This window comes from Rhizobium sp. RHZ02 (genome assembly GCF_014851575.1).
Classification (GTDB): domain Bacteria; phylum Pseudomonadota; class Alphaproteobacteria; order Rhizobiales; family Rhizobiaceae; genus Rhizobium; species Rhizobium altiplani.
On record NZ_JACUZX010000009.1, the window covers coordinates 112,480 to 170,150 of the forward strand.

50 protein-coding genes (1 of these 50 running past the window's edge) are annotated in these 57,671 nt (G+C 60.4%); 25 read left to right on the top strand and 25 right to left on the bottom strand.

Going from position 1 to position 57,671, the window contains the following annotated elements:
- Positions 1-181 precede the first annotated feature (181 nt).
- Positions 182-6,385: a hypothetical protein gene (locus IB244_RS15970; protein WP_192304786.1), complete on the bottom strand. Its 6,204-nt coding sequence runs from the start codon at positions 6,383-6,385 to the stop codon at positions 182-184.
- 463 nt (positions 6,386-6,848) lie between these two features.
- On the opposite strand from IB244_RS15970, the gene IB244_RS15975 reads away from it, so the two are divergent.
- A complete protein-coding gene (locus IB244_RS15975; RefSeq protein WP_062370807.1) occupies positions 6,849-7,217 on the top strand; it encodes an Hpt domain-containing protein in 369 nt (122 codons plus the stop codon).
- A gap of 204 nt (positions 7,218-7,421) precedes the next feature.
- Positions 7,422-7,742, top strand: a complete 321-nt coding sequence (locus IB244_RS15980) for a 2Fe-2S iron-sulfur cluster-binding protein (RefSeq protein ID WP_169680255.1) — start codon at positions 7,422-7,424, stop codon at positions 7,740-7,742.
- A gap of 290 nt (positions 7,743-8,032) precedes the next feature.
- On the opposite strand, the gene IB244_RS15985 is transcribed toward IB244_RS15980, so the two are convergent.
- Positions 8,033-8,659, bottom strand: coding sequence for a DUF922 domain-containing Zn-dependent protease (locus IB244_RS15985; RefSeq protein WP_018854843.1), 627 nt, complete (start codon positions 8,657-8,659; stop codon positions 8,033-8,035).
- A 92-nt stretch (positions 8,660-8,751) separates the two neighbouring features.
- Between IB244_RS15985 and folP the strand changes: the two genes are divergently transcribed.
- From folP to folK, 3 genes are read left to right on the top strand one after another with little or no spacing between them, the layout of a single operon-like run.
- Complete coding sequence (gene folP / locus IB244_RS15990) at positions 8,752-9,624, top strand: dihydropteroate synthase (RefSeq protein WP_409564069.1); 873 nt, start codon at positions 8,752-8,754, stop codon at positions 9,622-9,624.
- A complete protein-coding gene (gene folB, locus IB244_RS15995) occupies positions 9,621-9,989 on the top strand; it encodes a dihydroneopterin aldolase (protein WP_007792223.1) in 369 nt (122 codons plus the stop codon). The genes folP and folB overlap by 4 nt, the downstream gene beginning before the upstream one ends.
- Positions 9,982-10,500, top strand: coding sequence for a 2-amino-4-hydroxy-6-hydroxymethyldihydropteridine diphosphokinase (gene folK / locus IB244_RS16000; protein ID WP_169680256.1), 519 nt, complete (start codon positions 9,982-9,984; stop codon positions 10,498-10,500). The genes folB and folK overlap by 8 nt, the downstream gene beginning before the upstream one ends.
- A 65-nt stretch (positions 10,501-10,565) precedes the next feature.
- Here folK and IB244_RS16005 read toward each other — a convergent pair whose 3' ends face one another.
- The 4 genes from IB244_RS16005 to IB244_RS16020 form a co-directional block, all read right to left on the bottom strand.
- Positions 10,566-11,117: a hypothetical protein gene (locus IB244_RS16005; protein WP_018854846.1), complete on the bottom strand. Its 552-nt coding sequence runs from the start codon at positions 11,115-11,117 to the stop codon at positions 10,566-10,568.
- Between the two features lie 209 nt (positions 11,118-11,326).
- On the bottom strand, positions 11,327-12,403 hold the full coding sequence (locus IB244_RS16010; RefSeq protein WP_018854847.1) for a YcjF family protein: 1,077 nt from the start codon (positions 12,401-12,403) through the stop codon (positions 11,327-11,329).
- On the bottom strand, positions 12,400-13,872 hold the full coding sequence (locus IB244_RS16015) for a YcjX family protein (RefSeq protein ID WP_018854848.1): 1,473 nt from the start codon (positions 13,870-13,872) through the stop codon (positions 12,400-12,402). Before IB244_RS16015 ends, IB244_RS16010 begins: the two co-directional genes overlap by 4 nt.
- A gap of 79 nt (positions 13,873-13,951) precedes the next feature.
- Positions 13,952-14,449 (bottom strand): SixA phosphatase family protein, encoded by a 498-nt coding sequence (locus IB244_RS16020; protein ID WP_018854849.1) that lies wholly within the window; start codon positions 14,447-14,449, stop codon positions 13,952-13,954.
- 272 nt (positions 14,450-14,721) lie between these two features.
- Here IB244_RS16020 and dksA point away from each other — a divergent pair, with 272 nt between their 5' ends.
- Complete coding sequence (gene dksA / locus IB244_RS16025; protein WP_007532954.1) at positions 14,722-15,141, top strand: RNA polymerase-binding protein DksA; 420 nt, start codon at positions 14,722-14,724, stop codon at positions 15,139-15,141.
- Positions 15,142-15,217: 76 nt separating this feature from the next.
- Here the strand turns inward: dksA and IB244_RS16030 are convergent, their stop codons facing one another.
- Complete coding sequence (locus IB244_RS16030; RefSeq protein ID WP_192304790.1) at positions 15,218-16,234, bottom strand: flagellar biosynthetic protein FliO; 1,017 nt, start codon at positions 16,232-16,234, stop codon at positions 15,218-15,220.
- Positions 16,235-16,522: 288 nt separating this feature from the next.
- Between IB244_RS16030 and cckA the strand changes: the two genes are divergently transcribed.
- A complete protein-coding gene (gene cckA / locus IB244_RS16035; protein ID WP_169680259.1) occupies positions 16,523-19,123 on the top strand; it encodes a cell cycle histidine kinase CckA in 2,601 nt (866 codons plus the stop codon).
- A 27-nt stretch (positions 19,124-19,150) separates the two neighbouring features.
- Here cckA and IB244_RS16040 read toward each other — a convergent pair whose 3' ends face one another.
- Both IB244_RS16040 and IB244_RS16045 read right to left on the bottom strand, forming a co-directional pair.
- Complete coding sequence (locus IB244_RS16040) at positions 19,151-20,077, bottom strand: pseudouridine-5'-phosphate glycosidase (protein WP_025661688.1); 927 nt, start codon at positions 20,075-20,077, stop codon at positions 19,151-19,153.
- A gap of 28 nt (positions 20,078-20,105) precedes the next feature.
- Positions 20,106-21,050 (bottom strand): carbohydrate kinase family protein, encoded by a 945-nt coding sequence (locus IB244_RS16045; protein WP_026371473.1) that lies wholly within the window; start codon positions 21,048-21,050, stop codon positions 20,106-20,108.
- 240 nt (positions 21,051-21,290) lie between these two features.
- On the opposite strand from IB244_RS16045, the gene recA reads away from it, so the two are divergent.
- From recA to IB244_RS16060, 3 genes are all read left to right on the top strand, one after another.
- Entirely contained in the window at positions 21,291-22,379 is a 1,089-nt protein-coding gene (recA, locus tag IB244_RS16050) for a recombinase RecA (protein WP_016554154.1), read from the top strand.
- A gap of 154 nt (positions 22,380-22,533) precedes the next feature.
- Positions 22,534-25,194 (top strand): alanine--tRNA ligase, encoded by a 2,661-nt coding sequence (alaS, locus tag IB244_RS16055; protein ID WP_113471531.1) that lies wholly within the window; start codon positions 22,534-22,536, stop codon positions 25,192-25,194.
- Positions 25,195-25,333: 139 nt separating this feature from the next.
- The gene (locus IB244_RS16060; protein WP_192304819.1) at positions 25,334-26,185 is read left to right on the top strand and encodes a GyrI-like domain-containing protein; all 852 of its coding nucleotides are present in this window, start codon (positions 25,334-25,336) and stop codon (positions 26,183-26,185) included.
- A gap of 11 nt (positions 26,186-26,196) precedes the next feature.
- Here IB244_RS16060 and IB244_RS16065 read toward each other — a convergent pair whose 3' ends face one another.
- From IB244_RS16065 to IB244_RS16075, 3 genes are all read right to left on the bottom strand, one after another.
- On the bottom strand, positions 26,197-26,817 hold the full coding sequence (locus tag IB244_RS16065; protein ID WP_192304792.1) for a glutathione S-transferase family protein: 621 nt from the start codon (positions 26,815-26,817) through the stop codon (positions 26,197-26,199).
- Positions 26,818-26,905: 88 nt separating this feature from the next.
- The gene (locus IB244_RS16070; protein ID WP_169680265.1) at positions 26,906-27,352 is read right to left on the bottom strand and encodes a GNAT family N-acetyltransferase; all 447 of its coding nucleotides are present in this window, start codon (positions 27,350-27,352) and stop codon (positions 26,906-26,908) included.
- Between the two features lie 78 nt (positions 27,353-27,430).
- On the bottom strand, positions 27,431-28,642 hold the full coding sequence (locus IB244_RS16075; RefSeq protein WP_018854858.1) for an NADP-dependent isocitrate dehydrogenase: 1,212 nt from the start codon (positions 28,640-28,642) through the stop codon (positions 27,431-27,433).
- 187 nt (positions 28,643-28,829) lie between these two features.
- On the opposite strand from IB244_RS16075, the gene IB244_RS16080 reads away from it, so the two are divergent.
- The 12 genes from IB244_RS16080 (at position 28,830) to IB244_RS16135 (ending at position 42,051) form a co-directional block, all read left to right on the top strand.
- On the top strand, positions 28,830-29,360 hold the full coding sequence (locus tag IB244_RS16080) for a hypothetical protein (RefSeq protein ID WP_029867446.1): 531 nt from the start codon (positions 28,830-28,832) through the stop codon (positions 29,358-29,360).
- A gap of 130 nt (positions 29,361-29,490) precedes the next feature.
- Positions 29,491-31,473: an FUSC family protein gene (locus IB244_RS16085; RefSeq protein WP_192304794.1), complete on the top strand. Its 1,983-nt coding sequence runs from the start codon at positions 29,491-29,493 to the stop codon at positions 31,471-31,473.
- A gap of 57 nt (positions 31,474-31,530) precedes the next feature.
- The gene (locus tag IB244_RS16090; protein ID WP_018854861.1) at positions 31,531-32,361 is read left to right on the top strand and encodes an RNA methyltransferase; all 831 of its coding nucleotides are present in this window, start codon (positions 31,531-31,533) and stop codon (positions 32,359-32,361) included.
- The gene (murI, locus tag IB244_RS16095) at positions 32,342-33,142 is read left to right on the top strand and encodes a glutamate racemase (RefSeq protein WP_192304796.1); all 801 of its coding nucleotides are present in this window, start codon (positions 32,342-32,344) and stop codon (positions 33,140-33,142) included. The genes IB244_RS16090 and murI overlap by 20 nt, the downstream gene beginning before the upstream one ends.
- Before the next feature lie 141 nt (positions 33,143-33,283).
- Entirely contained in the window at positions 33,284-34,411 is a 1,128-nt protein-coding gene (locus IB244_RS16100) for an MFS transporter (RefSeq protein ID WP_192304798.1), read from the top strand.
- Positions 34,412-34,503: 92 nt separating this feature from the next.
- Positions 34,504-36,018: an ATP-binding protein gene (locus IB244_RS16105; protein WP_192304800.1), complete on the top strand. Its 1,515-nt coding sequence runs from the start codon at positions 34,504-34,506 to the stop codon at positions 36,016-36,018.
- Positions 36,019-36,182: 164 nt separating this feature from the next.
- The gene (phoA, locus tag IB244_RS16110; protein ID WP_018854865.1) at positions 36,183-37,640 is read left to right on the top strand and encodes an alkaline phosphatase; all 1,458 of its coding nucleotides are present in this window, start codon (positions 36,183-36,185) and stop codon (positions 37,638-37,640) included.
- Between the two features lie 244 nt (positions 37,641-37,884).
- Complete coding sequence (gene rpsD / locus IB244_RS16115) at positions 37,885-38,502, top strand: 30S ribosomal protein S4 (RefSeq protein WP_025661699.1); 618 nt, start codon at positions 37,885-37,887, stop codon at positions 38,500-38,502.
- Between the two features lie 69 nt (positions 38,503-38,571).
- Entirely contained in the window at positions 38,572-39,501 is a 930-nt protein-coding gene (locus IB244_RS16120; protein ID WP_018854867.1) for a glutaminase, read from the top strand.
- Positions 39,502-39,560: 59 nt separating this feature from the next.
- Entirely contained in the window at positions 39,561-40,445 is an 885-nt protein-coding gene (ttcA, locus tag IB244_RS16125) for a tRNA 2-thiocytidine(32) synthetase TtcA (protein ID WP_169680270.1), read from the top strand.
- 29 nt (positions 40,446-40,474) lie between these two features.
- A complete protein-coding gene (locus tag IB244_RS16130) occupies positions 40,475-41,299 on the top strand; it encodes an inositol monophosphatase family protein (RefSeq protein ID WP_018854869.1) in 825 nt (274 codons plus the stop codon).
- Positions 41,300-41,454: 155 nt separating this feature from the next.
- Positions 41,455-42,051: a LysE family translocator gene (locus IB244_RS16135; RefSeq protein ID WP_192304802.1), complete on the top strand. Its 597-nt coding sequence runs from the start codon at positions 41,455-41,457 to the stop codon at positions 42,049-42,051.
- 72 nt (positions 42,052-42,123) lie between these two features.
- On the opposite strand, the gene IB244_RS16140 is transcribed toward IB244_RS16135, so the two are convergent.
- The 3 genes from IB244_RS16140 to grxD all read right to left on the bottom strand — a co-directional run bounded on the left by IB244_RS16140 (position 42,124) and on the right by grxD (position 45,124).
- Entirely contained in the window at positions 42,124-43,404 is a 1,281-nt protein-coding gene (locus IB244_RS16140) for a multidrug effflux MFS transporter (protein ID WP_026371477.1), read from the bottom strand.
- Between the two features lie 35 nt (positions 43,405-43,439).
- Complete coding sequence (locus IB244_RS16145) at positions 43,440-44,645, bottom strand: multidrug effflux MFS transporter (RefSeq protein ID WP_018854872.1); 1,206 nt, start codon at positions 44,643-44,645, stop codon at positions 43,440-43,442.
- Positions 44,646-44,788: 143 nt separating this feature from the next.
- Complete coding sequence (grxD, locus tag IB244_RS16150; RefSeq protein WP_016554134.1) at positions 44,789-45,124, bottom strand: Grx4 family monothiol glutaredoxin; 336 nt, start codon at positions 45,122-45,124, stop codon at positions 44,789-44,791.
- Between the two features lie 281 nt (positions 45,125-45,405).
- On the opposite strand from grxD, the gene IB244_RS16155 reads away from it, so the two are divergent.
- Complete coding sequence (locus IB244_RS16155) at positions 45,406-46,557, top strand: hypothetical protein (protein WP_169680271.1); 1,152 nt, start codon at positions 45,406-45,408, stop codon at positions 46,555-46,557.
- Between the two features lie 20 nt (positions 46,558-46,577).
- On the opposite strand, the gene IB244_RS16160 is transcribed toward IB244_RS16155, so the two are convergent.
- From IB244_RS16160 to IB244_RS16170, 3 genes are all read right to left on the bottom strand, one after another.
- Positions 46,578-46,811, bottom strand: coding sequence for a BolA/IbaG family iron-sulfur metabolism protein (locus IB244_RS16160; RefSeq protein ID WP_025661197.1), 234 nt, complete (start codon positions 46,809-46,811; stop codon positions 46,578-46,580).
- A gap of 19 nt (positions 46,812-46,830) precedes the next feature.
- Complete coding sequence (purL, locus tag IB244_RS16165) at positions 46,831-49,065, bottom strand: phosphoribosylformylglycinamidine synthase subunit PurL (protein ID WP_018854875.1); 2,235 nt, start codon at positions 49,063-49,065, stop codon at positions 46,831-46,833.
- Positions 49,066-49,320: 255 nt separating this feature from the next.
- Complete coding sequence (locus tag IB244_RS16170; protein WP_169680273.1) at positions 49,321-50,739, bottom strand: PLP-dependent aminotransferase family protein; 1,419 nt, start codon at positions 50,737-50,739, stop codon at positions 49,321-49,323.
- Between the two features lie 78 nt (positions 50,740-50,817).
- On the opposite strand from IB244_RS16170, the gene IB244_RS16175 reads away from it, so the two are divergent.
- On the top strand, positions 50,818-51,078 hold the full coding sequence (locus IB244_RS16175) for a DUF1127 domain-containing protein (RefSeq protein ID WP_169680274.1): 261 nt from the start codon (positions 50,818-50,820) through the stop codon (positions 51,076-51,078).
- On the opposite strand, the gene IB244_RS16180 is transcribed toward IB244_RS16175, so the two are convergent.
- From IB244_RS16180 to IB244_RS16210, 7 genes are all read right to left on the bottom strand, one after another.
- The gene (locus IB244_RS16180; protein WP_018854878.1) at positions 51,079-51,477 is read right to left on the bottom strand and encodes a hypothetical protein; all 399 of its coding nucleotides are present in this window, start codon (positions 51,475-51,477) and stop codon (positions 51,079-51,081) included.
- A 47-nt stretch (positions 51,478-51,524) separates the two neighbouring features.
- A complete protein-coding gene (purQ, locus tag IB244_RS16185; protein ID WP_018854879.1) occupies positions 51,525-52,196 on the bottom strand; it encodes a phosphoribosylformylglycinamidine synthase subunit PurQ in 672 nt (223 codons plus the stop codon).
- Positions 52,197-52,204: 8 nt separating this feature from the next.
- Positions 52,205-52,450 (bottom strand): hypothetical protein, encoded by a 246-nt coding sequence (locus tag IB244_RS16190; RefSeq protein ID WP_192304804.1) that lies wholly within the window; start codon positions 52,448-52,450, stop codon positions 52,205-52,207.
- Positions 52,451-52,472: 22 nt separating this feature from the next.
- Entirely contained in the window at positions 52,473-52,715 is a 243-nt protein-coding gene (gene purS, locus IB244_RS16195) for a phosphoribosylformylglycinamidine synthase subunit PurS (protein WP_018854881.1), read from the bottom strand.
- 33 nt (positions 52,716-52,748) lie between these two features.
- The gene (purC, locus tag IB244_RS16200; RefSeq protein ID WP_007532892.1) at positions 52,749-53,513 is read right to left on the bottom strand and encodes a phosphoribosylaminoimidazolesuccinocarboxamide synthase; all 765 of its coding nucleotides are present in this window, start codon (positions 53,511-53,513) and stop codon (positions 52,749-52,751) included.
- A gap of 231 nt (positions 53,514-53,744) precedes the next feature.
- On the bottom strand, positions 53,745-55,958 hold the full coding sequence (locus IB244_RS16205) for a putative bifunctional diguanylate cyclase/phosphodiesterase (protein ID WP_245267899.1): 2,214 nt from the start codon (positions 55,956-55,958) through the stop codon (positions 53,745-53,747).
- Positions 55,959-56,432: 474 nt separating this feature from the next.
- Entirely contained in the window at positions 56,433-56,987 is a 555-nt protein-coding gene (locus tag IB244_RS16210; protein WP_018854883.1) for an RBBP9/YdeN family alpha/beta hydrolase, read from the bottom strand.
- Between the two features lie 158 nt (positions 56,988-57,145).
- On the opposite strand from IB244_RS16210, the gene IB244_RS16215 reads away from it, so the two are divergent.
- Positions 57,146-57,671, top strand: the 5' portion of a protein-coding gene (locus tag IB244_RS16215; RefSeq protein WP_018854884.1) for a DUF2189 domain-containing protein. It continues 278 nt past the right edge of the window; only the first 526 of its 804 coding nucleotides appear in the window; the start codon lies at positions 57,146-57,148; the stop codon falls past the right edge of the window.

Below are 57,671 nucleotides of genomic sequence, written 5' to 3' on the forward strand. Positions count from 1 at the left end.
AGGGCGCCGGCAATGCACCACAAGGTGCCTGCTGGCGCGTGCCGGCCTAGCGCGATGGCGTAACACGATCCACCGTCCACGACCCGACCCGACCTTTCGCAGAGAGCGACGTCAGGACAATCGCCCGAGATGAAAATGGCCGCCTCTTGGGCGGCCATTTCATTTGTTCCTTGAGTGTGGCTTAGCCCAGTCGCCCTGCGGCGTGAGCAAGCATCGTATAGACCTTGCCGGTATCCGAGGTCAGATAGGACTGCGTGATCGTCTTGTCGCGATCGCCGCGGGAAACATCAGAAAGGAGCTTCTCGAAATCGGCGATATAACGATCGACGGCGGTGCGGAACTCCGGCTCGCGATCATACTTGCGCTTGATCTCGTCGAAGGTCTGCTGGCCCTTCAGCGTGTAGAGGCGGCGCGTAAAGACGTCCCGTTCGCCACGCTGGTAACGACGCCACAGATCGACCGAAGCGTCATGATCGATTGCACGCGCGATATCTACCGAAAGCGAGTTCAGCGACTCGACGACGTGGCGCGGATTGCGGCTATCGGCCGTGCGGGCAGGTGCCGCCGCGGCAGCCTCGGCGCGTGGGGCTGGTTGCCGTGCTGGAGCTTCCTCGGCGGTCTCATCGCGCGATGCACCACGCAGGAGGTCGCTGATCCAGCCGCCGCTTGCCGGGGGAGCGGCAACGGGGGCGCGCTGCGGCGTTGCGGCTGCATGCGTCAGGGAGCCACGCAGACCGAGGTTCTCGATCGGCGAGGGTGTTGCTGCCGGAGCCGGGGCGGGGGCTGCGGGAGGGGTGGGCTGGGGCGCCTGCTGGGTAACGGCCGGCTGAGCCGGGCGTGGCGCAGGCTGAGGCTGAGGAATGGCCCGCGGCGCAGGCTCGGAGATCTCCAGTTGCTGCGTCGAGCGGCCAACGATGTGCGAGATGTCCTGCAAAGCCTTGATCTGCTCGGCAACGGCGCGGCGCATGGCAGCAGCGCTTTCCTTGGCCTCTTCCGGAAGATCGAATGCACCGCGTTTCAATTCGCTGCGGGTCATGTCGAGTTCCTTGCGGATATCGCCGGCCGAGCGGCGGATCTCCTCGGTGGCGCCGGAGAAGCGGGATACTGCCTCCTCGACTGCCTCGCGAAGCGACTCGCGCATGGTCTGGGCAGCGCCGTCGGATGCACGACCTGCCTCGCCCAGCATACGCTCGACTTCCGACAGGGAGGCCGTCAGGCCGCCACGCAAGCGGCTGGAAAGCTCGCTGGAGCGACGTTCGGCGTTGCCGAAGGCGCCGTCGATTGTGGCATTTGCGTCTTCGCCGGCCTTGACGATCGCAGCGCGCATCGTTGAGGCGGCTTCCTCAGCCCGCTTTTCGGTTTCGGAAAGAACGCGGCCGATGTCGGAGAACGAGGATTGCACGCTTTCGCGCAGCGTTCCGCTGACCTGGTTGGAGCGCTGTTCGGCGCGGTCGAATGCGGATTCGACCATGCCGCCCAGGGCACGCATCGTCCGTTCGATTTCCTCGGAGCGCTGGACGAGTCCCACGGAAAGGTTCTGGAGGGCGCTTTCGCGATCCTCGAGCGTTGACACGAGGTTGGATTGAGCGGCTGCCAGCAGGCCGGATGCCTGGCTGAGCACCTTGGAGTGTTCGTCGAACCGGCCGATGATACCGCCGACCTGGGCAAGCGTCTGGCCCGAAATGTCCGAGAGGCGGTCGACCTTGCCTTCGAGCAGGCGCGTCGAGGCAGACACCATTTCGGCGGCCTTCTGGGCAGACTCGGTGAAGCGCGACGTCGTATCGCCGAGGCGGCCATCCACTGCCGCGAGATTTTCGGCGGCACGGCTCATCACCTGGCCCATAGCTGAGCTGTTGTCCGACAAGCGTTCGATCAGCTTGTTGACGTTGGCAAGCAGGCTGTTTTCCATCGCGTCGACGGCCGAGGATGCGCTTTCGGTCCGTGCCGTGATTGCGTTGACGAGCGCCTCATTCTCACTGCGCAGGCGCTCGGTGCTGCGTTCCGTCGCTGTCGTAATGCGCGCGGCGGCGTCCTTGCCTGCTTCGGCATAGCGGTCGATCAGCGGCCGCGCCGTCTCCTCGAGAATGCGCGACAGCTCCGTGGAACGACCGGACAGCATCGAATTGAGCTCGCGGGTGCGATCGTCGAGCGTCGAGCGGATGGCGTCGCCACGCGCCTCGAGCGCCTTTTCGACATTGGTCAGCGTCGAGTCGATTTCGCGCGTGCGATCCTCGAGGTTCGAACGGATTGCATTGCCACGTGCTTCCAGAGCACGTTCGACGTCTGCCATGGTTGAGGTAATTTCCTGACTTGCGTCGGAAATCGTCGTGCGGATACCGGCACCATGGTTTTCGAAAGTCGCTTGGGCGTCGCCGAGGGCGCGGGAAATGGCGCCAACCTGGCCACTGACGAGGGTCTCGGCTTCGGCGACCTTCTTGATAATGGCATTGCCGGCTTCCGAGAAAGTCTGGGCAACGGCGGCTGCCTGGCCGGCCAAACGGTTCTGGGCGTCGGAGACGCGGCCGACGATCTGCTCGGCACGCTCTTCGATCGTGCGGGCGAACTCGTTGCTCTTGGCGTCGAGGCCTTCGGCAAACTGCTGGCCGGTGCGGCCTAGGTTTTCGGCGGCGCGGGCTGCTTCGTCGTCGATGCCCTTCGTCGTCTCGGCGACGGCGCTGCGCAGCGAAGCGGCGAGCCCGGCAGCCTTACCTTCGATCGTGCGATTGACGGCGTCGAGGCCGACTGTGAGGGCCCGGTCCATCGTGGACAGGCGCTCCTCGATGCGGACGCTGCCTCGTTCCATCGCCTCGTCGATGCTGACCGTACGGGAGTCGATCTCCGAGGTGAGGTTGGCGGTGCGGCGATCGATCGTTTCGGTAAACTTCGTGGCGCTGTCGTTGATCGCCGCAGCGATACGGTTCGTTGCGTCTTCGCCGAGCGTTCCGAGGCGGGAAATGCCGTCGGACAAAGTGCTGGAGAGGCGACCGCCAGCGGCGTCGACCTGCTCGGCCACGCCGCCGACGCCGTCACGGATGCGGTTTTCGAGGGCGGCAAGGCCGGCCTCGACGCGCGAGCCGGTTTCCGCAAAGCGGCCCGTCATGCCCTCGATCGACTGGTCGAGCTGTGAAGAGAAGGTCTCTGCCGAACGTGAGATCTCGCCAGCAGCCTCCTGGAAACGGCCGGCGATGTGACCGGTGCTGTCGCGCAGGCGGTCTTCCAGGGCCCGGCCACTGTTGTCGATCGCCTGGCGAAGCGAGACTTCATGGTCTTCCAGGGACATTTCCAGCATGCCGACGCTGGTGGCAATCGAGGCGCTGATCGTCGTCGCCTGATCGGAGAGCGTATCGCTGATACGGCTGTGGGCGTCGGTGAGGGCGAGGTTGATAGCCTGCTCGCGATCGGCCAGCGTCGAACGGATGCGTTCATGGGCCGAGTCCAAGCCGCTTTCGATGCGCGTAGCGGCATTGCCGGTCAGGGCTTCGAAACGATCATGCGCAGCCGCAAGACCGCCTTCGATGCGGGCGGCAGCGTCGCCGTGCAGTGTTTCCAATTTCTGATGCGCATTGCTGAGGTTGTATTCGATGCGGGCCGCGGCGCTGCCAGCCAGCTGCTCGATCCGATCGCTGCCGCTCGACAGCGTGCCGGCAAGCGTCGATGCGTGTTCGTTCAGGGAACGCTCGAGGCGCTCCTGGCTTTCCGTGTAGGCGCTGCGGATGGCGTCCGACTTGTCGACGAGGGCGCCGGCAACCCGGGACTCGGCGCCGGCCACGGTGTCGAGCAAGGCGTTGGTGCGGGCTTCCAGTGCATCGTCAAAACGGCTCTGGCTTTCTCCGAAGGAGATCGCGAGCGCCATGGCCTTCTCGTCCAGCGTATCCGAGAGGCGGTCCTGGACCGTAGCAATCGAATTCGCGATGGTATCGACGCGCCGGGCAAGCGCCTCGTCGATGCGGCTATGACCTTCGTTCAACGATACCGTAAGCGCCATGACACGGTCATCAAGCGCCTCGGTGATCCGGTCGTGCCCGCCGGCAAGCGAGTTGCTGATCGTTTCGGCGTGATGGCCGAGCGTGTCTTCAATGCGCGACTGGCCTTCGTTGAGGGAGATGGCGAGGGCCATTGCCTTGTCATCAAGAGTATCGGCGAGCTTCTCATGGCCGCTGGCGATCGAAGCGGCAATCGCTTCCGCACGCTTGGCGATCGCATCCTCGAAGCGGTTCTGGCTCTCATCCAGCGAGATGGCCAGCGTCATGGCCTTGTCGTCGAGTGCGTCCGCAAGGCGCTCATGGCTGCCCGAGACGGCGCTGATGATTGCGTCCGAGCGGCTTGCCAGGGTGCTCTCAAAGCGGTCGTGGCTGTCGGCAAGGGCGGCAGTCAGCGCGCCTCCGCGATCGGTCATCACGCCGTCGATCCGCTCATGCGCGGAATCGAGCGCGTGCGTGATATCGGCAGCGCGCTTGGAGATCATCGTGTTCAGATCGTCGGCGCGGCCGAAGGCCGAAGTAATTTGCTCGGTGCCCGCGGAGACGGCAGAGCTGAGATCGGAGGTCGTGGACAGCAATGTTTCGCGGAACTCTGTCGCGCGTGCGGAGAGATTATTGTGGAGTTCCGAGGTGCCCGACGCAAGCGCCAGGGAGATTTCGGACGTGGCGTGGCTCAACGCCGAGGTCATGCCTGTCGTGTGGGTATGGATAGCCTCGGTGACCTCGGAGACCTTGCCTGCCAGCGAGCTTTCCATAACTTCCTGGCTGGTCGCGAGGGCAGTGGCCAGTGCGAACGATTGATCGGTCAGCGACGCGCCAAGGCGTTCGATGCTCGAGCTCAAAATGCCGTTCAGCGACTCCGAACCGCCGGTCATGGTGTCGTTGATGCGGTTGAGGCTCTCCATGAGCTTCGTGTCGAGCGAGCCGGCACGCTTGTCGAAGGCATTGGCGAATTCCGCGACGCGGTCATCGAACGAGGTCGAGAGCTGCGCGACAGTCGCTTGCAGCCGTTCGTCAAAGAAGCCGGAACGAAGGTCGAGATCCATGATGGTGTCGTCGACGCTCGACTGCAGGCTCTGGCGGAAGGTCGAACCCTTCTCGTCGAGCGCGCTGTTGAGCTTGGAGAGAACGTCATCAAGCGTGGTGCTGATCGTGCGCTCGCCACCAGTCAGGCTCTCGTTGATCTCGCGGGTGCGGGCGATCAGGATTTCGTTCAACTGGCGGGCACGGTCGTTCAGCGCGGCGTTCAGCTTCTCTGCGTTGCTGTCCATCGTGGACGCACGCGTCTCGAACTGCCGAAGGACAAGCTCTCCATGCTCGCTCAGGCTCGACGCCAGGGTATCCAGCCGCGTGTCGAATTCGTTGGTGAGCGCGAATCCGGAGGAGGTGAGCGTCTGCAGCAGTGAATCCGTCTTTGCCGCAAGCAGCGTGCCGAGCGACTGGATGGCCGATTCCGACTTTTCGGTGATCGCCGCGGCGCGCGTGTCGATCATCGAGGCGAATGCTTCGCCCGAGGTCGCAAGGCGTATCGCGATCTCTTCCGTGGCAAGAGAGAGGTCTTCCTTGAGCTGATCATGCACGCCCGAGATCGACGTGCGGATACGCTCAGCGTGGTTGACGATCGCTTCGCGCTCCGACCCGAGTTCATGGACGAGGCCGCGCACGCGCAATTCATTGTCGGCGTAGCTGCGCTCGAGGGCGTTGACCTCGGAGTGGACGAGGGTTTCAAGCTCCGAAGCGCGTGCGATGGTGCGTTCGATGCCTTCGTTCATCGCCGAGACTTCGCGGCGAACGGCCTGGCCGACCGTCATGATGCGTTCGGAAGCGACGGTCTCGGGCTCGGAGAGGCGAAGCGCAACTTCGGCCATGGAGCGTGCTGCGTTGCGCATGTCCTGGGCGCGCGCCATCATGACGGCAAAGGCATAGAACAGCAACACCGGCACGATGATGCCGATGAGGCCGGCAACAATGCCCGGAAGAGCCAAAAGATCGGCGAGCGAGCGGATCTGCCAGATCTGCGGCGAATAGAGCAGGGCCATGAGGCCGAGACCGCCGACGATCCAAAGCAGCGACACAATGGTTGCGTTGCGAACAGCCGATCGGCTGGAGCCGGTCTCCAGGGACTTGAGAAGCGTAGCCGGCGATATGCGGTTGGCGTCGTTGGCGGCGAAGGACGGGGCGCGAGACGGCTGCTCGGGCTGGCGAGGCGTATTGGCGGGGCGCGCGCGCTCCTTGGAGCCTTGTTGATTGCGGGCACTCGGTGTTTCGGACAATTTGGCCTCCGGGGCGTCGGTCTTGCCGTTGCGAGACAGCGTATCGTCTTCTCCGAAGTCGATCTGGAGCGCCTCGTCCAATGCCTTGAACGCCTTGTCCTCGATCGACTCGCTGTACTTGTTGTTCGCCATTTACGTTACGCCTCGTTACATCCCAGCCGGTTCAACAACGCCTCGGGCTTCCCGCCGAGCCCGCACAAAACCTTAGCCTCTGAGCCCGCCCGTCCACATTGCCGAGGACGGATAAGCATATCATTTCAGAGTGGATAGCTGCTTTTTCATACAGACGGTATCAAAACATTACCATTATCCACTTGGCGAGCAAAGGCAGGTACCGGAAAGCTCGCCCAGTAGTATCGTAGTGACACATCCGGGACTGCTAGACAATTAACGCAACCGCTCAAATTCCCGGATAATAAGGTCTTGTTAACATGATTTAATAAAAGCGGGCCTTTGAAACCAAAGCGTTAGAGACGTTTAGCTGGCGTTAACCATACCTCAAGAAATCCGCCCTGAATGTGCCGGAATTTAACGCGATGGCCACTCGGTGCCCGCACTTTTGTGGAAGTCGGCATGGACGACGGAGGATTGGCACATGGCAGCAGTCAGTATTGCGTTTGCGGCGCCCGACATTTGCAAGGGACCTCGGCCTTCGCAGGAGCGTCCGGTAGATCTGGTGCATCTGGCAAACCAGACAATGGGCGACAAGAGCCTGGAAATCGAAGTTCTGCAAATGTTTGCGCGTCAGGCGCGGGCCTGCCTGCAGGAAATATCGTCCGGTGACGCCAAGATCGTTGAAGCCGCGGCCCATCGCCTCAAGGGAGCGGCCGGAGCGGTCGGGGCGTTTCGCGTCCATGCGGCTGCCGAGGCGCTTGAGGGCAATTGCGGCGACGCGGCCAGCATGGCGGCGGTCGGTATTGCCGTGATCGAAGCGGAGAATTTTATCCTCAAGCTTTGCCGCTGAGTTCTATAAATCTGACGGAATAGAGGCCCGCTGATCCATTTCGGTGCAGCGGGTCTTTTTGTGACCGCCGGCATGGCGCATTTTGACAAGCGCGTCGCTTCTCAATCTGTGATGAAGGACACCGAGCGGTCGATGTTGACTGCCTCGGCGATTTGTTGGAAGAAAAAATCCAAACCCTCCCATTGACGACCACCGGAAATCATCATGCCCAAACTGACCATTGTCGCCTTCGACGGCACGCGCTTCGATCTTGATGTCGATCAGGGATCGACCGTTATGGAAAATGCCGTGCGCAATTCGGTACCAGGTATCGAGGCCGAATGCGGCGGCGCATGTGCCTGCGCGACCTGTCACGTCTACGTCGACGACGAATGGACGGAACGCGTCGGCTCGCCTGAGGCGATGGAAGAGGACATGCTCGATTTCGCCTTTGACGTGCGTCCGACGTCGCGCCTCTCCTGTCAGATCAGAATGAAGGCGGCTCTGGACGGGCTCATCGTTCACGTGCCCGAGCGGCAGGCCTGATTCCACCACAGTCCAAAAAAAGCCTCGCTTGCCGTTAGACGAGCGAGGCGAGGTAGGCGCATTACCTGCGGACGAGGGAGGATCATCCGCGGCTTCGCAACGCGCCAGGAGAACCCAGGAGCGAAAGTTCGGGCTTACGGACCTGAACTTTCGAATGTTTGAATATTACCGCGTTATGGTTGATTTAGCTAGACCGAGAAATAACCACTAAATCACTGGGGCGATTGCGGTTTCGCACAAGTTTTGTTACGCGGCTAACCTTTTGTGATCGCGTTAAGCTTGAGAATCAGCTACCTTGCGCCGCCGGATATTTTAATCCGATCGTTCAGAAGTCTCATCATTCGACTTTGAAAATTGACGGCTTCGATTCGGTCGAATCGGGCCTGCAACCTGTCGTGCTCATCGATGCCGCGAGTCGAGACGTCGGTGACGAGCTCCTGCATACGCTCGCAGCTGCGCTGCGGTGGAAGCGCGAGGATCTGCTTTTCCATGACACGCGCCTGGTTTCGCGCGATCTCTGCATGGCGCTCCTCGTGCCGCTTGATGTCGCTCGCAAGTGCATCCCAGATGATCGACAACTGCTTGCTGGCACCCTTGCGGTCGGTCCAGCGGGGCAGGATTATCTGCGTATGGACGGTGACCTTGGCGCTGGAGACGCGGCAGCGCCCTCCGGCCTGAACATAGGTCGCATCGCCGCCGAAGCGGATCTTGGTCGCACCCGGGTGGCGGGCGGACGAGCCACTGGCCGTCGGCCCGTTGATGCTCAGTTGCTGGTCGAGTTGGTCCGCGGTTTTGCCCTTGATGGGAAAATAGGAATAGCTTCGCGTCGCGATTACGGTGGCGGCAGCTGGGCTGCACGCCGCTACGGCCATGGAAAAGCCGAGGAGGAGGGGCATATAACGCGGTACGGAATGCATTCTGCAGATACTCATGTTGAAGTTTGCCGGAGCTTGGGGCATAGCCACGGCCAGTGCAAGATCATGGGCGCCTTTTTCGATCGATAGGATGAATGCCGTTGGCACAGCTTGAGAGCAGTTTCTGGCGCGTCGGGCATGGCCGCGAGATCGAACTGGGCGCGCGCGCCGTCCTTATGGCGATCGTCAACGTGACACCGGATTCTTTCTCGGACGGCGGGCGATACGAGACGGTCGATGCGGCCGTGACGTATGCGCTCCAGGCGGTAAGCGATGGCGCTGAGATCATCGACATTGGCGGTGAATCGACGCGCCCCGGCGCAGACGTCGTCACTCCGCTGGAAGAGCAGGCCCGGGTGCTGCCGGTGATCGAGGCGTTGCGCGGCAAGACCGATGCCTTGATCTCGATCGACACCTATCGCGCTGAGACCGCCCGGCTTGCCGTCGCTGCAGGCGCGCATGTAATCAACGACGTATTCGGGTTGCAGAAGGAGCCGGAGGTGGGAAGGATCGCAGCCGATACCAGTGCGGGACTGTGCCTGATGCATACCGGCCGCGATCGGGAGAAGCTTCCGGATGTGATCGGAGACCAGTTCTACTTCCTGGAGCGCTCGCTCGCGCTCGCTTCGGCGGCCGGCATGCCCAAGGATCGCATCGTACTGGATCCGGGCTTCGGCTTTGCCAAGGATATACAGGAGAATGTGGAACTGATGGCGCGTTTCGGAGAACTGCGCCGCTTGGGGTTGCCGCTGCTTGCCGGCACGTCGCGCAAGCGTTTCGTCGGCGCGATCACAGGTCGCGAAGCCGCCGATCGGGATGTGGGAACGGCTGCGACAAGCGTATTGTTGCGTTTGGCGGGGGCTAGCATTTTTCGTGTACACGATGTCGCAATCAACAAGGACGCTTTGGCCATCGCCGATGCTATGCTCGCGGCGCGCTATAGCTTTGAGCAGGGACAATTGGCATGAGCACCACCTACACCATCACGCTTCAGAACTGTGCCTTCTTTGCCCGCCATGGCGTTCACGACGAAGAGGAGTTCCTCGGCCAGCGCTTCTTTGTGGATGCCGAGCTCGACGTCGTCGCTGGCGACGCCCTGGAGAGCGATTCCATCAATGACACGGTCAATTATGGCATTGCCTTCACCGTGATCGAGGAGATCGTGACGGGCAAGCGTCGCTATCTGATCGAGGCGCTTGCGCTTGATATCGCCAAAGGGCTGTGTTCGAAGTTTCCGCAAATCAAGCGTGCAAAGATTACGGTGCGCAAGCCGAACGCGCCGGTGCCGGGCGTTCTGGATTTCGTTCAGGTGAGCGTCGAACACTTTGCCTGAGTCCACTTTCAAGACGGCAACACTCGGCCTTGGCGGCAATCTCGGCGAGCCTGTGCACGCGATGGCCGTGGCATTGAGGGCGCTTGACCAGCGCTCCGATTGTCGTGTGGTAGCCGTGTCGCGGCTCTATCGGACGCCGCCATGGGGAAAGACCGACCAGTCCTATTTCTTCAACGCTTGTGCTGAAATCCAGACAACGCTTGGCCCCGAGGCGCTTCTCGACGTCTGCCTCGATATCGAACGGGCGATGAAGCGCGAGCGTATCGAGCGGTGGGGGCCGCGAACGCTCGATATTGATGTCCTGACCTACGCTGATGTGGTGCAATCGGCACCGCGACTTGAGCTACCGCACCCGCGCATGAAGGACCGTGGCTTCGTGCTGATGCCGCTTGCCGATTTTGCGCCTGACATGCTTGTCGAAGGAACAACCGTTCTCGAGTGGCTGGCGAAGGCCGATGTGCAGGGGATCGAAGTGGCCGATCAAAGCAGCGCTTGGTGGCATATCGCCTGAAATGCAAAAGCGGCGGAAAATCCGCAGGAAAATCCGCCGCTTTTGGAATGTCTGGGGTTGGAACGCTATTCGACAGAGCCGACCGTGATTTCGTCGACCTGGCGCGTCAGCGTCAGGCCGATGACGGGGATCATCTGGCTTTCGACCTTGACCGAAACGGTGACGTTCATGGTCTTGTCGTCACGGACACGGGCGATCATGGCGCCGTTGAGCTTAGAACGATTGAGGCCGACGACGACGGTATCCTGTGTGACAGCACCTGACACGACGTCGAGCCCCTTGCCTTCGGCGCCGTCAAGAAACTTCCCTTTGTAGGAACTCCCCGACTGGGTGATGAGCGCGGTCATCGGCTGCTTGAAGACGCCGACCCTGCAGCTTCCGTCGAGCTTGATGCCAGCACCTCCGGCGCTCACTGGTTCGCCCACCAGATTGCAGGTGAATTTCGTGCCTTTGTACTTTCCGGCAACGATCTCGCCGGGACCGCGCCAAGTGCCGGCGACAGACTCGAAAAAGGCTTTGTCACGTGTCGCCGCAGTCGCCGACGAAGCCATGTCGGCGGCCGGTGACAACGCCACCGCAGCCAGGCCGAAAAGAAGAAGAAACTTGCGCGAATACATGGATTTTCCCTAGCGACACCATCGCTTAACTAGGTTCAAGTTTTGCCGAAGAATGGTTAATGCTTGGTTTCTTTTAGGCCGAAAAGCAATGAGCAGCAAGTAATTCCGCGGCTCGCAGAGGACGGCGCGGAATGTTAGTGCGTTGAATTCTTGACGAGTATTTTGGTGCAGCGCTTCTGCCACGGCAGGCGCGACGAAAGTTTCAATTCTCAGGAATTCTTGTCGCGCGCTGTCATGGACGGTGTCAGGTCCCCGATGAAATCGCCGATTCCCGGACGTTTCAGCGCGTGAAAAGAAAGGGGACGGCAAAGATCCATCGCCGCGATCCCGATGCGGGCCGTCATCAGGCCGTTGATGACGCCTTCGCCGAGGCGCGCCGACAGCTTCGACGCCAATCCATGGCCAAGTACCTGCTGCACGAGGCTATCGCCGACCGCGATCGAGCCGGTCACGGCGAGGTGCGCTAGAACATCACGCATCAGCCGGATCATGCCCAGCGTTCCCGGCCGGCCGCCATAAAGATCCGCCATGGCTCGGACAAGCCGGGCCGCCTCGTAGAGCACGTACAGGAGATCGACGATCGCGCGCGGGCTGACGGCGGTGACGATGGAGACGCGTTTCGAAGCGTTGACGATCAGGGCCCGTGCCTGCCGGTCGAGCGGTATCAGAAGCTCGCGTTCCGCGAGGGCGATGAGATGCGGTGCGTCGATGATGTCGCCTTCGGCCGCCTTCAACGTGGCCCGGCCCTTCGCCGTCTCCGGCTTTCCGGAGAGCAACGATTCCAGCCGCTTGACCAGCGCACGTGCCTTCGCCGGCTTCGTCTCCACCATGGCGGCCTCAGCTTCCGCCTTGATTTCTTGCACGGCCGCCAACCGCATCATGCCCGCCGTTTCACGAACGACGATGGCAATCACCGCCAGAATGCCGATTGCGAGCGCTCCAAGGGCCGCATAGCCGAGCCAATCCGCGCGGCTGAAAAGATTGCGGATGAGGCTGTCGGTCCAAAGCCCGAAGGCGAGGGAGAAGAGAACGCCGAAAGCGGCGGCAGCGATTTTCGCGAATGAGGTGCCACGCTTGCGCGGCAGCGCGACAGCAATTGGAGGGACATCCTTTTCGGGGTTGAGGAATGGATCGTCCTCGTCGGCGGTCAGCACGACATCGTCCGTGAAGCTACCGGGCTTTCGCGGGCTGTGTTTGGTCGTGACAGGCGTGGAGGGCGTGTCCTCCTCGTAGGAGAAGGCGGCCGGCGCGCGCTGTGCGGGGTGTTCGGAGGGCGGCTTGATCATGCGAGGCGATCTCCGAACAGAAACTGCATGGCACGGTCGAGGCGAATATGCGGGACCGAAAGCTTTATGCCGCCACCGGTCTCTTCGAGGTGCGGCGGCCGAAAACGCACAACGCTGACATCGGGCAGCACGATATTTTCTCCGGATTCGATACGCTCGAACAGGTTCTCCGGGTCTGCCGGCAGGTCGCCCGGAAAGATTGCCGTCTTCTTGTGGCCGTCAAAGCTCTCTCCACCGATAGTCTCGCCTGCCATCGGTGTTCCGACGATGACCGGGAGGTCATGGCCGTCGCGTTTCACCGTCGCTTCGCGCGTGGCGCGGACCGAAGCCAGTGCCATGACGTCGATTCCCGCGCCTGTGACACCAATGCGTTGGACGGCACGGTCGACCAGGCGGCGGGTGAGGGCGTCGAGCCGGTCATGGCTTTCATGGTGCAGGTGGTCAGCTTTGGTTGCGGCGACAAGGACGCGATCGATACGGCGGCCAAGCAGCGACGTCAGCCATGAGTTCGTGCCCGAGCGGAAGCAGGCCAGAACGTCCGTCAGGGCGCGTTCGAGGTCCTGCACGGCCTCCGGACCACGGTTGATGGCTTGCAGCGCATCGACGAGGACAATCTGCCTGTCGAGACGGGCGAAGTGTTCGCGAAAGAAGGGCTTCACGACGACGGATTTGTAGGCCTCATAGCGTCGTTCCATCATCGCCCAAAGCGATCCCTTTTGCGGCTTGGCTTCCGGCGTGAGTGCAAGCGGCGCGAAGGTCAGGGCAGGAGAGCCGTCGAGATCGCCGGGTAGCAGGAAGCGGCCAGGCGGCAGCGTGGAAAGCGAGCGTTCATCGGCTTTGCAGGCTTTCAGATAATCGGCAAAAGCGGTGGCGAGGTCGCGAGCCCGCATTTCGTCTGCCGGGGCGTTGCTATCTGTGGCGCGTGTAAGGGCAAGCCAGGCGCGTGAGAGTTCCGCACGAATGCCCGTTCCGGCCAAGGCGATCGTCTCTTCGCAAAACGTCCGATAGTCCTTTCCAAGCAACGGAAGGTCAAGAAGCCACTCGCCTGGATAATCGACAATGTCGATCGACAGGCGGCCGGGCGAGAAGAGCCGGTTCCAGCCGCTGGCGCTCTGGTATTCGAGCGTAATGCGCAGTTCAGAGATTGCTCGCGTCGAATCGGGCCAAACGCGGTCCTTCACGAGTGAGCGGATGTGATCTTCGTACTGGAAGCGCGGCACGGCATCATCCGGCTGCTGCTCAAGACGCACCGCCGAGACACGACCTGACTGCACTGGCTCGAAGAGAGGCAGCCGCCCGCCGTGCAGCAGATTGTGAAGCAGCGAGGAAATGAAGACCGTCTTGCCGGAACGCGACAAGCCAGTGACGCCAAGGCGCACCGTGGGATTGATGAGGCCCGATGCCCGGTCCGCGAAATTGTCCAGGGCGATGCGCGCGTCATCGGAGAGGGAGGTCAGGCTGGGCGGCAAGGCGGAGTTCCGGTTTCTAATCGTGACAAGCCATATAGGAAGGGCAGATCGACGCGAAAAGACGTTCCGCGAAAAGACCTTAGTCGATCACGAAATCAACGAGCTGCCAGCCTGTCAACTCGCTGTCATAGTCCAAAACCGCAAGTCCGGCAGTCGGAAAGCCTGTCGGCAGTGCCTGATGGAGCGCCTCGTGACCGATCAGCGCTTCAAGCGTCTGCTCCATGGTCGGATTGTGGCCGACAAGCATGACAGAGCCGAGCGCCTCCTGGGCGTCGATGATCTCGAGGTAGATATCAGGCGATGCATTGTAGAGTTCATCGACGAATCGAAGCTCGAGCGTGGAGCCCATGGCCCGATGCACCGCGTCGGCAGTATCGCGGCAACGCGCTGCCGTCGAGCTCAGAAGCAGATCCGGCCGGTACCCCTTGTCCGCCGCTTTGTCGGCGATGAGCTCGGCGTCTGCATAGCCTTTCGCGTTCAGGGGACGGTCGAAATCACGCTGCCCGGGTGTTGCCCAAGCGGCTTCGGCATGCCGCAGCAGATAGATCCGGGAGGGTGGAGGCGTGATTGCAGCCATAGGAAAATCCACGTCGAAGGGACTTTTTCAGTAGCGGGTCGGCGGCACGCACGTCAACCGCAGCGCCAGGTGTTGCGGCCAAATCCGGGTAGGAAAGTGCGGAGTTACCGGGAGGCGAATAGGCGTTCGGGGGAATAGTGATGAGAAAATAGTCTGTTAGCTCAAAAATATGACAGATTTAAAAAACTGTTTACCTAGCGTATTTGGCTTGAATCACCAGTAGTGCTCGCGATATACACCCGCCACATGAGATCTGCTTCAGGAGAATCGCGTTGAGTGAGAAGATCGATCTTAGCAACTACGTACCCTCGGAAGAGGAAGAGTTCATGAACGGCAATCAGCGGGCTTACTTCAGAGCCAAGCTGGTCGCCTGGAAGAATGACATCCTCAGAGAGGCGCGCGAAACCCTCGACCACTTGGCCGAGGAAAGCGCAAACCACCCGGATCTTGCTGACAGGGCATCGTCCGAAACCGACCGGGCCATCGAACTGCGCGCCCGCGATCGCCAGAGAAAGCTGATTTCCAAGATCGACGCAGCACTGCAACGTATCGAAGACGGCACCTACGGCTATTGCGAGGAGACCGGAGAGCCGATCGGGCTCAAGCGGCTTGATGCTCGACCGATTGCGACGCTGTCTATCGAGGCTCAAGAGCGGCACGAGCGGCGGGAAAAAGTCTACCGGGACGAATAAGTCCCTACATACCGACAACAAAAAGGGCACCGCGACGCAAACCGTGGTGCCCTTTTTGTTTTGTTCGGTTGATCCGCTACTTGTCGCGGTTAACGCTCATCTCGCCGAAAATGCGTGCGACTTCGTTTTGAAGAGCGGCATCCGCGCCGGTGAGCGGCGCCATTTCAGGATCGCGGCGAGGCTGGTTGCCTGACGCCGGACCGGGTTTTGCGGCGGGCGCCTGTGGCGTCGGCACAATACGCTCGGCGGCAAGCGTGCTCGTCATTTCCTCTTCGAGAATGCGCTGGAAGTCGCTCGGCTGCGCGGCAGGCGCCAGCGTGCCGACCTCGACGAACGCCGATGACGGCTGTGCGGGCGCGGGAGTGCTCCGGACGGAAGGCTGCGTCACCTGCGGCTCGATGCGCTGCTGCGGCAACACGCGTTGACGGGCGGAATCGAGGATGTCTGCCGCGGCCGAGGCTTCGATCGGGGCTGGTGCCGGTCGCGGTTCAGGACGCGGGTCGAAAGACGGCGCTGGGCGTGGGGCACGCTCACGTTCGGCGATGACGGGCGCAGGCGAGGCGGGAGTCGCGACCATGACCGGTTCTGGCCTGGCTTCGATCGGCGCACGTTCGGGCACGTAGGGTTCGGATGGCGTATGACCGCGGACCGGGGGCACATACTGGGATTCGGTCGGTACGATGTGAACGGGCGCCGGCGGCTCTGGCGCTGCCTCGAGCTGTGGTGGCGCGATAGGGGCGGGAGCCGGCGCCACCAGGGCTGGGGCTGGTTGAGCATTTGCCTCGACCGGTGCGGACTTGTCGGTGGCCTCACCAATCCTGCTCTCGATGACGATATCGGTCGGCCCGCCGATCATGATCAGATGCTCGACGTCATCCCGACGGACGAGGACGAGGCGGCGGCGCGCATCGACGGCGGCTGCATCGAGGACCTGCAGCCGTGGTTGGCGGTTGCGGCCCCCCCGAAGGAAGGGCGAAGGTGCGCGGTTACGCATGAACCAGAGCACGACGATCAGCAGTAATAGAGCTATGCCAACGCCGCCGGCGGCGAGAAGGAAGCGGCTCCCATAGGCTCCCATGAGATCATCGAACATCTTGGCTTACTCCCTTCGCGGTTTTGAACCACATGGCGACTTTTACCACTTCGTAGACAAGTCGTGATGGCCTTGTCCAGTCATGCCAACCCGAAGTGGAATTCGAACATGCTTTCTTAACAACGCATTTTAATGGCGAAATTGGCGCTCTTCGTTGTGAATTCAATCAGTCTTCACAGAGAGCAGTGTTTTTGCGGAGACCGCAAATTGGTAAGAAGGAAAAGGCGCCTGATTCCTGCTTTGTCTCCTTGTTACGAGTGAAGCCCGGCAGGCCATGCGAGGGAATAGATGACGAGACCGCGTCAGGCCGACGATTATAGCGAACCGCTCTTGGACCGCGGGGGCCGCACGGGAACGGCTTTGCGGATCATCCTGCTGGCCCTTGTGCTGATCGGCGCAGCCGCGGCGTTCGTCGTTTTCAAGAGTTCTCTCGACAACGAAATGGTGCTCGGCGTTCTCGGCGTGCTTGCCATGGTCGGGATCTTCTTCCTCGTGTCGTCGGTGATCGGCTTTATCGAAGTCATGCCGCAGCGGCAGTCCGACAGCCTGGCGCGGGCATTTTTGAACAGTCACCCCGACGGCTCTCTCATCACCGACGACAAAGGCCGTATCGTTTATGCGAACGCGGCCTATGGCGAGTTGACGGGCGCTCGCAAGTCGACGGAAGTTCAGACGCTCGAAGCGCTGCTGTCGCGTCATCGGGAATCGAACGAGGCGCTCTATCGCCTTTCCAACGGGCTTCGCGAAGGCCGGGAGGGGAGCGAAGAATTCCGCCTGCTGCGGTCCCTGGGCCCCTCGACAAACGGTTCCGGAGCGCATTGGTACCGCCTGAAAGCACGGACCCTGCAGAGCGAGGAGATCGGACGCAAGCCGCTCCACATTTGGCAGATCAGCGACATTACCTCCGAGCGCGACGATCAGGAGCGGTTCTTCAAGGAACTGCAGAATGCGATCGACTATCTCGACCACGCACCAGCCGGGTTCTTTTCGGCCGGCCGCAAGGGAGAGATCTTCTACCTCAACGCAACGCTGGCGGAATGGCTTGGCATCGATCTTACCAAGTTCGTTCCGGGTTCGGTCACGATCGGCGATTTTGTCGCGGGCGAGGGGCTTGCGCTTATTCAGTCGGTGCAGGCCGATCCGGGCCTGAAAAAGACGGTGACGCTCGATCTCGACTTGAAGAAGATGAACGGCCAGAGCCTGCCGGCGCAGATCGTCCACAGCGTGACGTCGATGCGCGATGGCGCTCCTGGAGAGAGCCGGTCGATCGTACTGACGCGGCAGAAGAGCGGCGAGAACGATCAGTCCGCCTCGGCCGCCGCGATGCGATTCACCCGCTTTTTCAACAACACGCCGATGGCGATTGCCTCGGTGGATGGGGCAGGCAGGATCCTGCGAACCAATGCCCCATTCCTGAAGCTGTTTTCGGGTATCGTTTCCCGAGATGATGTCGAGAACGGCGCGCTGCTCGAAGTCATTGTGCAGGACAGCGACAAATCCAAACTGCAGCAGGCGCTCGCGGCGGCGAAGGACCGCCAGGGCGATATCCCGCCGATCGACTCGCGCACGCCAACCGATGAAGCACGCCATTTCCGCTTCTACGTCAACGCGGTGATCGACCAGAGCGACGAGACGCCGGAAGAGGCGGCGATCGTCTATGCCGTCGAGGTGACTGAGCAGAAGGCGCTCGAAGCGCAGATGGCGCAGACGCAGAAGATGAATGCGGTCGGCACACTCGCGGGCGGGATCGCGCACGACTTCAACAATGTCCTGACCGCGATCCTGTTGTCCTCCGATCATCTGCTGCTGCAGGCCCGGCCGGCGGACCCTGGCTTTGCGGATCTGATGGAAATCAAGCGCAACGCCAATCGCGCGGCCGTGCTCGTGCGGCAGCTGCTGGCGTTCTCGCGCAAGCAGACGATGCGGCCGACGGTGCTCAATCTCACCGATGTGGTTGGCGACCTCAGGATGCTGGTCGATCGCCTGCTGTCCGGTACCAACGTAAAGCTCGACGTCGAGTATGGCCGTGATCTCTGGCCTGTGAAGACCGACCTGTCGCAGTTCGAGCAGGTGCTGATAAACCTCTGCGTCAACGCGCGAGATGCGATGCCGCAGGGCGGGAAGCTGACGCTTCGCACGAAGAACGTGACGGCGGCAGAGGTGGCGGCTTTCAACTATTCCTACATGCCGCATGAGGACATGGTCCTCATCGAGGTCTCGGACAACGGGACCGGCATTGCGCCTGAGATCATGGACAAGATTTTCGAACCCTTCTTCACGACGAAGGAAGTGGGCAAGGGAACGGGCCTTGGCCTCGCGATGGTTTACGGCATCGTCAAGCAATCGGGCGGCTACATTCAGCCGGAGTCGGAAGTTGGCAAAGGCACGACGTTCCGCGTCTTCCTGCCGCGCCACATTGTCGAGCCAGCGGTTGCCGCGGAAGGCGATGCCGCCACGCCTACTATCGGCACACCTGCGGAACAGGCGCCCGCCGCGGTGGAGCAGCCCGAGGATCTGACAGGCTCGGCTGTGATCCTGCTGGTCGAGGATGAGGAAGCGGTGCGTCGCGGCGGCAAGCGCATGCTTGAGACGCGCGGCTATACGGTTTACGAGGCCGGGTCCGGCGTCGAGGCGCTCGATATCATGGACGAGCTCGAGGGTAAGGTCGACATCGTCGTTTCGGATGTCGTGATGCCGGAGATGGATGGTCCATCGCTGCTGCGCGAACTGCGCAAGAACTATCCGAACCTGAAATTCATCTTCGTTTCAGGCTATGCCGAAGACGCGTTTGCCCGAAACCTGCCGCCGGATTCCAAGTTCGGCTTCCTGCCGAAGCCGTTCTCCCTCAAGCAGCTTGCCGTCGTCGTCAAGGAGACGCTGGACAGTTAAGGGGCGCCCAGCGCCCCTTTTTCAAACTCAGCCAGCCAGCGCGACGGCAATTTCTGCCGCGAGTCGAGCATTGTTTTCCACCAACGCAATGTTGGTCTTTAGGCTCTGGCCGTCGGTCAGGTCGAAGATCGTGCTGAGCAGGTAAGGGGTTACTTCCTTGCCGCTGATTTCGTCGCGCTCGGCGCTGTCGAGGGCGCGCTCGATATAGATTTCCATTTCCTCGCGGGGGATCTCGTCTGCCTCCGGCACCGGATTGGCAATGAGCATGCCGCCGTCAATGCCGAGCTGCTCGCGTACAGTCTGGAAGTTGGCGATGGCAGCCGGGCTGTTCAGCGTCAGCGGACTGCGCAATCCGGACGAGCGTGACCAGAAGGCCGGGAATTCCTCGCTCTCGTAGGTGACGACAGGCACGCCCGCGGTCTCCAGGACTTCAAGGGTCTTCGGTATATCGAGGATCGCCTTGGCGCCGGCGCAAACGACGATGACGCTGGTGCGGCCGAGTTCCTCGAGGTCAGCGGAGATATCGAAGCTTTCTTCCGCGCCGCGGTGGACGCCACCGATGCCACCCGTTGCAAAGACCTTGATGCCGGCACGCTCGGCGGCGATCATCGTTGCTGCGACGGTCGTTGCGCCGTGACGGCGCTCGGCGATCGCAAAGGCGAGATCGGCGCGCGAAACCTTGAGGACGTCCTTGGCCTGCGCCAGTTGCTCCAACTGGTCGGATTCGAGGCCGATATGCAGCGTACCGTGAATGACCGCGATGGTGGCTGGGACCGCGCCCTGCTCACGAATGAGCGCCTCGACGCTGCGGGCCATCTCGATGTTGCCAGGGTAGGGCATGCCATGGGTGATGATGGTCGATTCAAGCGCCACGATCGGCGCGCCGCGCTGCTTGGCGCTTGCGACTTCCTTGGAGTAGGCGATCGGCAGGAGGGGGGAGATCGGTTTCGTCATTGTCGCTTCCATTTCATCGGTATTGCCTTCAATGCAAAATTCTCGCCGGCGGAACAAGGGAAAGCGTCTCCCTCACGAGATCTGGGGAGAGGTTTTCATTGACGGCATGCGGCGATTGTACGGTAAGTGCCGCGGCCGCGGCGCCCTCCCTGATGGCATCGGCCAAGGAAATTCCACGCATCAATCCGGAGATAACGCCGGCTGCAAGCGAGTCACCCGCCCCGGTGACATCCGCGACATCTTCGAGGTTTGCCGGCTGCTGGGCAACAACATGGCGATCCGCGAAGGCGATCAGCTCGCGTTGGCCGCGGGTGACGACGCCACCGCGTAAACCGATGTCACCCAGCAGTGACGGCCAGTGCGCGGGATCGTTTGGGCGCTCGCCGGTCAATGCGGCAGCCTCGGCCTCGTTGAGGAAAAGATAGTCGATCCCTTCGATGCATGGTTTGAGCTTGAGGGCCTTCGCGGGCGAGATGGCGATCGCGCCCACCGGCTTGCCGAGAGCTTTTGCGCGCTCGACGATCGATGCCAGCGTCTCTGCCGGCAGGTTGGCATCAATGAGAATGAAATCGGTGGCGGCAAAGGCGTCACGTACGGCACGGATCGAAAGGCGCCGCGGCACGAACATCCGATAGAGATCCATGTCGGCAAGCGCAATCACGAGGTTTCCGTCGTTCTCGATGATTGCGGTGTAACTCGGCGTCTTCCGATCCAGGAAAATGAAGGGGCGATCATGAACCCCAGCGAAGTCGGCCGCCTCGCCGACCATCTCGCCGATCGGATCGCCGCCACGCGGTGAAATCATCGTCACATCGAAGCCCAACCTGGCAAGGTTGCGCGCCGCATTGAAGCCGCCGCCGCCCGGCTCCTCAAACCACGAGCCTGGATTGCTGGCGCCTGGCACGGTGTCGCCTGAGATGCGTCCGCGCCTGTCGATGTGGGCTCCGCCGAGGACAAGAATCTTCCGCTTCATTTCATCGTCCCGCATGGTCGAAAGATACGAATCGTCCTGCCGCCGCTGGTCGGCTGGCGACCAGAGCGCTATATCTAAGCCGTTGCTTTCCATCACGAAAACAAATGTAGAACACTGGCAAGTTTACCTTTTTGTTTCAATTATTTGCACGCAACTTGCGCAATGAGAACAAATGCGGTACAAAATCGCCATCGCTGGCGACATTGCTTGAGCGGCTTCAATAACCTAAAGGTGGATCGAATGTCACAGAATACATTGCGGCTTGTAGAGGACAAATCGGTGGACAAAAGCAAGGCACTTGAAGCGGCACTCTCACAGATCGAGCGGTCGTTCGGCAAGGGCTCAATCATGAAGCTCGGCTCGAATGAGAATGTCGTCGAGATCGAGACGGTTTCGACGGGTTCTCTCGGGTTGGATATAGCGCTCGGCATCGGCGGCCTTCCAAAGGGCCGTATCATTGAGATTTACGGACCAGAAAGCTCGGGTAAGACGACGCTGGCGCTGCAGACGATAGCGGAATCGCAGAAGAAGGGTGGCATCTGTGCCTTCGTCGATGCGGAACACGCGCTTGACCCGGTTTACGCCCGCAAGCTCGGTGTCGATCTGCAGAACCTCCTGATCTCGCAGCCGGATACTGGCGAGCAGGCGCTCGAGATCACCGATACGCTGGTGCGTTCCGGCGCTGTCGACGTTCTTGTCGTCGACTCGGTTGCCGCGCTGACGCCGCGTGCCGAAATCGAAGGCGAAATGGGCGACAATCTGCCGGGCCTTCAGGCGCGCCTGATGAGCCAGGCGCTGCGCAAGCTGACGGCTTCGATTTCGAAGTCCAACACCATGGTCATCTTCATCAACCAGATCCGCATGAAGATTGGTGTCATGTTCGGTTCGCCGGAAACGACGACCGGCGGCAACGCGCTGAAATTCTATGCGTCCGTTCGCCTCGACATCCGTCGTATCGGTGCAGTCAAGGAGCGGGAAGAGGTCATCGGCAACCAGACGCGCGTCAAGGTCGTCAAGAACAAGATGGCGCCTCCCTTCAAGCAGGTCGAATTCGACATCATGTATGGTGAAGGCGTTTCGAAGACCGGCGAACTGGTCGACCTTGGTGTCAAGGCGGGTATCGTCGAGAAATCAGGGGCCTGGTTCTCCTATAATAGCCAGCGTCTTGGCCAGGGCCGCGAAAATGCGAAGCTGTTCCTGCGTGACAATCCGGATCTCCTGCGCGAGATCGAGACGGCGCTTCGTCAGAATGCTGGCCTGATTGCGGACCGCTTCCTGCAGAATGGCGGCCCTGATGCAAATGACGGCGACGAGGCTGCAGACGGCTGATTTGCCTGGCGGTTTCCCAGAGTTCAAAACCGGTCGCATTCCTAATGAGATTGCGGCCGGTTTTGTTTGTCTGCTGGACAGTGGTTAAGGCGAGCGATAAAAGCCACTGGATTTAAGTTTTGACCTGCCTTCCGGCAGCATTGAAGGGCATAGCATGAGCGGTGTGAATGATATCCGGTCGACCTTCCTCGACTACTTCAAGAAGAACGGCCACGAAATCGTTCCGTCGAGCCCGTTGGTGCCGCGCAACGATCCGACGCTGATGTTCACCAATGCCGGCATGGTGCAGTTCAAGAACGTTTTCACCGGTCTGGAGCAGCGTCCATACAAGACGGCCTCGACCGCGCAGAAGTGCGTCCGCGCCGGCGGCAAGCATAACGACCTTGATAACGTTGGCTACACCGCACGCCACCACACCTTCTTCGAGATGCTCGGCAACTTCTCATTCGGCGATTACTTCAAGGAGCGGGCGATCGAACTTGCCTGGAACCTGATCACCAAGGAATTTGCGCTCGACGCCAAGCGGCTGCTGGTCACCGTCTATCACACGGATGATGAGGCCTTTAACCTCTGGAAGAAGATCGCAGGCCTGCCGGACGAGAAGATCATCCGTATTCCCACCAGCGACAATTTCTGGGCGATGGGTGATACCGGCCCGTGCGGCCCATGCTCGGAAATCTTCTACGACCACGGCGCTCATATCTGGGGCGGCCCTCCCGGTTCGCCGGAGGAAGATGGTGACCGCTTCATCGAGATCTGGAACCTCGTCTTCATGCAGTACGAGCAGGTCACGAAGGAAGAGCGCATCGACCTTCCGCGTCCGTCGATCGATACCGGTATGGGACTAGAGCGCGTCGCGGCAGTTCTGCAGGGCAAGCACGATAACTACGACATTGACCTGTTCCGTGCCCTGATCGAGGCTTCCGAGGAGGTCACGGGTGTAAGGGCCGAGGGCGAGCGCCGTGCGAGCCACCGTGTCATCGCCGACCACCTGCGCTCCTCTGCGTTCCTGATTGCCGATGGCGTGTTGCCGTCCAACGAAGGCCGCGGCTACGTGCTTCGCCGCATCATGCGCCGCGCAATGCGCCACGCCGAGCTCCTGGGTGCCAAGGAACCGATGATCTGGAAGCTGTTGCCGACACTCGTTCAGGAGATGGGTCGCGCCTATCCGGAGCTGGTGCGTGCGGAATCGCTGATCTCCGAGACGCTGAAGCTGGAGGAAACTCGCTTCCGCAAGACGCTGGAGCGTGGTCTTTCACTGCTTTCCGATGCAACGACGACGCTCGGCAAGGGCGACATGCTCGACGGCGAAACCGCGTTCAAGCTTTACGACACCTATGGCTTCCCACTCGATCTGACGCAGGATGCGCTGCGCGCCCGCGAAATCGGCGTCGACATATCAGGCTTTACGGACGCCATGGAACGCCAGAAGGCCGAGGCGCGCTCGCACTGGGCCGGCTCCGGCGACAAGGCTACCGAGACGATTTGGTTTGAACTCAAGGAAAAGCACGGCGCGTCCGAGTTCCTCGGCTACGACACTGAGACCGCAGAAGGCGTTGTTCAGGCCATCGTGAAGGACGGTGCCGCGGTCGATGCTGCGTCGGCCGGCGACAAGGTTCAGATCGTCGTCAACCAAACGCCGTTCTACGGCGAGTCCGGCGGCCAGATGGGCGATACCGGTGTCATCACCTCCGATACCGCGAAGGTTGAAATCACCGACACCCAGAAGAAGGGCGAGGGCCTCTTCGTCCACATCGGCACTGTTGTCGAGGGCACAGTGAAGGCCGGCGAGCCGGTTGCGTTGACGGTCGACCATGCGCGCCGTTCGCGTCTGCGCGCGAACCACTCCGCCACCCACTTGCTGCACGAGGCGCTGCGCGAAGTGTTGGGCACGCATGTGGCTCAGAAGGGCTCGCTGGTTGCGCCCGAGCGCCTGCGCTTCGACGTTTCTCATCCAAAGCCGATGACGGCCGACGAGCTGAAGGTCGTCGAGGACATGGCGAACGAGATCGTGTTGCAGAATTCGCCGGTCACGACCCGCCTGATGAGCGTCGATGACGCGATCGCGGAAGGCGCAATGGCGCTGTTCGGCGAGAAATACGGTGACGAAGTTCGCGTTGTGGCCATGGGCCAGGGCGTGCGTGGCGCAAAGGCCGGCAAGGCCTATTCGATCGAACTTTGCGGCGGCACGCATGTCGGCGCGACGGGGCAGATCGGGCTGATCCGCATTCTTGGCGAAAGCGCGGTAGGCGCCGGCGTGCGTCGTATCGAGGCGGTCACCGGCGAATCTGCGCGCGAATACCTGGCGGAGCAGGACGAGCGCGTCAAATCGCTCGCAACGTCGCTGAAGGTGCAGCCGGCGGATGTTCTTGCTCGCGTTGAGGCGCTGGTGGACGAACGCCGGAAGCTCGAGCGTGAGCTGGCCGATGCCAAACGCAAGCTTGCGATGGGCGGAGGGCAGGGCGGCCCTGCCGATGCGGTTCGTGATGTTGCCGGCGTCAAGTTCCTCGGCAAGGCAATTTCCGGCGTCGATCCCAAGGAGCTCAAGGGCTTGGCCGATGATGGCAAGGCAAGCCTCGGTTCCGGCGTCGTCGCGTTGATCGGCGTCGCCGAAGACGGCAAGGCGAGCGCAGTGGTTGCCGTGACCCCGGACCTGACGAGCCGGTTCAGCGCCGTCGATCTCGTGCGCGTTGCGTCGGCGGCTCTTGGGGGCAAAGGTGGCGGCGGTCGTCCCGATATGGCCCAGGCCGGTGGTCCGGATGGGACGAAGGCTGATGAAGCCATTGAGGCCGTTGCGGTCGCACTGGCAAGCTGAGCGAATTGAAGTTTGTAAAGGTCTTAGAGAGGCGGGGCTGGTCCCCGCCTTTTTCTTTGCGGATTCGCCAAAGTCCGCAGGATTTGTCAAACCGGGCTATGGTTTTCTGCAGCCGATCGATTTGCAGGAGGTTTTGACAATGAACGGCGAAACGGCATGGGCGCTCTACGAGAACCGTCTCAGACGGGTATCAGCCTATATCCATGATCATCTCGACGAAGAACTCGACATGGATAAACTTGCCGGGATCGCCTGCATGTCGAGCTACCACTGGCATCGGATCTATCGCGCGATTTTCGGCGAGACACTCGCGGCGACAGTCAAGCGATTAAGGCTGCATCGTGCGGCCGGGGACATGGTTCGCACGGATCTTTCTGTCGGGGAGATAGCAAAGCGATCAGGCTATCCCAACCTCCAGTCTTTTAACCGTATCTTCAAATCGGTCTATGGCATGCCGTTAGGTCAGTACAGGAAAGAGGGAAGCCATAAAGCCTTTGAACCCTCACCTAACGGAAAGACTGCAGCGATGTTCGACGTTACCCTACGGAAGATTGAGCCAATTCAATTGCTCGGAGTGCCGCACACCGGCTCGTTCATGCAGATCGGCAAGGCGTTCGAGACCTTGTTCGGCACGCTCTATGCGCGCGGGCTTGCCAAGCCGACGATGCGGATGATCGGTGTTTATCTGGATGATCCCGATATCGTGCCGTCCGAGAAGCTGCGCTCGATCGCATGTGTGACTACGGACGGCGAGGTTGTCGCGACGACGCCGTTCGAAGCGCGGATGCTCGACGGAGGCGAGTATGCCGTACTGCGTCACAAGGGGCCTTATGCAGACATGCACAAGGCCTACCAGTGGCTTTATGCGGAATGGTTGCCCGCCTCGGGTCGGCAGCTTCGCGACAGTGTGATGTTTGAGGAATACCTCAACAACCCACGTGAGGTGCCGCCGACCGAGCTCTTGACCGATATCTACATGCCGCTTGCCTGAGCGACCTGTTTCTACTGGGCAGCCTTCATGGCTTCGTCATCGATCGCGGTGGCACGCTTGTAGGCCGGGCGATCGGAGATGCGGCCGAGATAGTTGAGGAACGCTGGGCGCTTTTCAAGCGTACCTCTGCTCATGCCCCAGCCAATATGGGAGCCGACGTAAACATCGGCTCCCGTGAAACGATTGCCGGCAACGTAAGGTGTGGCACTGACGGCGCCTTCAAGCGCGTTCATCACGTCGGCGAAACTGCCATATCCCGCCATCCGGGCTTTGTCTGGTGGCGTTTCGAAGCCCAATGCCTTGTTGGTCGCCGCTGCCTCCAGCGGTCCGGCGGTAAAGAACATCCAGCGGTAGTAGCTGCCGCGTTCATCTGATGTTGGAGCGAGCCCGGCTTCGGGGAAGGTCTCAGCGAGGTAGGCGCAGATCGCTGCGCACTCAGTCACGATCGTTTTTCCGTGCCTGATGGCCGGGACCTTTCCCATCGGGTTGACGGCGAGATATTCAGGCGCCTTCATCGTTCCGCCGAAGGTCATGATCTCTGTTTTGTACGGTACGCCTGTCTCTTCCAGCATCCAGCGGGCGATGCGGCCGCGCGACATGGGGTTCGTATAAAATACCAGTTCGTCTGCCATGAACTCCTCCTCGTTTGCTGAATGCAGCGTATCAAGTCCGCCATCAGGGACATAGGACAGAGAGGTCCGGCGCAAAGGCCCTAACTATCTACAGCGGCTTGCGATATTGGATGAAACCGGATCGTTCGGCGATCCTGTCGTAGAGTCTTCTGGCGGTGGCGTTTGTTTCATGCGTCATCCAGTAGAGCCGGCCAGCCCCATTCGCGCGGGCAAGATCCGCCACGGCATCGATGAGAGCCGCACCTGTGCCGAGACCGCGCTGCGTGTCGTCGACATAGAGGTCTTGAAGATAGCAGGTCCATTTCGGCAGCCAGGTCGAACGGTGGAAAATCGCATGAACGATACCGACAAGGCGGCCGCTGTCGTCGAAGGCGCCAAGCGCGTGCATGTCTTCGCCTGGATCTTGAAATCGGCTCCAGGTCAGGTTCGTCGTCTCGGGCGGGATAACAACCTCGTAGAAGCGCTGGTAGCCGGCCCACAGAGGCTCCCAGGCGGCCCGGTCGGATGGTTGCAGCGGACGGATTGTTATGGTCATCCTCTTGTTCCCTTTGCTTGTCCTTGAAACGAAAACGGCGGGGAAATCCCCGCCGTCCATTCGGATATTGGTCTTGGCTTACGCCATCGCCTTCTGCAGGTTCTGATCGATCTTGTCGAGGAAGGCAGTCGTGGAGAGCCACGGCTGATCCGGACCGATGAGCAGCGCCAGGTCCTTGGTCATGAAGCCGGCTTCGACGGTGTCGACGCAAACCTTTTCGAGCGTCGCTGCGAACTTTGCGAGTTCCGCATTGTCGTCGAGCTTGGCACGATGGGCGAGGCCGCGGGTCCAGGCGAAGATCGAGGCGATTGAGTTCGTCGAGGTTTCCTGGCCCTTCTGGTGCTGGCGGTAGTGGCGGGTAACCGTGCCGTGTGCGGCTTCGGCTTCGACCGTCTTGCCATCCGGCGTAAGCAGAACGGAGGTCATCAGGCCGAGCGAACCGAAGCCCTGGGCAACCGTGTCCGACTGGACGTCGCCGTCGTAGTTCTTGCATGCCCAGACATAGCCGCCGGACCACTTCAGCGCCGAAGCGACCATGTCGTCGATCAGGCGGTGCTCGTAGGTGATGCCGATTTCCTTGAACTGGTCCTTGAACTCGGTCTCGTAGACTTCCTCGAAGATGTCCTTGAAGCGGCCGTCATAGGCCTTGAGGATGGTGTTCTTGGTCGACAGGTAGACCGGCCACTTGCGCATCAGGCCGTACATCATCGAAGCGCGGGCGAATTCGCGGATCGACTCGTCGAGGTTGTACATGGCCATGGCAACGCCGGCGCCGGGGGCGTCGAAGACTTCCTTTTCGATGACCTGCCCGTCTTCTCCGACGAACTTGATGGTCAGCTTGCCCTTGCCCGGGAATTTGAAGTCGGTCGCGCGGTATTGGTCACCGAAGGCATGACGGCCAACGACGATCGGCTGCGTCCAGCCGGGAACCAGGCGCGGAACGTTCTTGCAGATGATCGGCTCGCGGAAGATGACGCCGCCGAGGATGTTGCGGATCGTGCCGTTCGGGCTCTTCCACATCTGCTTGAGGTTGAATTCCTTGACGCGTGCCTCATCCGGCGTGATTGTCGCGCACTTGATGCCGACGCCGTGCTTCTTGATGGCGTTGGCGGCGTCGATCGTCACCTGGTCATTTGTGGCGTCGCGGTTTTCAACGGAAAGATCGAAGTAATCGATCTCGAGGTCGAGATACGGATGGATCAGCTTATCCTTGATGAGCTGCCAAATGATGCGAGTCATTTCATCGCCGTCGAGATCGGCGACGGGATTGGCGACCTTGATCTTCTTCATGTATCTGCCTCGTTAAGCTTGGAAGGGACCGACGTCCCGGGTGGGTGATATAAAAATCCCGAGCGCTATAGCATTGTGGACCGGGAGTGCAAAGCCGGAAGCAGGATGCGGCAGCGTTTTTGCGGCCATTGCCAAGCGGAGGAAAATGGCTAGTCTCCGGCGCAAAACCATTGCCCGGATATTCGCCATGAAGAAGATTCCCCTTGTCCTCGCGATCCTGCTCGGTTCGACCTCGCCGATGCTTGCCGCCGACGTTACCGCGCCTGTGAAGGAGATCATGGATGCGACGATCAAGAACTGGTCGGGGGCAGATAGCGACTGGATCGACATCTTTGATCCGGGCAAGCTATCGCGGCTTTACAGCAAGGATTTCGTGACGAAATACCAGGCAGCGATCCAGAACCCGGCTGCTGACGAAGATGGTGTCTCGCCCTTCGACTACGATGTGATCGTGAATGGTGAGGATGCGTGTCCACTCGAAGATTTGACCTATGAGCCGAAGCCGACCGCCGGTGGCGCGACGGAGGTCGTCGTCACCTTCAAGAAGGCGACCTGCATGGACGACGGATCGGACAAGCAGGCGGTGACGACCGTTCGATTCGAGATGCTTGAAGAAGCCGGCAAGCCTGTTATCGACGACATCGTCACCGAGGGCGATCCCGGGCAACCGGCGAACTCGCTCAAGAATACGATGGTGCAGATCGCCAAAGGTCAGTGAAGCGCGGACTGCATTTTTCCAACGAAGCCTGTGTGCTACGTTTTCGTTGTTGAAGGGCGGTCGCTTCGGGTGATGGGGCCGTCCTCGGTGTGTCGAGAAATTCCCTCGGCCATTGGCTGTCGGGGGCTGAATGAGAGGCCAGGGCTGCTTGCTTTCCGGTTTTGATTTCCGCGACTGGCTTCTCGCCAACGACCCGGCGCTCTCGCGCTTGCGAATGGCGTCGCGCGTGACGCTGACAATGGCGCTCTCGTTCGGGGTGCTATTGGCAATCGACAGGCTGCTGCTTCCGCTTCCGACCGCTGCATATGGGTTGGGGCTTGTCCTGTCGATCGAGGGTGGCGTCGCGGTAAAGGACAAGGGGAGCGCACCGCAACTCGTGACACGCTTGCTCGGCTGTGCCGCAAGTGTCTGTGTCGTCGGCCTTGCCGCGGCCCTGGAATCAAATCGCATCGTTTCGGATGTGGCCTTTCTCATCATCATCTTTCTTGCTGCTGCCGGGCGAGTGTTCGGGCCACGCGGACACGCAATCGGCATGTTCGCCTTCACCTCCTATTTCATGGGTGCCTATTTCCGCCCCCCGCTTGGTGAGCTTCCGCTGATTGCAATGGGGCCCATCGTCCCGGCATTGATCGGGCATGTCGTGCGCTCTCTTGTCCTCCCCGATGATTGGCGCCCGGATCTCTTGCGCTCACTCGAAAGTGTGCGCGGTCGCATCAACCAGATCCTGTTCAAGATCGCGACGCTCGCCTCCGTTGGGCGAATGACGGCGAGGGATGCGCACAAATTAGAGCAGTTGGAAATCCGCCTGAAGGAAGTCGTTCTGATGGCCGAGGGGTTCATTCCGCGGCCGCCGTCCGGCGTGTTTGATGGTACCGAGCCTGCGGCAATCCTGGCGATCCGACTGTTCGACGTCCACCTTGCCGCGGAGAGTGCGATTGTGCTGAGCTCGCAGAGCTTGCCGCCGTTCGCTCTCGTTCATGCCGTCATCGAGGGCGATCCCGTTCTGGTGGAGGCGAAGAAATCGGATGATCTGCAGGCCAAGACGGCTCGGTCCTTGATCCGGCTGGGAGAGGCGCGAGCGCTCCTCTCGGAAACGATCGAGAAGGGCTATTCGACAGGATTTGCCGAAGTCTGGGCCGTAACCGAAGCGACTGCTGCTCCCGCGAAGATCGACTTCTCGCTGGCCAATCCCCTGATCCGCGCGGCCCTGCAGATTACGCTGGCATCGGCAATCGCAATGACCCTCGGGCTGATGCTGTCACGCGAACGTTGGTTCTGGGCGGTGCTTGCATCCTTCCTGGTGTTCACCAACACGAATTCGCGTGGTGATACGGCGATGAAGGCCCTGCAACGCTCGCTTGGGACGCTGTTCGGGATTGCGATGGGCTTGTTTCTCGCAACAGCCCTGACGGGGCATATGGCGGTTGCCCTAGTAATCACCACGATTGCCATCTTTCTGGCCTTCTATTTTCTTCAGACATCCTACGCGATAATGACCTTCTTCGTATCGATTGCGCTTTGCCTAGTCTATGGCATGACGGGATCGCTGACAGTCGACCTGCTGTTGCTGCGCGTCGAAGAAACAATGCTTGGGGCTGCAGCGGGCACGTTCATTGCCTTCGTCGTTTTTCCTGCGCGAACGCGCAGCGCGCTCAATACGGCGCTGGCGACGTGGTTTTCGGCATTGGAAGAGCTGCTTTCTGCCGCAGCGGCGGGCGAAGCAACGAACGCGCTGATCGCTCTTTCGCAGAAGCTCGATGCGGCTTACCGGGACATAGCTGCAGCTGCCCGCCCACTCGGTTCGACCTGGTCGGTTGTCACCAGGCCAGGACACATACGGCAGACGCTCGCGATCTTTCTTGCGGCGACCTATTGGGCGCGAATCCTGGCGAAGGATTTCGACAGGAGCGCGTGTGACAACGATGGCATGAGACTGATCGATGCTGAACGTGAGCGTGCGACGCTTCTCGCAAAGCGCCAGTCTGACTGCTTCTTCGTCGACCAAAAGGCCAGCAGTGCACCGGAACGGCATTTGCCGCTGTCGCATGCGGGTGCGCGCTTTGGGGTCGAGATGATCGGCTCGACGCTCGATCGCCTCTACCCGAATGGTTGACCCTTGCCGTTTCGGCCCGGCTTGGCTATTCCGCCCGTAGCAAAAGGATCCAGCGTCATGGCAGGCACGAACAGCGAGCGGCAACTTCTCACGGAAGGTCCGGTAATCATTCTCGTCGAACCCCAAATGGGGGAGAACATTGGGATGGTCGCGCGGGCCATGGCGAATTTCGGCCTCTCGGTACTGAGGCTCGTCAATCCGCGTGACGGTTGGCCGAACGAGAAGGCACAGGCCGCCGCCTCGAAGGCCGACCACGTCATCGAGGGCACCAAGGTCTACGACACACTCGAGCAAGCTATCGCCGACCTGAACTTCGTTTACGCAACGACAGCGCGTGAGCGCGATGGCTTCAAGCCCGTACGGTCGCCCGTCGTGGCGGCGCAAACGCTGCGCGCCAAATTCCAGGCAGGCGAGGGCAGCGGCATCCTGTTCGGCCGCGAGCGCTGGGGACTCACGAACGAGGAGGTTGCGCTGGCCGACGAGATCGTCACCTTCCCGGTCAATCCTGCCTTTGCGTCGCTCAACATCGCCCAGGCGGTATTGCTGATGTCCTACGAGTGGATGAAGTCGGGCATGGAGGATGTCGGATCCGTTCCCTTCCAGGCGATGTCGCAGACGCAATCCACGAAGGAACAATTGTTCGGTCTCTACGACCAGTTGGAAGAAGCGCTGGATGCACGCAATTATTTCCATCCGCCCGCGAAAAAGCCGAAAATGGTAGACAACCTCAGGGCAGTCCTTTCCCGTCGCGCGTTCACGGAGCAGGAAATCAGCGTGTTGCGCGGCGTAATCTCCTCCCTCGACCGCTTCTCGCGGAAATATCCGCGCGGGAGGCGGCCACCCGTCGACGTCAAGGAACAGTCGGAAGATGACAGCAGCGCTGAATGAGCTGAAACCGGTTCTGGTCTTCGATTCCGGTATCGGAGGGCTGACCGTATTGCGGGAAGCGCGCGTGCTGATGCCGGAGCGCGGCTTCATCTACATTGCTGACGATGCCGGCTTTCCCTATGGCGGCTGGGAAGAGCAAGCACTGAAGGAACGGATCATTGGTATTTTCGCCAAGCTGCTTGACGAGCATGATCCCGAAGTCTGCATCATCGCCTGCAACACGGCCTTTACGCTTGTTGGCACCGATCTGCGTGCGGCGTTTCCGCAGATGACCTTCGTCGGCACGGTACCGGCGATCAAGCCGGCCGCCGAGCGGACACGCTCGGGGCTTGTCTCCGTGTTGGCAACGCCGGGTACGGTCAAGCGGGCCTATACGCGCGACCTGATCCAGTCCTTCGCGCAGCAGTGCCATGTGCGTCTGGTCGGGTCCGAAAATCTGGCCCGAATGGCCGAGGCCTATATCCGCGGTGATGTGGTGTCGGATGAGGCTGTTCTTTCCGAGATAGATCAATGCTTCGTGGAGAAAGACGGATCGAAGACCGATATCGTCGTGCTCGCCTGCACGCACTATCCCTTCATGGCGAACGTCTTCCGTCGACTTGCGCCCTGGCCGGTAGATTGGCTCGATCCCGCTGAGGCAATTGCCCGGCGTGCCCGCAGCCTCGTGCCGCATGTCGCCGATGCCGTGCATCCCGATAATTTCGACTTTGCGGTCTTCACCTCAGGCAATCCCGATTTTGCGACGAGGCGGCTGATGCAGGGTTTTGGTCTCAAGGCTTGATGGGCTGCTTGCAGGGCTGACCGGCTGGTCAGGCGGCTCCCGCGCAATCGCGTCGAACGTTGATGCGATAGGGGCTTTCGCAAGACCTGATGACTGCGCAAACTGAGGGTTGTGATTCGCATCGATCCCGCCAGGCTCCGCATGTCTTTCCAAAAACTTGTTATGGCTATCTTCTTCCTGCAACCGATTGCATTTGGCAGCTGGTTGCCGCGCATTCCCGAAATCCAGGCTCGTCTGGGGCTCGGTCCTGCTGATCTTGCGCTGGCGCTGCTCGGCATGCCGGTCGGCATCCTCACGACGCTGCCTGTCGCCGGACGAGTGGTGTCGCGCATCGGCGGCAAAACCACAGTCATCGCAGGATTTGTAGTTTTCTCGGTGATTGTCTGCCTTCCTGCCTTCTCCCGCACGCCGGTTGAATTGTTCATCGCGCTTGCCCTCCTTGGCGTTGCCATGTCGACGTTGGAGCTTGGGCTGAATGTCGAAGCCGATCGTGCTGAGAAGGATACCGGCTCTGTTATCATGAACCGCTGCCATGGCTTCTGGAGCCTAGGCATCATGGCCGGCAGCCTGCTTGGTTCGGGAATGGTGGCGATTGCCGCGCCGGCCGAAGGGGCGATCATGGCGGCTGCCTTCGTCGTTTTGCCGTTTGCCATTGTAGCAAGCCTCCGCCTGCCCCCCGATCGCGAAGCTGGCGCGGCGCCGCCGCATATGCCGATCAAGCTGCCAAGCAGCGCGCTGCTCGGCATCTGCGCCTTCGTCTTCGGGATTACGATGACCGAAGGAGCGATTGCCGACTGGTCTGCCGTCTATCTCAAGGACGTTTTCCAGACCGACGGCATGATGACCGGTATTGGATATACGATTTTCGCCATGATGGTGGCGGCGGGCCGTTTCAGCGGCGACCATCTGAAACAGCGCCTCGGGGCGATTTCACTGGCCCGGGGCTGCGGCGCGGCTTCGCTGGTGGGCATGCTCATGGTCGTCTTTGCCTGGCATAGCCTGGTGACGCTGGCGGGCTTTGCACTGGTTGGGATCGGTGTGTCGGTCGGCTTTCCGCTGGCTGTTACCGCGGCGGCAAGCCTCAGGGATCGACCGGCGGCCGCCAATGTCGCGATCCTATCCTTCATGGCACTGACCGGCTTTCTGATCGGACCGCCTCTGATCGGTTTTATCGCGGAGGTATCAGGGCTACGGGTCGGATTGGCGGTCTTGCTGGTACCTCTCGCGGTCAGCCTGGCCTTTACGCGAATGTTGAAGGCAAGTTTCTGACGTTTTTCTTCTGTGGGTTTGCGCGGGCGTGTTGCCAAAGACACGGCCAAACCTGCTAGGACGCCGTGTTTGATTGAAAGAGGAATGTAACATTGCAGGTTGGTATCGATATGGGATCGGCGTCGGGAGGCAATCCGGCCACGCTCGATATCGAAGAGCTTCTGGCTACCCGTCTTCTGGTGCAGGGCAATTCCGGCTCCGGCAAGTCGCATCTGCTCCGCCGTCTGCTGGAGCAATCAGCGCAGTGGGTGCAGCAGGTCATCATTGATCCCGAAGGTGATTTCGTCACACTGTCGGACAAGTTCGGCCACGTCGTCGTCGACGGCGAGCGCACCGAGGCCGAATTGGCCGGTATTGCCAATCGTATCCGCCAGCATCGCGTCTCCTGCGTTCTGAGCCTCGAGGGTCTCGATATCGAGCAGCAGATGCGCGCCGCAGCCGCTTTCCTCAACGGCATGTTCGATGCCGACCGCGAATACTGGTATCCGGTTCTCGTCGTGGTCGACGAGGCGCAGATGTTTGCGCCTTCGGTCGGCGGCGACGTCTCGGAAGATGCCCGCAAGATGTCGCTTGGCGCCATGACGAACCTGATGTGCCGCGGCCGCAAGCGCGGTCTTGCCGGCGTGATCGCGACGCAGCGCCTAGCAAAGCTTGCCAAGAACGTGGCCGCGGAAGCCTCGAACTTTCTGATGGGGCGCACCTTCCTCGACATCGACATGGCGCGTGCTGCCGATCTGCTCGGGATGGATCGCAGGCAGGCGGAAATGTTCCGCGACCTGAAGCGTGGCAATTTCGTTGCGCTTGGGCCGGCCTTGTCCCGCCGCCCGCTGCCGATCCAGATCGGTAATGTCGAGACCTCGGCGCGTTCGTCGAGCCCCAAGCTCATGCCGCTGCCGGACGCACCGCAGGACGTCGAAGACCTGATCTTCACCCCGGATCCGGAAGAATTTCAGCGGCCGATCGTTCGGCGCGCCGCGCCCGCACCACGGCCGACCACCGATATTCTCGCGGAGTTGTCGCGATCGGCTCCTGCTGCCTCGGCTCCGGTTTCGGAGACGCGTGCGCCTCAGCCCGAGCTGTCGGTCGAGGAACGGGAGGAGCGGCTGACGGCGGTGCTCAACGAAATACTGGACGATCCGAGCTCCGGATTCCGAACGGATTCCGTGCTTTACCAGGAGTTCCTGGTGCGACTTCGCATGCGCCGGGTTCCAGGCGCTCCGATGTCTTTGTCGGAGTTCCGACGCCGCGTGGCGATTTCGCGTTCCGGCGTAGGTGCGGCGACCGCAGAAACCCAGGCCTGGGGAATGGCGTTGTCGCTCTCTTCTGGCGTCACCGACGATCTTCAGGGTGTTTTCCTGATGTTGGCAAAAGCGGCAATTTGTGGCGAACCATGCCCCTCGGATGCGCGGATTGCGCGCGCTTACGGCACCCACTCGGCCCGGCGTGCGAGACGTCTACTTGGCTATTTCGAGGAGCAGGGGACTGTGGTCGTGCACACGGACTTCGCCGGCAAGCGCATCGTCGCTTTCCCCGACATGAGTTGCCAGACGGCTCCCGGCGATGCCAATGCGCCTGATGTGGATGAGGTGCGCTCCGCAGCGGAATGACGGCCGAATTGACGGCAAATAGCGCGCGGACAATGTGCCCGGTTTATACTCGATCCCTAATGTCACACGAAGCAGTTGCTTTTGTCACAAGAGCTTCATTCGGGTGGTGGATAAGGCGCGCGACCCGTGCGGTCGATGCGGATTATCAAAAGGAGATCTCGGTCATGAGAAACAACGTTCGTCACCAGCTGCTGCGCCTTGTCGTCGGCGGCCTGCTTGCAACCGTTGCCGTTCAGCCTGGCTATGCAGATGATGCGGCGAACAAGCTTCTGGAACGTGCGGCAAGCGCCGATCTCAGCGCTCCCGGTGGCGCACGCCGCCTTTCCGGCGACATCACCGAGGCTTATCGCGCCGCGCTCATCGATACCCGCCCGAAGAACGTCATCCTCCTGATCGGCGACGGCATGGGCGACTCCGAGATCACCATCGCACGCAACTATGCGGTCGGCGCGGGCCAGTATTTCAAGGGCATCGATGCGCTTCCGGTCACCGGGCAATACACGCATTATTCGCTCGAAAAGAAGACGGGCAAGCCGACCTATGTGACCGACTCTGCTGCCTCGGGCACCGCTTGGGCGACGGGCGTGAAGTCCTATAACGGCGCGATCGGCGTCGACATTCATGAGAAGAGCCACGAAACGCTGATCGAAAAGGCAAAGGCTGCCGGTCTTGGCACAGGCAATGTCTCGACAGCCGAACTGCAGGATGCAACGCCAGCCGTGCAGATCGCGCACGTGACCCAGCGTAAGTGCTACAGCCCGGCATCCACCACAGAGAAGTGCCCGACGAACGCGCTTGAAAACGGCGGCAAAGGTTCGATCAGCGAGCAGTTGCTGGATACGCGCCCCGACGTGACACTCGGCGGGGGCGCAAAGAGCTTCGGCGAGACCGCCAAGGCCGGCGAATGGAAGGACAAGACGCTTCGCCAGCAGGCGGAGGAACGAGGCTACAAGATCGTCTCGAACCTTGACGAGCTCCAGGCCGTTAAGCAGGCGAACGACAGTGCGCCGGTACTCGGCCTGTTTGCCGAGGGCAATATGCCGGTTCGCTGGGAAGGCCCGAAGGCCAGCCATTACGGCAATGTCGAGAAGGAGCCGGTCGTCTGCAAGCCCAACGAGAAGCGCACGTCGGCAACCCCGACGTTGGCACAGATGACGGCCAAGGCGATCGAACTGCTCAGGACGAACGAGAAGGGCTTCTTCCTGCAGATCGAGGGAGCGTCGATCGACAAGCAGGATCATGCCGCCAACCCGTGCGGCCAGATCGGCGAAACGGTTGATCTCGATGAAGCCGTTCAGGAAGCGTTGAAGTTTGCGCAAGAAGCCGGCGACACGCTCGTCATCATCACCGCCGATCATGCGCACGCGAGCCAGATCATCGATGCCGACGCCAAGGCTCCGGGCTTGACGGAAGCGTTGATGACGAAGGACGGCGCCGTGATGGCCGTGAGCTACGGCAACTCCGACGATGCGGATGACCAGGGCCATACCGGCTCGCAGCTTCGCATTGCTGCTTACGGGCCGCGCGCTGCCAATGTCACTGGCCTGACGGACCAGACGGATCTGTTCTATACGATCAGCGACGCGCTCGGCCTGAAGACCGAGACGGCCAGCGCGAAGTAGGCCGCGTCGGCGAATGCCACGGGCGAAAACGTGGAATTGTGATTGACATTCCAGCGACTTCGCCCTAAAGACCGCCCCAGCACCGGGCAGAGATGTCCGGTGTTTCATTTGACATGTCCCGTGGATTTGTCCTGTTCGCGTAATGGGATGATCCTGTCGGATCCTCGAAAGAAGATCAAAGGAGGGCGTGTTTCCTTCACGCGGTTTGGCAACAGACCGTTCTAACTTTCTGAAAGGAAATACGATGAGCAAGCGCGAATCGTCCAAGTACAAGATTGACCGCCGTATGGGCGAAAACATCTGGGGCCGTCCTAAGTCCCCGGTGAACCGCCGCGAATACGGCCCGGGCCAGCACGGTCAGCGCCGCAAGGGCAAGCTCTCTGACTTCGGTGTGCAGCTGCGCGCCAAGCAGAAGCTGAAGGGTTACTACGGTGACCTGCGCGAGAAGCAGTTCCGCGCGATCTTCGCTGAAGCCGACCGCCGCAAGGGCGATACCTCGGAAAACCTGATCGGTCTTCTGGAGTCTCGTCTTGACGCGATCGTTTATCGCGCCAAGTTCGTTCCGACCGTTTTCGCTGCTCGCCAGTTCGTCAACCACGGCCACGTGACCGTGAACGGCGTCCGCGTAAACATCGGTTCTTACCGTTGCAAGGCTGGCGACGTCATCGAAGTTCGTCAGAAGTCGAAGCAGCTCGTTTCCGTTCTGGAATCTGTTGGCTTGGCTGAACGCGACGTTCCGGACTACATCGAAGCTGACCATAACAAGATGGTTGCTACCTTCGCTCGTGTTCCGGCGCTCGGCGACGTACCGTATCCGGTCGTCATGGAGCCGCATCTGGTGGTCGAATTCTATTCGCGTTAATCGCGAGGCGTTTTCGCATACGGAAAAGCCGCCTCCTGGGGCGGCTTTTTTGTTATCTGGGGAGATACGATGACGGACTTGCAGGCAGTTCTCGATAGCATCCACAAGGAGCTGACCCCCCGTATCGGCGAGGGCAAGGTTGCGGACTACATTCCGGAACTCGCCAAGGTCGACCCAAACCAGTTCGGCCTAGCGGTCGTCACCGTGGATGGCAAGGTCTACAGCGTCGGCAATGCCGATGTCCCGTTCTCCATCCAGAGCATCTCGAAGGTTTTCATGCTGACGCTTGCACTCGGCAAGGTCGGCGAGGGACTGTGGAAGCGGGTCGGCCGCGAGCCTTCGGGCTCGGCGTTCAACTCGATCGTCCAGCTCGAGCACGAGCAGGGCATTCCACGCAATCCCTTCATCAACGCGGGGGCAATTGCCGTGACCGATGTTGTCATGGCCGGCCATGCGCCACGCGAGGCTATTGGTGAGTTGCTGCGCTTCGTCCGCTATCTCGCCGATGACGAGTCGGTCACCATCGATGATCGCGTTGCAAGGTCCGAGACACAGACGGGCTACCGCAATTTCGCGCTCGCAAACTTCATGCGGGCCTATCGCAACCTCGATCACCCAGTCGAACACGTGCTTGGCGTCTATTTTCACCAGTGCGCCCTGTCGATGACCTGCGAGCAGCTGGCGAAGGCCGGGCTGTTTCTGGCCGCACGCGGCAGCAATCCGATGACTGGCCACTCCGTTGTGTCGCCGAAGCGGGCGCGACGTATCAACGCGCTGATGCTGACATGCGGCCACTATGACGGTTCCGGCGACTTTGCCTATCACGTCGGTCTCCCCGGCAAGAGTGGTGTCGGCGGTGGTATTTTTGCAGTGGCGCCCGGCATTGCCTCGATTGCGGTGTGGTCGCCGGGGCTCAACGAGGTCGGCAACTCGCAGCTCGGTGCTGTCGCGCTCGAAATGCTGGCGGCCCGCACTGGCTGGTCTGTTTTCGGCGATTGATGCTGGGTTGTCGTGACGCTTTCTGCTAAGGCGGAGGCAGAGTCTGATTGGACGAGAAAATGAACATCGCAGCCAACATTGCCGATGAGCTGGAAACGCCGAACGCGGATGGGGCGATCGCGCACGCGCTCTTTGCCGAAGCTCCTGACTCGGTGTCGTTCAACAAGCTGCGCAAGCGGCTGTTGCGGAACGTCAGACAGGCATTCGACGATTTTGCAATGCTGAAGGGGCAGACGCGTTGGCTGATCGGTCTCTCCGGCGGCAAGGACTCTTATGGATTGCTCGCCCTTCTTCTCGACCTGCAGTGGCGCGGTCTTCTGCCGGTGGAACTGATCGCCTGCAATCTCGACCAGGGGCAGCCGAACTTCCCAAAGCATATCCTGCCTGAATATCTCACCAAGGTCGGCGTCAAGCACCGCATCGAGTATCGCGACACGTACTCCATCGTGAAGGAGAAGGTTCCTGAAGGAGCGACCTATTGCTCGCTCTGTTCGCGCCTGCGTCGCGGCAATCTTTATCGGATTGCCAAGGAGGAGGGCTGTGACGCATTGGTGCTCGGCCACCACCGCGAGGATATTCTCGAAACCTTCTTTATGAACTTTTTCCATGGCGGGCGGCTCGCTTCGATGCCGGCCAAATTGCTCAATGACGAGGGCAACCTCGTGGTGCTGCGCCCGCTCGCCTATTGCGCGGAAGACGACATGGCGAAGTTCGCGGCTGCCATGCAGTTCCCGATTATTCCATGCGATCTTTGCGGCTCCCAGGACGGGCTGCAGCGCAATGCGATGAAGGACATGCTCGCCGATATCGAGCGGCGTATGCCGGGCCGCAAGGATACGATGCTGAGAGCGCTTGCGCATGTGAACCCGTCGCATCTGCTCGATCCCAAGCTTTTCGATTTCGCGGGCCTGATGGCCGGAGAGACCGCGCCGAAGAGTGAATAGTCGGCGCCCACGGCAAAGAAGGAAAGTCCATGAGTTCCACGATAGATGTAACGACGCTTGCAGATCTCCTGAGGCGGGCGGCGAAGGCAGAGATATTGCCGCGCTTCCGTCGACTTGGAAGCGATGACGTGCGCGCCAAGAGCGAAGCGACCGATCTGGTGACGGAGGCGGACCTGCAGGCGGAGCGGATGATTAAGGCTGAAGCCGCTGCACTCTGGCCGGATGCCGTGTTCATCGGAGAGGAGTCGGTCGCGGCGGATCCTGATCTGCTCGGCAAGCTCGAGGGAGCGGACCTTGCCATCGTGGTCGATCCCGTCGATGGGACCTTCAATTTCGCATCCGGCATTCCGGCCTTCGGCGTGATGGCGTCCGTCGTGTCCAAGGGCGAAACGGTTGCCGGCATCATCTACGACCCGATGGGCGATGACTGGGTAATGGCGGAGAAGGGCGGTGGCGCGTGGCTTCGGCGTCCTGGCGGGGAGGCGGAGCGGCTCGCCGTTGCAGCGCCCGTCGCGCTGGAGGAGATGGTCGGCATGGCATCGACGGGCTTCCTGCCGAAGCCGAAGCGCAGCGAGATCCTTGCCAATCTGGCCAAGGTTCGGTTCCTTGCCAACTATCGCTGTGCTGCCCATGAGTACCGCGCCTTTGCGGGCGGTCACGTCCACTATCTGATGTATAATAAGCTCATGCCCTGGGACCATCTCGCGGGCACCCTGATCAGCATCGAGGCTGGCGCGCATGCGGCCCGTTTTGACGGTTCGCCTTACCTTCCGCATCACACCAGTGGTGGCTTGCTGATTGCGCCCGACAAGGACAGCTGGGACATTCTGCGGAGCGAAGTTTTCACGATCTGATATCGGAGCCGCGACCTCCTGCGGGTTGCGGTAGCGTTTCCTGGGGGGGCCAGATTTCGCGCTCCCAGGAAAACGCCATGCGCACAGACGTACAATACGAGCAGGCACGCCAGTCGTAAATGTTCTCCCGTTTTCGAAATGACGAGGAGAGTATGATGGATACAGGGCAGACACTGGCGTTTTTGCTGTTTGCGTTTATCGCGGCGGTTACACCGGGACCTAGTAACACTCTGGTCCTGTCCACAGGTGCTGCTGTCGGCACTTCGAGAGGCATCGGCTGTCCGCTCGGTGCATCGCTTGGCATGGGCGCAATGATTGTTCTAAGCGCCTTCGGTGTCGGAGAAATTGTCGCCGCGGCGCCGGCGATCGTAATAGCGATGAAGTTGGCAGGATCTCTGTTTCTGTTGTGGCTTGCCTGGAAGATCGCCAATGCCGGTACTGTTGAAGCGGATGGCCAGAGGCGCGTGGTTGGATTTCGGCAGGCTTTTCTATTCCAGTGGCTAAACCCGAAAGGTTGGCTGGTTGCGCTGAGCGCAGGCAGCACCTTCCTTGTGTCTTCACAGCACGCTGAAGCACGTGGCGCCTTGTGGATGGGGGCGCTGTTCGCAGCCGCCGCGTTTCCCGCCGGGTTCGTTTGGCTTGTCCTCGGCGCTCTCGTGGCACAGTTTCTACGCACCCCACGTTCGGCGCGGTTCTTCAATATCGCGATGGCGTTGGCTCTGGCTCTTTCGGTCGCCCTTGTGTGGCGCTAGCTCCCAAAAGCGTTTCGCCCGCAACGGTGTGTTGCGGGCGACAAGGAACGTTATGCGTTGCAAGGCCGTCTACTAGAAATGCCCGGCGCCTTGATCGATGTGCGGGCTGTCACCCGGATGTGTGAACAGCTTGCCGCCTTCGGCCCACAGCGTTGCCGCGATGCTGATCGCCCCGAACACCGCGAAGCCGCCGAAGAGCGGCTGCACAGTCCCGTTGAATAGCTGTCCGACCGTGCCGCCGAGGATCGCGCCGAAGGTCGTCGATACGAAGCCGGTGATGGCTGTCGCGGTGCCGGCGAGGTTGCCCATGGGTTCCAGGCTGATTGCCGTAAAATTGGTGGCAATAACCGCAAACATCATCAGCAGGATCGTGAACAGGGTATAGGCAAAGGCGAAATCGGGCCGGCCACCGAGAGCTTTGACGAAACCGATTGCAGACACGATCGTGAACAGGATCATCGCAACGTGCGAGATGCGGCGCATCCCGAATTTGCGCACAAAAAACCCGTTGGCGAAGTTCGCGACAGCGATGCCGCCGGCCGTTGCCGCAAAGGCGATCGGTAACCAATCGCCAAGGCCGTAGACCTCGCCGAACACCTGCTGGACCGAAATAACGTAGGCGCTGATGACGCCCGTGAACATCGTCAGCCCGATCATGTAGCCACAGGTGATCTTGTTCGTCAGGACGGTCTTGAAACCGTCGACGACGGAGCCGACCGATAACGGGATGCGCTCTTCTTTCGGCAGAGATTCTTTTAGACGCGCGAGTGCCCAGATGAACAAGACCCCTCCGACAAGGCCGAGCAGGATAAAAATCCAGTGCCAGTTGGCGTAGGTGATGATCAACTGACCGACCGAAGGCGCCACGATCGGCACGATCATGAAGACGATCATCACGTAGGACATGACCCGCGCCATCTCACGGCCGCCGAAGCAGTCGCGAACAATCGCCATGGTCGTGATGCGGACGGCTGCGCCGCCGAGGCCCTGGACAAAGCGCATGATCAGCAGCATTTCGAAGCTGGCGGTAGCGGCAGCGGCGAACATAGCGAGGACATAAACGGCGAGGCCGCCAAGCAGGATGTTTCGACGGCCGAAGGTATCAGACAGGCTACCGAAAATGATCTGCGACACGCCGAATCCGAGGAAGAAGACGCCGATCACGAGCTGCGTATCGTTGGCGTTCGTGACACCGAGCGAATGGCCGATCGCGGGCAGGGATGGCAGCATGCTGTCGATCGCCATCGCGACACTGGCGGTCATGATGGCGATGGTAATGACAAATTCGACGAAGCCCATGCCTATGCGGCGGGAGCCCTGATTCTCAACATGGGGTTTATGTGGTGGCGTCATAATCGAAATCCTGAAATAGGGGCGGAGAGAGCCGATCAGACCGCAGGATTGTGCGGCTGGAAGAGACGTCCCTTCTCTGCGATCAAAACGAAGACCAGACCGATGATCGAGACGGTGAAATAGCCTGCGACCATTGGCAATGCTGTGCCGTTGAATGCCTGGCCGATGCCGGCGCCGATCAGCGCGCCGCCGACCGTGCTCATGAAGCCGAGGACGGACGAAGCCGTTCCCGCGACGTGGCCGAGCGGCTCCATGGCAAGCGAGTTGAAGTTGGAGCCGATCCAGCCGAACTGGAACATGGCCACACCGAAGAAGCAGATGAAAAACGCAAAGGGCATCGGTTGCGGCCCAAGAACGAGGGCTGCGAGCCAGATGGTGTTGACGGTGATAAAGCCGACCAACGCGCCATGCGACAACCGCCGCATCCCGAACCTGCCAACAAGCCGCGCGTTGAGGAATGACGAAAGCGACATGAAGACAGCGACGCCGGCAAAGGCGAAGGGGAAGTAGACCCCAAGCTCGTAGATGCCGACGTATATCTGCTGCGCGGAATTGATGAAGCCGAACAGCGAACCGAAGATGAAGGTGGTGGCAATCGTGTAGCAGAGGGCGATGCGGTTCGTGAGAACCAGCTTGAAGCCACCGATCACCGAGCGTGCGGTGAACGGGCGGACATTCGCGGGACGCAAGGTTTCGGGAAGGCGGATATAGGCCCAAACCGAGATCAAAGCGGCCAGGACGGCGATGAACACGAAGATCAGATGCCAGCTGCCGAAGAACATGATGATCTGGCCGCTGCCCGGCGCGATGACGGGAACGATCATGAAGACCATCATGATCAGGGACATGACCTCTGCCATCTGCCGGCCGCCGTAGATATCACGGACGATGGAGATGGTGATGACGCGCGTCGCTGCGGAACCAATGCCCTGAATGAAGCGAAGTGCGAGAAGGCCCGCAAAGGACGGTACCAGTGCGATCCCCAGCGCAGAACAGATATAGATGACAAGGCCGATCAACAGCGGCAGACGGCGGCCGAATCGGTCGGAGAGAGGGCCGTAGAAGAGCTGAGCCGAGCCGAAGCCCAGCAGATAGGCGGAAACGACGAACTGACGGTGATTTTCGCTTTCGACGCCAAGGCTTGCGCCGATCTGCTGCAGTGCCGGCAGCATGATGTCGATCGCGAGCGAATTGACCGCCATCAAGAAGGCGGCGAGCGCAATGAATTCCCCTTTGCCCATGGGCAATTGGCCCGCGTGCACGGTTTGTGATGAATCTGTCACAATGAAATTCCCATAAACGGGCCAAGGCGCTGTTCAGCACAGCGCCTCGGACTCAAAATGCAAGATTTGGAAACCGGGCGGACGCCCGGTGACCGAACAGGTCAGGCAGCGCCGCGAACGGTCACGCCATGTTCCTGCAGGTGCTGCTGCAACTCGCCGGCCTGGAACATTTCCCGGACGATGTCGCAACCGCCGACGAACTCGCCCTTCACGTAGAGCTGCGGGATCGTCGGCCAGTTGGAGTAATCCTTGATGCCCTGGCGGATCTCGGAGTCAGCGAGCACGTTGATGCCCTTGTAGTCGACGCCGATGTAATCGAGAATCTGCACGACCTGGCCGGAGAATCCACACTGCGGAAACTGCGGCGTGCCCTTCATGAAGAGGACGACGTCGTTGCTCTTGATTTCGTTGTCGATGAATTCGTTGATACCGCTCATAGGGACTAATCCTTTCCACAGGCGAGTTAAAGGCCCGCCGTTTCAATCGTTAAGCTTAGATAGCATGTGATCCGCGGAATTCCAGCAGGCCGAGCCAAAAAAAGAGCGCCCTATCGGTTTGCGGACGGCGCATTGTTGCGCTTGCGTTACGCCTGGTTCAGGAGCCGCTTAATCTCGCGCGCGCATTGCCGGTTATGGCAAGGAATTCACCCGGATTTTGCCACAATTCTCGCCGATTGCGGCGCAGCAATTTCCTGCCGTGCGCGGCCAGAAAGAAAATAATGACATTGATTTCGAAACGGGTCGTTCTCCATTTTCCGGGGTTCGAGCCACTTGATGGGCGTGCTCACAGGGCGCGCTATGAACGATCCGCAAAACAAAGTGCAGCGACCTGGAATTTCTCCGTGCTGACAGGCGAGCCGGACGACGGACCGGCGTCGACGGCGTTCAAGGTGAAGGCGGGTGTTGACGGATGGGAAACCAACAGCCACATCCATATCTTCGACCACAATGCTTTGGTGGAGCAGCTTCGATCACGCAGCATACCTGCGCAAATTCTGGCGGGCTTTCGTAGTGCTCTGCAGGTCATCCTCCATGGCGGGATGGCCGGCTACTTCAGGCACGCTTGGCGATTCGGGCTGTTCTTCGTCTTTCCGTTCCTGATGATGATACTCGGCTTTTCGCTTAGCGCCACGATCGCCGTGATACCACTCGAAATGGAGTTGCCCGCTTTTCATCTCCTGTGGAGCACGGCGTTGGCATTGTGTTTCTTCGTCTTCGTGTTTCTGCCTTTCGCGGAGCGCTTCTACACGCTGCATCTCTTCGCTGACTGGCGGATGGCGGTCGCTCTTGCCCGGACGAGCGATGCGGCATTCGACCAGTGGCTAGATCGCTGTGCCACGGCCGCGCAGACCGCCCTGTCGGAACCTGCGCAGGAGTATGTGATCTCATCTCACAGTATGGGATCCAGCGTCGCCGCCCACGTCGTTGGCCTCCTGCTCGAACGGGATCCTGATGTTTTTGCCGGCAAGAAGGTGATCTTTGCAACGCTCGGCTCGGCAATCCTGCAATGCGCATTGTTGCGCCCCGCGCACGTGTTGCGGTCACGGGTCGGCCTGATCGCGCGATGCGACAGCGTCAACTGGCTTGATGTCCACTGTCTGACCGACGCCATTCATTTCTACAAGGTGCCGGTCGTAGCGGTTTGTGGACATGGAAATGCACGGCCTGCGAAGATGATCTTCATTCGCGTGAAGCAAATGCTGACTATCGAGCACTATAAGAAGATCAAGAAGGATTTCCTGCGCGTGCATCGGCAGTATGTCCTGGGGCCAGACCTGCGGGCGCCCTTCGACTTCACGCTGCTAACCGCCGGCCCACGCTCGGACATGGTCTTTGCTGCAGACGGTTATAACGAAATGCCCGGCTTCTAACCGGGCATTTGCGTTCGATATCACTCAGGTGCCGATGTCTGCAGCGCCAGGGCATGCAGTATGCCACCCATGTTGCCCTTCAGGGCCTCGTAGACCATCTGATGCTGCTGCACGCGGCTCTTGCCGCGAAAAGCTTCCGCTACCACCTCAGCCGCATAATGATCGCCGTCGCCGGCAAGATCGCGGATGGTCACCTTGGCGCCGGGGATGCCGGCCCTGATCATGTCTTCGATATCACCGGGTTTCATAGGCATGATCGTTACTCCTTGCGCATTATTCCGTGGCAGCCAGTGTGCCATGGCCTTCCATGTAATCAGGGAACCATGATTCATGGGCGTCGCGCAATTGCTGAATCGGCAGCGACAGCAGATCGTCAATCACGAGGCTTTCACCTTCGACAGTGCCGAGGCGGCGGAAAGGTACACCCGCACCTTCGGCGTTGGCGCAGACGAAATTGGCAACATCCGCTGGCACCGTCAGCACGTAGCGGGCCTGATCTTCGCCGAATAGGAGCGCGTGCGGTGCACCTTTGCTTTCACGAAGATCGATCTTGAGGCCCTTGCCTGACGCCATCGCCATTTCGGCGAGAGCCAGAACGAGGCCGCCGGAAGAGATATCGTGGCAGCTCGTTGCCTGGCCGTTTCGGATGACCGAGCGGACGAAGTTGCCGTTACGGCGCTCCGCGAGGAGATCGACCTCGGGAGCGGGGCCTTCAGTGCTGCCGACGACATCGCGCAGATAGGCCGACGAACCGAGATGGCTGCCGTCCGTACCGATCATGATTACCTTATCGCCATTCGAGGCGCTGCCGATGCGCGCCATCTTCTTCCAGTCGGGCAGAAGGCCGACGCCAGCGATCGTCGGTGTCGGCAGGATCGCAACGCCGTTGGTTTCATTGTAGAGCGAGACGTTCCCCGACACGATGGGGAAGTCGAGGACGCGGCAGGCTTCGCCGATGCCTTTCACGGCCTGAACGAACTGGCCCATGATTTCCGGCTTTTCAGGGTTGCCGAAGTTCAGGTTGTCGGTCGCCGCCAGCGGCTCTGCGCCGGTAGCCGTGATGTTGCGCCAGCATTCTGCGACTGCCTGCTTGCCGCCCTCGAACGGATCGGCCTCGACATAGCGCGGCGTCACATCGGACGAGAATGCAAGAGCCTTGGTCGGATGGTTCTCGACGCGAACGACGCCTGCATCACCTCCCGGAAGCTGGAGTGAGTTGCCCTGGATCAGGGTGTCGTACTGTTCGTAAACCCAACGGCGGCTCGATTGATTGGGAGAGCCAACGAGCTGCAACAGCGCCTGGCCGTAGTCTGCCGGTGCGGCAACGAGGTTCGCGGGCAGCGGCGCACGCTTGTCCGATTCTCGCCACGGACGATCATATTCCGGCGCCTGGTCGCCGAGATCCTTGATCGGCAGGTTGGCGACTTCTTCGCCCTGATGGACAACGCGGAAGCGCAGGTCGTCGGTGGTCTTGCCGACGATCGCAAAATCCAGGCCCCACTTGGTGAAGATCGCCTTCGCCACGGCTTCCTTTTCCGGCTCCAGAACCATGAGCATGCGCTCCTGGCTTTCGGACAGCATCATTTCGTAGGCGGTCATCTGCTCTTCGCGCACCGGCACGGTATCGAGATCGAGCAGAATGCCGAGATCGCCCTTTGCACCCATTTCGACGGCCGAGCAGGTGAGGCCGGCAGCACCCATGTCTTGGATGGCGATGACGGCGCCGGTCTGCATCAGCTCGAGGCAGGCTTCCAGCAGGCACTTTTCGGTGAAGGGATCGCCGACCTGGACGGTCGGACGCTTTTCCTCGATGGACTCATCGAATTCGGCCGAGGCCATGGTCGCACCGCCGACGCCGTCGCGGCCGGTCTTTGCGCCGAGATAGACGACCGGCAAGCCGACGCCCTTGGCTTCCGAGAGGAAGATGGCATTCGACTTGGCCAGGCCAGCCGCGAAGGCGTTGACCAGGATATTGCCGTTATAACGCGCGTCGAACTCGACTTCGCCGCCGACCGTCGGAACGCCGAAGGAGTTTCCATAACCGCCGACGCCCGAGACGACACCGGAGACTAGGTGACGGGTCTTCGGATGGTCCGGCTCGCCGAAACGCAGCGCATTCATTGCTGCGATCGGGCGTGCACCCATGGTGAAGACGTCGCGCAGAATGCCCCCGACGCCTGTGGCCGCGCCCTGATATGGCTCGATGTAGGACGGGTGGTTGTGGCTCTCCATCTTGAAGACTACGCAGTCGCCGTCATCGATATCGACAACACCGGCATTTTCACCTGGGCCCTGAATGACGCGCGCACCTTTGGTCGGCAGCGTACGCAGCCACTTCTTGGAGGATTTGTAAGAGCAGTGCTCGTTCCACATGGCCGAAAAGATGCCGAGCTCGGTGAAAGTCGGTTCGCGTCCGATCAGGCTCAAGATCCGCTGATACTCGTCTGGCTTCAGGCCGTGGGCGGCAATCAGTTCGGGGGTGATCGGGCGGGTATTGGAAATGGTCATGAGCTCTCGGAAGTCCCTGCCGTTGCGCGATTGCGGTGTCTTTAGCCTAAGTGAATGAAACGCGCGATAGGAAAATGCCCGCTGTTAACAGACAGCAGGCACCAAAAGGCGACTATCGTGCCAGCTCAAAACTTGTAGCCGACCTGGATGCCGGCGCGCGTAATCCGAATTACGCACCATCGATCATCGGCGGGTAAAGCATTTTTGCCGACCGACGATGCTTTGTCGCTGGTCTGCGGCCGATCTGCCGTCGCTTCAAATCTCACCATCATAGCCGGCGCCGCCGCTTTCTAGTAGGCGTCTCAAAGTCATCAATCCTGCAACCAGATCGTCACGGTTTCTGGGGGACGAGAAGCCTATCCGGACGCGGTGATAAACTTTCTCGGCGCGAGCGGCCTTGAACTCGTCCTCGTCATCGATCAGCACGCCATCTCTATAGGCGGCGTTCTTGAAGGTTCCCGAGAGCCAGGGATCGGGCAGCTTCAGCCAGAGGAAGGGAACATGCGGATGGGACACAAAATCGTATCCCTGTAGTTGTTGCCGTGCGAGGCGCTCGCGGATGGCCAGTTCGGCCGTGCTTGCCTTGCGGATTTCGTGTGCTTGGCCGCTCTGAACGAGACGGGCGCAAGCCTCGGCCAGAATGAAAGGCAGCCCGCCCGTAATCATCTTGTGCGTTACCTTGATCCGCTGCGCAAAATGCGGCGGGCAGGCGACCCAGCCGCCGCGCACTCCGGCAGCCACGGACTTTGAAAGGCCACTGATCAGGAAGGTGCGATCGGGCGCGAGCGACGCCAGCAGGGGATTTTCGTCTCCAGTCATGCCACCGTAGAGATCGTCCTCTATCAGCCAGACGCCATGCCTGCGTGCAATCTCCGCGATCCGTACCCGCCGCTCGCAAGGCATCGTAGCCAGGGTGGGATTGTGCGCGGTCGGCATGAGGAACGCGAGCTTGGGATGCTGCTGAAGACACAAGCGCTCGAAGTCATCGGGGATTACGCCGTTCTCGTCGGAGTCGACGGTGATCGTACGGCGACCAAGAATGCGGGCGCTGCGGCTGACCTGCGTATAGCTCAAATCTTCAAATACGATCTTGTCACCGGGCGACGACACGGCCGAAATCACCGAGACCGCCGCCGCGTGTGCGCCGAGGGTAGGGACGATGTTTTCGGTGTCGGGCGTCCAATCGTTCCTGGCGAGCCAGCGCCGCCCTGCCTCGTACCAATTTTGCGGGAAAACACGGGAATAGGACGAAATCTCGGAAAGCTGCTCCTCGCCGATTGCGGCGAGCACGCTGCCGATGATCTTGCCCTGGCCGAGGTCCGGAGCCGCGGTGGTGTCAAAGCGTATCTTGCCGGCCGGCGCATCAATCGGACGCGTGCCGCCGAGCGCGATGGTCAGTGGGTCCGGCTGATTGCCGGGTGCCGTCTCGGCGCGATCCAGGACATATGTGCCGCGGCCGACTTCTCCCGCGACGAGGCCGCGTTCGTGCACCAGCGCATAGGCCCGGCCGATTGTCCCGATTGTCACGCCTATGTCGTAGGCAAGGTTTCGCTGCGGCGGCAACTTGCTGCCAGCGGGCAATGTACCTGCGGCAATGGCTGATTCAATGCTGTCCGCAATCCGGAGGTAAACCGGGCCGAAACCGCGCGAAACGTCTGGGAGCCAATTTGTCATGATGACAATTCTCTATATTGTCACCCTTCGTCCGTCAAGATTATCTGAATTACAGACACAATCCACGTGGAGAATAAAATGTCCGCCGTTCCAGAGAACGAGCTCCGGATTGCACCGCTCCCTTCCAAGGTGCAATCGATACAATGCCGCATTCAGCAAGACTCTCGCCGTGTGCCGCGCACCTTGCTGGTGTCCGCATTGCAACGACTAACATCGTGGCATCAGAAGCGAGAGAGCCGCAGGGTGTTGCGTGATCTGACGGACGCCGAACTGCTGGACATTGGCGTCACGCGCGCCGAGGCGAACAAGGAGGCCAGCAAGTCGTTCTTTTGGGACTGATCAGCCGCAAGCCTTGCCGCCGGAGGCCCAGCGGGTGACATCCTTGACGATCCGCGGTCCGGTGGCGCCTTGCATCATCGGACCGAAGGCATCGAGCTTGGAGGGGTTGCCCTCTGCCTGAACAACGAGCAATGGGCGGCTTTCGGGGCTTCCCTTGTGCACGACGAGAATGCGCGGACGACCGGAGAAGGAATTCAACTCCGGCGCCAACCTGTATGCGGCAAAGGCCGCGTCGCCCGACTTGAACCAGCAGGCGTTCGCACCGAGAGCAACGCGCTCCATGGTGGACAGCGCGCTGCGGTCAGGACCCTTCGCGGGCGTGTTCGATTGGCAGGACGCGACCAGCGCCGCCGTTGCGGCAATCGCGAGAACACGTGTCGTCGAAAGGCGAGGACGCATCAACTTGCTCCAATGGACTGGATGAATGGCCTCTTACGTGCCGAAGGTTAAGCTGCGATTACCTCGAGGGCGGATGCGAACAGACCACGGCCGTCGGAACCGCCATGCGCTGCTTCGATGAGGTTTTCGGGATGCGGCATCATGCCGAGGACGTTGCCCTTATCGTTCATGACCGCGGCAATATCGTTGATCGAGCCGTTCGGGTTGGTGCCTTCCGCATAGCGGAATACGACCTGGCCGCTGCCTTCGATCTTTGCCAGGGTCTCGGCGTCGGCGAAGTAGTTGCCGTCGTGATGGGCGACTGGGCTGCGAATGATCTGACCCTTGGAATAGGCGCGGGTGAAATCGGTGTCGGCGTTGACGACTTCGAGCTTGATCTCGCGGCAGACGAATTTGAGCGAGGCATTGCGCATCAGCGCGCCAGGAAGCAGACCTGCCTCGAGCAGGATCTGGAACCCGTTACAAACGCCGAGAACCTTGACGCCCTTGTTTGCCTTTTCGATGATCGCCTGCATGACCGGCATGCGCGCTGCGATAGCGCCGCACCGGAGGTAGTCGCCATAGGAAAAGCCGCCGGGGATGACGATCAGGTCGACGTCCGGAATATCCGTCTCCGTTTGCCAGATGGTCACCGGCGCGTGACCGGAGATTTTCGTCAGTGCTGCGATCATGTCTCGATCGCGATTGAGACCCGGAAGTTGAACGACGGCTGATTTCATGAGTGCGGCTAAAACCTTGTTTGTGCTTCTGCAAGTTCTCTGAGTACGAGACGCTTTTCAATACGCTCCAGCCGGCCTTCGTGCCGACCGAGAACACCGTAAATACTGTGTATTTCCTGCTCCATCGTGGTCATCGTGTCGCGCATGCAATGCATTTCGCTTCGGATCTCGTCAAGCGACGCGTCCAGCGTATCGATGCGCTCGTTCATCTTCGTCAACAACTCAAGCATGAGCTCTTGCGTCAATTCAGCCATCGAGTGCGCTCCACGACCAAGATTAGTCGACGGAAATATTATAGTTCTCGATCACCGTATTTGCGAGGAGTTTCTCACACATTGCCTTGAGGTCGCTCGCCGCTTTCTCCTTGTCAGCGCCTTCGAGTTCGACGTCGAAAACCTTGCCCTGACGGACATGGCCGACACCATCGAAGCCGAGAGCACCGAGGGCGCCCTCGATTGCCTTGCCCTGCGGATCGAGAACGCCGTTCTTCAGCGTGACGGTTACACGAGCCTTGATCACTTTATCTTCCCTGTCTTGCTTGGCCTGAAAGTCTTACTTCACGAGCACCGGTCCGGTGCCGCGCACAGGCTCGTTCTCGTTGATGATGCCGAGGCGGCGCGCAACTTCCGAATAGGCTTCGAGAAGTCCACCCATGTCCCGGCGGAAGCGGTCCTTGTCCATCTTTTCACGGGTATCGATATCCCAGAGACGGCAGGAGTCCGGCGAAATCTCATCGGCCAGGATGATGCGCATCATGTCGCCTTCGTACAGGCGACCGCATTCGATCTTGAAGTCGACAAGCTGGATGCCGACGCCGAGGAAAAGACCGGTCATGAAGTCGTTGACGCGAATGGCAAGCGCCATGATATCATCGAGTTCGGCGGGGTTCGCCCAGCCAAATGCCGTGATGTGCTCCTCGGAAACCATCGGATCGTCGAGCGCGTCGGACTTATAATAGAACTCGATGATCGAGCGTGGCAGCACGACGCCTTCCTCGATGCCAAGGCGCTTGGACAGCGAGCCGGCGGCAACGTTGCGTACAACGATCTCAAGCGGGATCATTTCGACTTCGCGGATCAACTGCTCGCGCATGTTGAGGCGACGAATAAAATGCGTCGGAATGCCGATCTTGTTCAGATGGCTGAAAATGTATTCCGAAATGCGGTTGTTCAGAACGCCCTTGCCATCGATGACTTCGTGCTTTTTCTTGTTGAAGGCGGTGGCATCGTCTTTGAAGAACTGGATCAGCGTGCCCGGTTCCGGGCCCTCATACAGAATCTTGGCCTTGCCCTCGTAAATACGGCGGCGACGGTTCATTGCAATTGTTCTCTATCGTTGGCGCTCTTGGGATAGCGCGAGTGGATCGATCTCGTGGCGTCCCCTTAAAGGAAAAGCGAGGGTTTCACAATCCGCCTGTCACTCCTTCCCCGGAATCCGGGATTGCCGGAGTGCCGCTAAGAGAATCGAAGACTTTCTGCGAAGCAGTTTACAGGTTTTTTGCGATCAACGGAATGTGAGCCGTCCGTCTCGGCGGAGTCATGCAGGCCTTTATCTTTGGCCGGAGCTGTTGATCGACTTGCGCAGGTCCTGTTGCAGGCCGCGGGCAGGGCCTTCCACGCCCCGCCAGGACGCAGCGCGTGCAAAGGGCGCTATCTGCAGTGCGGGCATCGGGCGGGCCAGCGCGTAGCCCTGGAGCATGTCGCAACCGAGGTCGCAGAGGATTCGGACGTGGTCCATCGTCTCCACCCCCTCAGCCGTGACGAGAATGTTCAGCGAACGACCGATGTCGATGATCGAACGGACGAGCTTCCGCTGCTCTGCCGAGTGGGGCAGCATGCGGATCAGCTCGCGGTCGATTTTCAAGGTCTTCGGGCTCAGCTTCAAAAGGCTAACAATCGACGCGTGGCCCGTGCCGAAGTCATCGATCTCGATATCGATGCCGAGGCGGCGTAGCTGCCGGAGATTGGCGGTCACGGCATCATCGCAATCGTCCAGCGAGATCGATTCAAGCAGTTCGAAGGAGATCGTGCGAGGCTCGATCTTCAGTCCGCGAAGCTTCTTCGCAAGGTTCGGATCGGCGAGGCGACGAGACGAGACGTTGACTGCGATCTTCGGGATGCGAAGCCCTTCATCCTCCCATCGCTGGCGATCCGCCAGTGCCTGCTCGAGGATAAGACCGTCGATCGTCGAGACAACATCCAGATCTTCGGCAATCGCGAGGAAGCGATCGGGGGCCAGCAAACCGTGTTCGCGGTGCTGCCAGCGCGCCAGCGTCTCGACGCCGGCAACCTCGAGCGTTCGCGCCTGGAACTGCAATTGGTAGAACGGAATAAACTCGCCGCGTTCCAGGCCCAGCAGGATTTCGTCGGCCAGTCGCTTGCTGGCTATGATGCGGCGGCGCTCATCGGTCGAGAAGAATTCGTGGCGATTGCGTCCACCGCTCTTTGCACGGTAGAGCGCGATATCGGCATTTAGCAGAAGTTGCTTGGCATCCAGCGCCGGACCGTCCCCCGTGGCGATTCCTATACTTGCGCCGAAACGGCAATCATGGCCCTCGTAGCGAATAGGCTTGCAGAGCTCGCGGATGATGCGTTCGGCCAGATTAGAGATCTTCCTTGGTGTGACGTCGAGGGTACACAGGACCACGAACTCGTCGCCACCAATACGAGCGACGAAATCAGTGGAACGGACGTTCCTTTTCAGGACCTGCGCAACGTGCTTCAGCATCGCGTCGCCGGCACGGTGGCCGAGCGTATCGTTGATCTGCTTGAAGCGATCGAGATCGATATGGAGGATCGCGAGCGTCAGGCCGGTCCGGCGACATTCGGCGGAACGCTCGTCCAACATGCGATCCAGGTATCGGCGATTGGGTAAGTTGGTGAGGTAATCATGCAGCGCCAGGTGCTCGATGTTTTCCTTGGCGCTTTCGAGCTCCCTATTGCGGGCTTCGGCGAGATCCTTGGCGCGCTGCAACTCGTTATTGAGCCGGACTTCGGCAGTGACATCCCAATTCGCACCGATCAGCTTGCGGCGTCCGTCGCTGTCGAGAAAAAATGCCGCCTTTGCGCGGATGACGCGCTCGATGCCGTCCTGCCGGATGATGCGGAATTCGTGCTCAAAATCGGTGTTGTCAGCGATGCTCTCGCTGATGGTCGCTAGCACACGTTCCCTGTCATTGGGATGCAGCGAAGCCTCCCAGGCATCGCCCGTGGTGGCTGGCGACGTCCCAGTAATGCCGTAGATCGCCAGAAGACGGTCGTCCCAATCGACAGTGCCATTCTCGATGTCGGCCTCGAAGACGCCGATATTGGAGATATCAAGCGCGAGATCGAGGCGTCGCGACACGTGCGCCAGCCGCTCCTCCGCCTCCTTGCGCTCGGTGATGTCGGTATCGGTGCCGACGAGGCGGGCAGGGGCGCCATTTTCGTCCCATTCGACACAAGCACCACGGCATTCGATCCAGATCCAGTGGCCGTCCCTGTGGCGCTCGCGATACACGAAAATCTGATAGTCCGGATCGCCTGCATTCTGACGATCGATCGCCCTTACGACGAATTCCCGATCATCGGGGTGGATGAGTTCAATCCAAGTGTCATAATCCCCGTCGGCATCCTCATCGGGCGCCATGCCACGAATGGTCTTCCAGGTATCGGAATAGTAACGCTTGCCAAGACGAAGATCGTGGTCCCAGACGCCGAGGCCTGACCCGACAAGAGCGTAGTTCCAGCGACTCTCGCGCTCCGAGAGTTCGGCGCTATTTATTGGGGGCGCGTGGTCGTCGAGCCCGGTCGCATGAAGCTTGGTCTTCGGTTTGCCCCGGTTGCCGGGTGTCGATCGTTTCAATCTGCGTACTCGCTCTCCTGGCGCGTGTATATTTTGGATGCATTGAATTAAACAGCCCTTAATGCCATAAAAATAATATCTACGTAAAAACAATTACTTGGTTGTGCGTTCCGCCCTGCGTAGCCTGAGGGGCGCAGACAAGGTTCGACAATGCCCATTCACTTGTGCAGTGGTGCCCTATATCGCCCCAATTGGCGGAGGGAATGCGATGTCTCCAGAATGGCCGATGTTCATACTGCAATGCATCGTTCTTGTGGGCCTGGCGGGCGTTCTCTTCATTCGCGGAGAGGGTGACTAGCCGATTGCTCAGCTAAAACCGCCCGAGCGTTCCCATGCTGGGCGCGGCGATGCAATGCCCGACTGTGAATTGCGGTTCTGCCAAAGCGTCCGGTATTACGGCTTCAAACGGCCAAGGAATTGGGCAAACACCATTGTTCCTTCCGGCCAAGGCCCGTGGCCGGACTCGGTGTTGATATGGCCGGCCTCACCAGCGTCAATGAGGAGGGATCCCCAGCTTGCAGCGATGTCATCGGCGTGCTCGTAGCTGCCGAAGGGATCGTTGCGGCTGGCGATCGTGATTGTCGGGAAGGGAAGTGGATCCCGCGGGTACGGGCCGAATGTCATCAGGTGCTTCGGCCGTATTGCCGGATTGGCGACATCGGGCGGTGCAACGAAGAATGCCCCGGCTATCTTGTTGCGAAAATGGGGAATTGCATGGATCGCCGATGGAATGCCAAGGGAATGCGCAACCAGCACCACCGGTCGCGTGGCAGCGTTCACCTCCTCGGCGATCCGCTGAACCCAATCGTCGCGGACCGGCTTCGACCATTCTGCCTGTTCGACACGACGAGCCGTGCTGAGCTTGGCCTCCCAGCGGCTTTGCCAATGATCGGGGCCGGAATTCGTATAACCGGGAATGATGAGGATTTCGGCGTCTGAAGCTTTCATGATGGCGCGGATGTGAGAAAGCTCGACGGCGATGTCAAGGGAGGGTGGGACAAGGCTTCTGAAATTTGTTATGTTTTTGGCAGTGCCGGTTGCGTCTCGTATCGGCGTTGTCGCCGATCCTTTCGCTGCCGGCTATCTTGGCTGAGGAGGAGAAAGCCATGACGGCATTCCATGTTATGTCGGGTGCAAGCGATGTCTACACACGCCCGGTCGTCAACAAGATCAGCGTTTCGGATGTCTTTGATGCGCTACGGCGCGGCCTCGACGATTTTCGTGAAAAACCATCCCACTATGTATTTTTGTGCCTGATGTATCCGATTGCCGGCATTTTTCTCGCTGTCGCGACGTCAAGTGCTAACCTCCTGCCGATGATTTTTCCGCTGGTATCGGGCTTTGCACTGATCGGCCCTATCGCCGCGATCGGGCTCTATGAGATCAGCCGCAGGCGCGAAGCTGGCATGGATACCTCGTGGAGGCACGCGCTCGAGGTAACAGGATCGCCAGCGTTTCCATCGATCATTGCTGGCGGATTGTTGCTGTTTGGCTTCTTCGTCGTCTGGCTTGTCGCTGCGCAGACGCTCTATGCCAACGTGTTCGGCGACGTTTTCCCGCGATCGATCTCGCTCTTCCTCTCAGAGATCTTCGGCACGGCTGCAGGGCTGCAGTTGATCATTTGGGGACACG

Excerpts from the sequence above, each read along its gene's own strand:
- alaS (WP_113471531.1), top strand. The coding sequence starts at position 22,534 with ATGAGCGGTGTGAATGATATCCGGTCGACCTTCCTCGACTACTTCAAG.
- IB244_RS16210 (WP_018854883.1), bottom strand. The coding sequence starts at position 56,987 with ATGAAAGCTTCAGACGCCGAAATCCTCATCATTCCCGGTTATACGAAT.
- IB244_RS16170 (WP_169680273.1), bottom strand. The coding sequence starts at position 50,739 with ATGACAAATTGGCTCCCAGACGTTTCGCGCGGTTTCGGCCCGGTTTAC.
- IB244_RS15985 (WP_018854843.1), bottom strand. The coding sequence starts at position 8,659 with ATGCATTCCGTACCGCGTTATATGCCCCTCCTCCTCGGCTTTTCCATG.
- IB244_RS16005 (WP_018854846.1), bottom strand. The coding sequence starts at position 11,117 with ATGTATTCGCGCAAGTTTCTTCTTCTTTTCGGCCTGGCTGCGGTGGCG.
- ttcA (WP_169680270.1), top strand. The coding sequence starts at position 39,561 with ATGAACATCGCAGCCAACATTGCCGATGAGCTGGAAACGCCGAACGCG.
- folB (WP_007792223.1), top strand. The coding sequence starts at position 9,621 with ATGAGCACCACCTACACCATCACGCTTCAGAACTGTGCCTTCTTTGCC.
- folP (WP_409564069.1), top strand. The coding sequence starts at position 8,752 with ATGCCGTTGGCACAGCTTGAGAGCAGTTTCTGGCGCGTCGGGCATGGC.
- IB244_RS16180 (WP_018854878.1), bottom strand. The coding sequence starts at position 51,477 with ATGCGTCCTCGCCTTTCGACGACACGTGTTCTCGCGATTGCCGCAACG.
- IB244_RS16085 (WP_192304794.1), top strand. The coding sequence starts at position 29,491 with ATGAGAGGCCAGGGCTGCTTGCTTTCCGGTTTTGATTTCCGCGACTGG.
- murI (WP_192304796.1), top strand. The coding sequence starts at position 32,342 with ATGACAGCAGCGCTGAATGAGCTGAAACCGGTTCTGGTCTTCGATTCC.
- grxD (WP_016554134.1), bottom strand. The coding sequence starts at position 45,124 with ATGAGCGGTATCAACGAATTCATCGACAACGAAATCAAGAGCAACGAC.
- IB244_RS16140 (WP_026371477.1), bottom strand. The coding sequence starts at position 43,404 with ATGACGCCACCACATAAACCCCATGTTGAGAATCAGGGCTCCCGCCGC.
- IB244_RS16090 (WP_018854861.1), top strand. The coding sequence starts at position 31,531 with ATGGCAGGCACGAACAGCGAGCGGCAACTTCTCACGGAAGGTCCGGTA.
- purC (WP_007532892.1), bottom strand. The coding sequence starts at position 53,513 with ATGAACCGTCGCCGCCGTATTTACGAGGGCAAGGCCAAGATTCTGTAT.
- IB244_RS16075 (WP_018854858.1), bottom strand. The coding sequence starts at position 28,642 with ATGAAGAAGATCAAGGTCGCCAATCCCGTCGCCGATCTCGACGGCGAT.
- IB244_RS16080 (WP_029867446.1), top strand. The coding sequence starts at position 28,830 with ATGAAGAAGATTCCCCTTGTCCTCGCGATCCTGCTCGGTTCGACCTCG.
- IB244_RS16100 (WP_192304798.1), top strand. The coding sequence starts at position 33,284 with ATGTCTTTCCAAAAACTTGTTATGGCTATCTTCTTCCTGCAACCGATT.
- cckA (WP_169680259.1), top strand. The coding sequence starts at position 16,523 with ATGACGAGACCGCGTCAGGCCGACGATTATAGCGAACCGCTCTTGGAC.
- IB244_RS16070 (WP_169680265.1), bottom strand. The coding sequence starts at position 27,352 with ATGACCATAACAATCCGTCCGCTGCAACCATCCGACCGGGCCGCCTGG.
- purQ (WP_018854879.1), bottom strand. The coding sequence starts at position 52,196 with ATGAAATCAGCCGTCGTTCAACTTCCGGGTCTCAATCGCGATCGAGAC.
- IB244_RS16190 (WP_192304804.1), bottom strand. The coding sequence starts at position 52,450 with ATGGCTGAATTGACGCAAGAGCTCATGCTTGAGTTGTTGACGAAGATG.
- IB244_RS16010 (WP_018854847.1), bottom strand. The coding sequence starts at position 12,403 with ATGATCAAGCCGCCCTCCGAACACCCCGCACAGCGCGCGCCGGCCGCC.
- IB244_RS16060 (WP_192304819.1), top strand. The coding sequence starts at position 25,334 with ATGAACGGCGAAACGGCATGGGCGCTCTACGAGAACCGTCTCAGACGG.
- IB244_RS16065 (WP_192304792.1), bottom strand. The coding sequence starts at position 26,817 with ATGGCAGACGAACTGGTATTTTATACGAACCCCATGTCGCGCGGCCGC.
- IB244_RS16120 (WP_018854867.1), top strand. The coding sequence starts at position 38,572 with ATGACGGACTTGCAGGCAGTTCTCGATAGCATCCACAAGGAGCTGACC.
- IB244_RS16155 (WP_169680271.1), top strand. The coding sequence starts at position 45,406 with ATGACATTGATTTCGAAACGGGTCGTTCTCCATTTTCCGGGGTTCGAG.
- purL (WP_018854875.1), bottom strand. The coding sequence starts at position 49,065 with ATGACCATTTCCAATACCCGCCCGATCACCCCCGAACTGATTGCCGCC.
- recA (WP_016554154.1), top strand. The coding sequence starts at position 21,291 with ATGTCACAGAATACATTGCGGCTTGTAGAGGACAAATCGGTGGACAAA.
- rpsD (WP_025661699.1), top strand. The coding sequence starts at position 37,885 with ATGAGCAAGCGCGAATCGTCCAAGTACAAGATTGACCGCCGTATGGGC.
- IB244_RS16145 (WP_018854872.1), bottom strand. The coding sequence starts at position 44,645 with ATGGGCAAAGGGGAATTCATTGCGCTCGCCGCCTTCTTGATGGCGGTC.
- IB244_RS16135 (WP_192304802.1), top strand. The coding sequence starts at position 41,455 with ATGGATACAGGGCAGACACTGGCGTTTTTGCTGTTTGCGTTTATCGCG.
- IB244_RS16030 (WP_192304790.1), bottom strand. The coding sequence starts at position 16,234 with ATGTTCGATGATCTCATGGGAGCCTATGGGAGCCGCTTCCTTCTCGCC.
- IB244_RS15980 (WP_169680255.1), top strand. The coding sequence starts at position 7,422 with ATGCCCAAACTGACCATTGTCGCCTTCGACGGCACGCGCTTCGATCTT.
- IB244_RS15975 (WP_062370807.1), top strand. The coding sequence starts at position 6,849 with ATGGCAGCAGTCAGTATTGCGTTTGCGGCGCCCGACATTTGCAAGGGA.
- IB244_RS16130 (WP_018854869.1), top strand. The coding sequence starts at position 40,475 with ATGAGTTCCACGATAGATGTAACGACGCTTGCAGATCTCCTGAGGCGG.
- IB244_RS16020 (WP_018854849.1), bottom strand. The coding sequence starts at position 14,449 with ATGGCTGCAATCACGCCTCCACCCTCCCGGATCTATCTGCTGCGGCAT.
- phoA (WP_018854865.1), top strand. The coding sequence starts at position 36,183 with ATGAGAAACAACGTTCGTCACCAGCTGCTGCGCCTTGTCGTCGGCGGC.
- IB244_RS16045 (WP_026371473.1), bottom strand. The coding sequence starts at position 21,050 with ATGAAGCGGAAGATTCTTGTCCTCGGCGGAGCCCACATCGACAGGCGC.
- IB244_RS16160 (WP_025661197.1), bottom strand. The coding sequence starts at position 46,811 with ATGCCTATGAAACCCGGTGATATCGAAGACATGATCAGGGCCGGCATC.
- IB244_RS16175 (WP_169680274.1), top strand. The coding sequence starts at position 50,818 with ATGTCCGCCGTTCCAGAGAACGAGCTCCGGATTGCACCGCTCCCTTCC.
- IB244_RS15970 (WP_192304786.1), bottom strand. The coding sequence starts at position 6,385 with ATGGCGAACAACAAGTACAGCGAGTCGATCGAGGACAAGGCGTTCAAG.
- IB244_RS16040 (WP_025661688.1), bottom strand. The coding sequence starts at position 20,077 with ATGACGAAACCGATCTCCCCCCTCCTGCCGATCGCCTACTCCAAGGAA.